Below are 57,671 nucleotides of genomic sequence, written 5' to 3' on the forward strand. Positions count from 1 at the left end.
TTAAGGAAATTTTGGCAATTTTAAGAAAGCAGAATCCTGATAGGATAAGGGTTCTGTGAAATTTGTCGTGTACAGAGAAAAAATTAAAAAAAATAAAAGGTTCTTTGTTTATTCATGGGCATTCAATGGCTGAAAATGATCAACATATTTTCGATCAAATTAATAAGAGTGAAGTTGAAAATATTTATATCAGTATATTTGGTGATCAATACTCAGACTCTAATAAAACAACAATTGCTAATGCCCACCGATTTATAGACACTAAAAAAATAAACATTGAATTTTATAAAGCTGAGTCTGCTCCTATTTGGGCTTAAAGAATAGTCACTGATTTTATACGCACATATTAGTCCAAATTATAGAGAATGATTAATTAATTATTTGTAAATATCGATAAACAGCTTGCCGGCTGATACCAAATGCTTTTGCCAGAGCAACTTTGGAGGAATACAGTCCTTCTTTCCAGGCTTGTCGTAAAGCCTCAGCCTGCTCAGTGTTCAATTTATGGACACGACCTTTATATTTCCCTTGAGCCGCTGCAAGCTTAATCCCCTCTTTTTGGCGTTCCAAGATAATTTCCCGCTCGAATTGAGCAAAAGCGCCCATAAGCTGCAACATCAGGTTATCCATCGGAGTGGCCTGGGCCGTGAAAGTAATATTTTCTTTGACAAACTGGATGGCGACTCCCCTCTTTATGAGCTGATCAACTTCAGTAACTAAATCTTTCAGACTTCGAGCGAAACGATCCATAGAGTGCACGACGATCATGTCTCCTTCACGAACATAGCTGAGCATTTCCTGAAATTTCGGACGGGCAGTATTTTTTCCAGAGGCCTTATCGATAAAAACCCTGTCGACTTCGACTCCTTCAAGTTGTCGTCCAATATTCTGGTCAACAGAGCTGACTCTGACATATCCCACCTTATGACCTTTCATCATGCCTTCTACCAAATGCTTATTTCTGCTTATTGTAAATAATGAATATTATATTTCAAAGTTACATGTAACGTATGGACAAAATTTATTTAAATGAGACATAAACTTCAGGGCGTTGTCTGTGTTACTTTAGGGTATACCCTAAATATACAGTAATAATATGTTGAAAATGAGTGACTTCCTATCGTAACTCGACATGGCTTTGTTGCACAAAGATTTGAAATGCAAAGCGCCCCTAATTGAGCCAAATTTAAGGCGTAACTTGGGTAAGTGGTCGACCTAATTCCGTAAATCTGTTAAGGACTGCTACACGTGCATGGATCTCATTCACTTGGCTATCAAAACGCCTTGCACTGAGTTTATCTCCTAATAATTTGATGCAATGCATCTTAGTTTCAACCAAACTTCGACGATGATAGCCTGACCATTTTTTCCATAGTGTCCTGCCTAAACGTTTAATTGTTCGAAGTAATTCATTTCGCTCTAGCGAGCTACTCTTTGTATCTTTCCATGGTTTCGCATTTTTTCTAGGTGGAATCACCGCATGCGCTTGCCGATCTGCAATGACCTGACGGCATTGCTTGGTGTCATAAGCTCCATCGGTATAAACAGAGTTAATCTGCTCATCTTGTGGAATCTGATTAAGTAAATCACCAAGCACCTGTGAATCACTGACATTATTGGTTGTAAGCTGAACTGCTCGTATTTGTAGGGTTTTAGCATCTATACCAATATGAAGTTTACGCCATTGGCGACGATATTCAGGTCCATGTTTCTTGCGTTTCCATTCGCCCTCACCTAGAAACTTCATGCCTGTAGAGTCCATGAGTAGATGCAGCCCATCGCTACTTTTTTGGTAGCTGATTACAATATCAATATGCTTTTGTCTTCTACAAAGCGTGGTGTAATCTGGAGCTATCCAATTTAATCCGCAAAGTTTAATCAGACTTTGCACAAAGCCAGTGACCATACGTAAAGACAGACGGAATAAGGATTTAATCATTAAGCAGCATTGGATGGCTGCGTCGGAGTAGGTTTGATTTCGCCCTTGTTTGCCTTTTGATGGCGCATACCATTGCGTAGCAGGATCAAACCAAATGGCAATATTTCCGCGACTCATGAGTGCTCGGTTATATGCGGGCCAATTGGTTGTGCGGTAGATTTTGTGTGTAGGCTTCTTCATTTGAAAATTATATCGCTGAAAAACCCTTTACAGATAGGTTTGTGCAACAAAGCCATCTTGATATACAGAATAAAAATTCAAAAAACCTGCATATTTATGAGATTCCTCTGCTTCATATAATCAATCACATGCATTTTTTAATTCTCACAACAATTCAAAAAACAATGACTTAATTAATTCATATAAAAATATCACTGCTCATAATAAAAAGTTATGGGCAGTAATAATAGTTAAAGCCATGAGTATTATAATACCATTGAGGCATGGGTATTATGCTACCAAAGAACCCCAATAAACGTATTTTTTAAAAAGAATAAATGCAATAAAAATTAAATAAAACTATAAAAAACTATTTACATTAAAAAAATTCCTGCATATATTAAAAATAAATTCACAAAATACGACCAACCAAAGAACAAAGTCATCTTAAAGCAGTCTTAAAATTGGGTTTTGCTCATGACAAATTCAACGAATAAAGTACTTAAAACATTTCGGGTGTCATCCAAAAACCTGAATTTATATTGCTATCCGCAAAGCATCCATGCTTTTGTGTGTTGGCATGCGCTGTTTTCACAGCTTGAGATTCAACAACGTGAGTTCACTTTTAAACTATTGTCAGATGCGAAATGTGAGATCCCCATTATCACTACAGATAATGAAGATACGTATTTATTTAATAGTCATTTCGCTGGCATATACGGCTACTTCTACAACCCATCGCAAAAATTTAAATTTAAGGCTTATCAAGACTTTAAACATTATGAAAACATTCTTTCATCACTGCGTGAAGTTTTAAATTTACTAGAGTCAAGACAGTTTAATTTTCTTTTAAAACTTGATGTTATCGCAAGATCTTTGAATCAAAATTACACCGCTCAACAATTAAATGACGTGTTTGGGCACCGTGAACTCTCCCTGGATATCCTAAGAGAAATTACAAAGCTTTCAATAAGACAAAGTCCTGCTAGCTTGTCAAAAAACCAATCAAGTGTGCATTTTTCATTAGACAACATACTCAATGTGTTAAAGGATCAATGAGCATGAATATGATTGGACATGCCTATCTAAATTACGAGAAAGTTGATTTAGAACCCTTTAAGGATTTTTATACCAAACTGGCTCAAATAAATACTCAAAGTATAGAAGATTATATTCACTTAGAAGTTTTGACAGAACCTAATGATATAAATTTACTTGTAGAGTTAATGCAGAAGAATGAGCTCAAGAAAACAAAAATTAAATTACCTTTGGTTCATTATTTGTTTTCGCTATTTAATGTGTCCTCAAAGAATAAACTCATTGCCTTGAAATGGGCGATTTTCAATATTCATTGTTTTGAGTCTATTGCTCAAACAGAGAACATAACAGAAAACAATTTCAATGAGATCATCGAAAAATATACAAGCACTATTTGCGATATATGTAGATGTTTTCGTTTGGCTAATAGTAATAGAAATAAGCTGTATGAAACATTATCTGTCGTTCCATCAGATCCTCAAGTTCTTGTAGATCAGCTCGATGCTATAATTGGCAAAAATAAAGATCTATTCAAACGCTCATTACCAAGTCTGTCCGAAGAAGATATCAATCGTTTAAGCGTCATTAAAAATGCGTATAACTTTATCGTTACACAGCAAAAGAGACAACGTACACATTCTAATCAAACAAGAAGGTACTCTAAGTCAATTGATCAACCCGCCTACAGACATAAAAAAATGTCATTTGATGATGAAGTTTTACTGCTCACTACTTTTCGCAGTAATGAAGATACTTATGATATCGAGGATCAGGAACAATCTACACTTCAAGATCATGGCTTTAACTTTGATGAAAAAGAGAAAAATTCCGTAGCTTTCCAAAAAATCAAATTAAAGGCACAAGCGCAACACCAACAAAAAAATAATTTGATGAGTAAATCAAATCCGCGTGTTTTTGATCTTTTGACTGCTCAGATCATTATGCAACGCATACTTGAAAAAGCCTCAGGCTCACCTATTCATAGTTTATTATTATTTTCAGTACTGAGTCTCACACACTATGAAGACATTTTGAGCTTTAGCAATCAGCCATGTGAATCCAATCACACGAAAAAATTATATTTGAATAAATTTGAATGTTACTTTAAGCAATCATTTGACGTTTCTACTTTTAAAAGCAAACAGCTTAAGCTCAAAGAACATAAGCTGAATACTACAAACAGCTACACTATTCCTTTGCCTCAATCATATTACTCAACACTCATTCAGCTAAAAAAATGGGATATGGCTGATATTGAATCGGATCTGCAAGAATATTTAAGAAGGATTGCTCAGGATTTAACATTTAACTTAACGGCAGAAAATCTTCCACGCTTAATAAGTGATATCACTTTAAATGAACTTGGTTACGAACTAGAGAGTAAATTATTGGCTGGTACGAGTATTCGGCACTATATACCCGGCCATTATTTTTCTACCCAAATCGTAGACTTACTTGATAGCTATGAACAAACTTTAAAATTAATTACCCCTACTTTTGAAACGAATTACATACATAAGTTTAGCAGTCCAATCTCTTTCGGAAGTCAACAATCCCCAGATGTTGCATTCACTCAAGTATTCTTTAATGAACTGGACCGCTGTGTTCGACAAGCCACTGACCCATTTGTTCGCCTAAATCATTATTCTATTTGGTTATGGCACATCTGCATGATCATCACTTCCGCTCGACCAAGTCACTCCTTCCCCCCTAATTTAGAATATATTGATTTTGAAATGCAGATGATGGGAGTTGCAGATAAAGAGCAACGTTACACCAGCACGATTGGTCGATGTATTCCTTTTAATGATTTTCTTAAAGCAGAAATACAGCATTATTTGGCATTCTTAAAAAAATTTAAGACCTTAACTCAAATACTCTACCCTTCTGATTATACCCGACCCATTGATGATGTTCTGAATGGGCAAACTCCTATTCTCCTGTTCAAGGATAAAGATAAATTAAGGTCATTAAAGCTTTCTGATCTACAGGATATTTATGAGAACTTAGATTTTCAAAAAAATTGGACCAGACATTTTTGTCGTTATTTCTTTGCACAGTTTTGTGATGAAGACATTCTCAAATCCATTTTTGGACATGATGAAAATATGCAGGGTCTTTTTGATCAATATTCTAGCTTTAAGCCAACTAGCTTGAATCAAATCAGAAAGGCTCAGGATAAATTAGTCGCAATATTAAACTTAAATGGTATGTCTGACTTGAATGAGGTTGCTTTCATATGAGTAATCATCCACATAGCCTGCGTCGCAAACAAAAAAATAATGCGAAAATTAAATCACTGCTTACATTATTCTCGGAAAAATTCGAAGATGTTAAAACAAAGGACTTTCAAACCATTTGCAATGAAATCGACCAAAAATTGTTAGAAAAAGCAGGTTCAAATTTAAAAAACTATCGTATTGACCGTTTACATTTAGCTAAATATATCAAACGTTTCAATCATGCCAATGGTACAGATTATCCAGTTCCCAGCACACCTGTAATCTATGAATCTAATATACCGCTTCAAAGCATCGAAACCATCAAGCATGGCAAAGCTATCATCATATTTGCAAAACAATTAACTCACCTTTGGCAGACAACCCCCATTGAGAACCCTGAACATTGTCATGCATTTGCATTAATAAGCGCTATTCTTTTCAACGGCATTTGGAACGAAAAAGAGCTAAGAAGATTCTCACAGATCATTGAAACCACAAAATATTTTGACTCTTTTTTAGATACTAAAGACCATCTCATTAGTCTTGAAATACCGAACTCTCAGTACGGCAATAAAAAAATTGATCATCCTAACTACAGTACAACTTACACAAAAACCATCGTCATACACGATATTGTGAAATGCTGGTTATTTAGACTTAACCAATTTGAAAAAGATTTGTTTACACAAGCATTAGACCCAGAACACATTATCAACGACTGTATTCGTACATATTTGCCTGATGTAAAAATTCGATATAAAGAGCTGATTAAATATGCTTTTTATTACACACAATTTTTGGAAAACGCTCAGCTTGACCAAATGTCCATAGGATTATTAAAACATGAAATTCCAAGTTCGAGCCCACTCAAAAACCAACTAGCCGTTTACTTTCATCAATTTGATACCTTTGCAACAAGATCTCTATATAAAGTCCTAGAACAAAATGAACGTAGTATTAAAGGCGATATAGAAAGTGGGCTAGCAAGCTTTTTAAAAGATATTCGAACCATTCTTCGTACAGATGATTATGTTCAAAAGCTCATTGAACTTTATGCGCGTGAACTTTCACCTTCAATGGAACGTATTGTCTTTTGGGCTATCATTCGTTCTCGGTTAAATAGCAATCAGTTAGCCAAACTGAATGAAATTATATACAGTAAAAATAGACTTTCGAGAACATTAATCAAGTCAGACTTTCAGCCTCTTAAACCAAGCTCACTGAATACCTTTTTCTCGCAATTTGTCTTTCACTGGCTTTATTTAACACAAGATAAAGATATTGATGCATTCACCGCTTCAGATTATGAAGAACTTTACGCTGAAATTTTAGAGTTAAAAGCAGAACAAACTCGCTCAAATACTCAAAAACGTTTAAGTGAATTTCATCATAAGCAAGTCTTACTTTTTAATGTGCCTGAAGTCAATTTAGAAAATTTGCTGACCATTAAAGTTTGTAAAACAGATCTCGTTTCTCCCCATCTTTTTCATCAAGCGCTTCAAGCCCTCAAATCTATGCCTGAACTCCATCGTTTAGATAAGGCGATGTTTAAGTATATTTTTACCCTTGGATTTAGAGTTGGATTGCGGATAAATGAGACGTTGAATATTTTCGTTAATGATTTTCAAATAAATGCAGATCAACTCACTTTATGTATCCGAAACCATCGCAATAAAAATCAAAAGAGCTATTCCGCATACCGAAAGATTCCGTTACACCATCTTCTAAAACCCGAAGAACTTGAATCATTAATGACGTATATTAAAAATCGTAAGCGTGAGCTTTTAGAAAATAAATATTCCTTGAAACAACCGTTATTTATAAAACAGAATTTTAAAGAACCCCATGAAAATGAAGTCAATGAACTATTAAAGACATTATTAGATTCTATATATCCCGAGCACCGTTGCACTTACCATAGCCTCAGACATTCAGCAATTAACCATCTCTATCTCATCCTTGCTGAATCGGACCTTGCAAATCACTTTACTGATTATTCCGCTAGCGAACAAATGGCAATTCGTTATGCTTTATTAAGGCATGGCAACACACAACAAACTTGGTACGCATTAGCACATTTAGCTGGGCACTTAACACCATCAACCACCTGCTCCAGCTACCTGCATCTTGCACACTTAGCGATCACTTATCAACTCAATCAAATGCATACGCCTCTGAAAAAAGAGGCTTATTTCAACATACTCCACTGTAAAAATAATACTTTATTGCCCGCACAGCAAAGAGCAATTCACAATTTTCTCTATCAGCAGTTAACGCTTCACCCATATAAACAACATGATCATAATTATAAGGAGTTAGAAGTATCTACCCCCAATACACTTATGCTTGGGGCAAATGATTCTGATCTTACATTCAAGCTTTTACACCACATGCTTCATACTACGCATGAAGATCATTTGCTTTTACCTGAAACTATTCCTCTACAAGTTGCACAAAAAATTCGTGATACAGCAACTCAGCTTAAAATGACCGTTATCAATCAAAAAAAATCATCTAAGTTATTTACCACTGACTTCTTGCGAAAGCACCCTAATGCACTAATTACCAGCTTGCCCACTAATGAGATTGAGCAACAGCTCATTGGTTATGCAGAAAATAACTATGTAATTGCATATAAAAATCATAAAAAAGAGTTAATGCAGATTATCGAAATTTATCTTGAAAAGGTGCAATCCAACTCCTCAGAGTTTAAATTCGCAGTGAATGAAAAGCGTCAATTGAAAAAATTTCTCTCATTCATTAATGACTTATTTCCCAAAAAATATATTCACTTGGAACTTTCTTCGAAAGTAAAACAAGAGCTTGGACATGTCTTATCAGACTTAAATTTAACCTCGAAAAACTTCACGATGTCAGAGGATAGTAAAAATATTAGCTTTTCATTCAAAATATCAGAGGGTAAGGCTTTAGGCGTATTTAAACTTGTGATGTTGTTAATCATTGTTTTTATCAAATCGGATATGTGATTCAACCATGGAAAGATACAAAGAGCAGCTCGCTAGAGCGAAATGAATTACTTCGAACAGTTAAACGTTTAGGCAGGGCACTATGGAAAAAATGGTCAGGCTATCATCGGCGAACTTTGGTTGAAACTAAGATGCACTGCATTAAATTATTAGGAGATAAACTCAGTGCAAGGCGTTTTGATAGCCAAGTCAATGAGATTCATGCACGTGTAGCAGTCCTCAACAGATTTACGGAATTCGGTCTACCACTTACCCAAGTTATGCCTTAAATTTGGCTCAATTAGGGGTGCTTTGCATTTCAAATCTTTGTGCAACATAGCCAGAATATTACCAAAAATTGAAATATCAATATAAATTCTTTCTATATTTCCATAGAAAGATCTTTGATTATAAAATCCATGTCCACTGTATTTATATTTTAGCTAGACATTTTAAGATATTTTTACCAATCGATAAATTTTTATTTTAAATTCAATACTTCTATAATCAAATATATGTGACTTTTGATACAGTTTTTTTCCAAAATTTGTGACCAAAATGATCTCATATCACTAAAATCCATATCGAATTTCACCTCATATTTATCCTTTAAAATATATTAATATCAAATAGATAGATTGAATATAAATTAATGTAAAAAATCTCGTTAACCTTGCCAAGGTTGGGGTCGCGAGTTCGAGTCTCGTTTCCCGCTCCAGATTTTAAAAGCCTCAATCGAAAGATTGAGGCTTTTTTTAATGATCTCAATTTATTAAAAATACTCCCTCACCTCTCCCCATACACCGTAGTAATCAAATGTTCAACCACTTGCGGCTCAGCCAAGGTGGAAGTGTCTCCCAAACTATCCAATTCATTTGCAGCGATTTTTCGTAAAATACGGCGCATAATTTTACCTGAACGGGTTTTAGGCAAAGCAGGTGCCCAATGCAAAGCATCTGGTGTTGCCACTGGCCCTAAAATTTTACGCACCCAATGCACCAGCTCGTCACGTAACTGTTCCGACTCTGCTATTCCTGCTTGTAAGGTCACAAAGGTACAAATTCCCTGCCCCTTAATGTCATGTGGCATTCCCACCACTGCTGCCTCAGCCACCGCTTCATGTGCCACCAAAGCACTTTCAATTTCTGCCGTTCCTAAACGGTGCCCTGATATATTCAAGACATCATCCACACGTCCTGTGATCCAGTAATATCCATCTTCATCACGGCGTGCGCCATCTCCTGTGAAATACGCACCGGGATAGGTCGAAAAATATGCTTCAATAAAACGTGCAGGATCACCCCAAATACTGCGCATTTGCCCTGGCCATGAATCTTTAATAATTAAATTACCTTCTGTTGCACCTTCTAGTTCATTGCCGTCTGCATCCACAATTGCGGGTTGTACCCCAAATAATGGTCGGGTTGCCGAACCCGGTTTAAGCGGGGTTGCACCAGGCAATGCTGAAATTAAAATACCGCCTGTTTCGGTTTGCCACCATGTATCTACAATTGGGCAACGACCTTCACCCACCACGTTGTAATACCAGTTCCAAGCTTCAGGATTAATCGGCTCACCAACGGAACCCAATAAACGCAAACTGCTGCGGTCACTTTCACGTACAAAACGGTCTCCCTCCCGCATCATGGCTCGAATGGCAGTCGGTGCTGTATATAAAATGGTGATGTTGTGCTTATCGACAATATGTCCTGTACGCGCCCAACTTGGGTATTGGGGTACCCCTTCAAACATCACAGTGGATGTCCCATTCGATAAGGGGCCATACAAAACATAAGAATGTCCTGTAATCCAGCCCACGTCTGCGGTACACCAGAACACATCATCCTGTTTCAGATCAAATACTTCTCTGAAGGTGCTGTTCACATAGGTTAAATAACCACCTGTGGTATGTAAAACTCCTTTGGGTTTTCCTGTGGAACCCGAGGTATATAAAATAAATAGCGGGTCTTCAGCATTCATCGGTTCTGGCGGGCAATTGTCATTCACCGACATAATTTCCATGTGATACCACAAGTCGCGTTCAGGCTGCATCTGAATCGGGTTGCCTGTACGATGCACCACAATCACATTCTGCACACATTCAGTACCTGCAATGTTCAGCGCTTCATCCACATTGGCTTTTAAATAAATCGGTTTGCCACCACGCATGGCGGAGTCTGCAGTCACAATTAACTTGGCCTGACAGTCTTCAATTCGGCTGGCTAAGGCATCGGGTGAAAAACCACCAAAAACCACACAATGCACCGCACCAATTCGTGCACAGGCCAGCATTGCAATCGCAGCTTCCGACACCATAGGCATATACAGCACCACTCGGTCACCTTTTTGTACACCATTCTTTTTCAGCACATTGGCAAAACGGCAGGTTTCATCATGCAGTGAAGCAAAAGAAATTACTTTATGACGAGATGGATGATCACCCTCCCAAATAATGGCAGGTTTATAAGGGTGCTCTTTTAAATGACGGTCTAAACAATTGGCACTGACATTGAGCTGTCCATCGGCAAACCATTCTATGTTGAAATGTTCGGGGTCAAAGTTGGTGTTTTTGACTTGCGTAAAAGGCTTGATCCAATCCAAACGTCGAGCTTGTTCAGCCCAGTAGGCATCTGGATCCTCTATAGATTGTTGATAGCGTTGGAAATATTCTGCCTCAGTGGTACGGGCAGTCTTTTTAAATTCATCTGGAACAGGATATACGTCTTTCATCTGCTACTTCCTTGATGTTCTTGCATCTCATCACGAGATGTATGCCACGTTATTGATTATTATTTCTGCACATTTACAGTATGAACTGACTGTTTTACAGCCTACTATTCGGCTTTAGTCGCATAAAATTTATACAAGATTTCAGAACTTCTGACTGTTCTGATTGATACCGAAAATGCTGCCTACATACTGCGGTGTTTTCATTCCACTCTACAGCGGATTGCATGATTTTTAAAGAAATTTACGCTCAACGACGCTACATCTTCACATTTTTTTACGCAGCATATTGCAAACATCAACACGCAAAAGGATCAATATTTTTTAGCGTAATCACGATAAAAAGTAAAAAACACAGCATGCAGTACATCTCAGCTAAAATGTCATCATCTTGTCTAAAAGATTGCCAAGTGCGTAACAGCGGATTAACCAAAGCCATTTTTTCAGGCAAAATAGCCTCTCTATTTTGAGTTCGGAATCACCGTGGCAGAATCCAAGCCCTCGTTAAGTGAAGTGTCTGAAAACACCAGTCAACTGTTGCATGAAGCCACTGAAAAAACCACGCAAACCGTGATTAATCATACGGCCAAGTACAACGACGCCTACTCCACTATCGACAAAATTATGGATGGCTTTTGGGAGCGGGCGCCGTATTTATGTATAGCTGCAGTGGTACTGATTTTGTTTTGGTTAATTGCCCGTGTATTTAAATGGTTTGTCCGTAAAACACTGTCTAATCGCTCCTATACCCGACAAAATTTGGTCTTGGTGTTAAATCGGGTCGGTAGCTCTGCCATTGTCTTTTTTGGTTTTTTAATTGCGATGGTGATTGCCATTCCTGGCTTTACCCCAAGTCAGCTCATGAGTGCTTTGGGATTAGGCTCTGTAGCGATTGGTTTTGCTTTTAAGGATATCTTTCAGAACTTATTGTCGGGTGTACTGATTTTGATTGGTGAGCCTTTTAAAATTGGCGATGACATCATCGTCAATAATATGGAAGGCACGGTGGAAGATATTCAGATTCGTGCAACCTTTTTGCGCTCTCCCGATGGCCGTCGCATCGTGATTCCAAATGCCACGGTCTATACCAGTGCCGTGACTGTAAATACTGCGTATACCCGTCGTCGTTGCGAGTTCGTGGTGGGTATTGGTTATGAAGATGACGTACAAAAAGCCAAACAGATTATTTTGGCCATTTTAGACCGCGACATCAAAATTTTAAGTCAGCCTGCCTTTAGTGTGAATGTCACTGCATTGGCCGATTTTTCCATCAATTTAAATGTGCGCTGGTGGGTCAATACCACCGAAACCACCACATCGGCTTCCATTAGTGAGGTGCAGGAGCGTGTCATTGCGGCCTTTGCCGAGCATCACATTTCCATTCCTTACCCAGTACAGGAAGTGAAAGTGTATCGAGGTGAAACGGCATTGCTTGAAGAAGATTCAAACCGAGCCAAACAAACGCCCTAATACATAGGCAATCACGGTTTCAGTCCGAATAATACGGTTGCCCAAGTGTCGTGCTTGGCAGCCGTTTTTTTCGAGTAAATCAATTTCATAAGGAATAAAGCCGCCTTCTGGGCCAATCACAATACTACAAGGATGTTGAATGGTGTTCGGCATTGCCAGTTCAGTATAAGGATGCGCCACGTATGCAGGACAATCTGCAGAGATCAAATTAGGCAAAACATCTTCCACAAAGGGTTTAAAGCGTTTATAGCACTGAATGTCAGGCGCAATGGTATCGCCCGCTTGTTCTAAACCTAAAGTGATATATTGATCCAACTGCTGTAAAAATGGCGTTTGCCAATAGCTTTTATCAACCCGATAGCTGTGCAGTAAAATGATTTTTTCCACACCTAATGTCACGCTGTCCATAATTAAACGGCGCAGCACTTTTGGTCGTGGTAAGGCCACAATCAGGGTCACGGGTAATTTTTGAGGTACAGCTTCTTCATGTAAGGCTTTGACCTGAATCCGCTGCTCACTGACTTCCACCACTTCAGTCAAATAACGCTTGCCACCACGAATCCCGACTTTTAAGGTGTCACCGACTTGTACACCGACATGCGTATGCAAATGCTGCAGCTGTCGCTGTGCTGTAATTGACCATATTTCATTGGTAGTCTGTCGCGGGCCAAGTAATACAATATTCATGCTTACAAATACTGATCCATGACCTGAATATGCTCACGTAGTGCACCACGATTTTTATACATAATCACTTGGGCATTCTGATTCAATTGTGCACGTAATGCTGGTTCAAATAACAGTTGAGTCAAGGTTTTCACAGCTTGTGCTGCATCATCAACCACGTACACCGCTTCTGCCGCAACAAACTCATCCACCATGCTTTGGAAGTTAAAATAATTTTTACCCAATACGGTGGCTACATTTAAAGCCAAAGGCTCTAAAATATTATGACCACCGCCAGGTTCATTCAATGAACCGCCCACATAGCAAGCCTGACTCATGGCATACCACAGCCACATTTCACCCATACTGTCGGCTAAATATAGCTGTGTATTTGCTTGGATACCTTCACCCAAACTACGACGCTGCATATTAAGTTGCAGCCTTTGTCCCAATTGTGCAACTTCATCAAAACGCTCTGGATGACGTGGTGCAACAATGCACAATAATTCGGGATGTTGCTCAAAGTACGGTTTTAAAGCAGTCAATAATTGTTGTTCTTCGGGTGCATGGGTACTGGCCAGCACCACAATTTTACGCTGTGCCAATTGCCATTCTTGCTGTAGCTGTGCTGCCTGCTGCACAAAATGCTCAGGTGCAGTAATGTCAAATTTAAGATTACCCAACACCTGCGTACGTGCTTCGGGCATACCCAAAGCCACAAAACGTTGTTGTGTAGCAAGGTCTTGTGCCAAAAGTTGTTGCAACCCCTGCAACATGCCACGTGTCAGGCCTTTAACTTTGGCATAGCCTTTGGCCGATTTTTCTGAAAGTCGTGCATTAATCAGTAAACATGGCACTTGAAAATGCTGCGCCTGATCAATCAAATTTGGCCATAATTCTGTTTCGACCAAGGCCAATAATTTAGGCTGATATTTTTGATAAAACTCACGAATTAAATGCACCTGATCGGCAGGTAAATACACGGCCTGAAATAAATTTAAATAGGGTGCTTTTAAAAATAAAGACTTGGCACGAGCCTGTCCCGTTTTGGTGGTATTGGTGACTAAAACAGGGTGACCTGCTTTTAAATAATATTCAATTAATGGTTGTGCAGCATTGGTTTCACCTACCGACACCACATGAAACCAAATGGCATGTAAATTTTTAGCGGGCTGAAATGGGCCAAAACGCTCAAGCAGTTCTTGTTGTAATTGCTCAGGATGTTCGGCACGTTTACGAATACGTGACTGATAAATCGGTTTTAGCAGGGTTAAAGCTGCGTTATACCAAAATGGAGTAGCCAAAAGATGCGCCCCAAAAGAAAGACTGTCGGCAAAATATAACAGAGCCACACACGCATGTTAATCGTATGTGGCGCTGTACGGGCTTTTATTCTACAGATTGTTGTGTTTCAGCCAAAGTTGGATAATCGATATAGCCTTCTGCAACAGCAGTACCAATCATAGTTTCCAGTTTGAGTTCATTTAAAGGAGCATCTGCCAGTAAACGCTCATATAAGTCTGGGTTAGCAATATAAGCCTTACCAAACGACACTGCATCGGCCTTGCCTGATGCCAATAATTCCACCGCATCGGCACGGCTTAAACGCATGTTGGCAATGTATGGCACACCGCCTGAACGTGCTTTCATTTCTTCGGAAATGCTGTCTTCAGCCAAATATTCACGGGTAAAGAAAAAGGCGATTTTGCGCTGACCCAATTGCTGCATCACATAGCCAAAGGTTTCACGTGGATCATCATCCCCCATGTCATGTTCATCGCCACGTGGTGCTAAATGCACACCGACACGACCTGCGCCCCATACTTCTATCAAGGCATCTACAACTTCCAACAAGAAACGTGCGCGATTTTCCACAGCACCGCCATATTCATCTTCACGTTGGTTGGTTTTACTTTGTAGGAATTGGTCAATCAGGTAACCATTGGCCGCATGCAGCTCTACACCATCAAAACCAGCCTCTTTGGCACGGATCGCGGCTTGTTTATATTGCTCGGTAATGGCATGAATTTCTGAAATTTCCAAAGCACGTGGTAATACATAAGGACGCTTTGGACGTAACAAACTGACATGACCAGCTTGTTGCACAGCACTTGCCGAAACAGGTGTTTCACCCTTCAGCAAATCAGGATGGGATACCCGCCCCACATGCCACAATTGCGCGACAATCAGACCATCTTTGGCATGCACCGCATCGGTAACCAATTTCCAGCCTTGTACTTGTGCATCTGTAAATAGACCTGGGGTATTGAAATAGCCATTGGCTTCTTCAGAAATCACCGTTGCTTCTGAAATAATTAAGCCTGCGCTGGCTCGCTGTGCATAATATTCCGCCATCATTGGCGTAGGTACACGGTCATCGCTGGCACGACTGCGGGTTAAAGGTGCCATCACTACACGGTTTTTAAGATGAAGATCACCCAAAACCAAAGGAGAGTTTAATTCAGCCATCATTGCCTCATGACTCACTACAACATGCGACTGTTTAGAGTGAGTGTTTTAAATATTCGATGTATTGCTGAATTAGTGCTTCATTACGAGAAAAATACGACCATTGCCCATACTTTTCTGCACGAATAAGGCCTGCCTGTTGCAGTACCGATAAATGATTTGACATGGTCGATTGCGACACCTTGCCCAAACGCTCAATGTGTCCTGCACATACGCCACGCTTAAAGTCGCCACACTCTTCTACCGACAAAAATTGGTCTGGTGCTTTTAACCATTCTAAAATTTGCCGACGGGTAGGATTGGCTAAGGCTTTAAATATTAAATCGACATCCATCATTCAGACACATATTCGTAAATATAAGCCCAATTCAGCAGCTGCCTTTAATATATCGTATTTTTTCGATATTAATATCGCTTTTTTACGATTTATACAAATTGTTTAAACAATTTAAGCAGATCAACCGAATTGGGCAGACTTATTGGGTCCTGTAAATTTAAACTTACAGGCCTTGTTTCAAACTGGCTTCAATAAATTTGTCTAAATCACCATCTAAAACTGCACCCGTATTTGAGGTTTCCACCCCTGTACGCAAGTCTTTAATCCGCGAGTCATCCAATACATAAGAACGAATTTGGCTGCCCCAACCAATATCTGACTTCGAGTCTTCCAGTGCTTGAGCCGCCTCATTACGTTTGCTCATTTCCAGTTCGTATAACTTGGCACGTAACTGTTTCCATGCGTGGTCACGGTTGGCGTGTTGCGAACGCTGGTTCTGACAAGCCACCACAATACCTGTTGGTGCGTGGGTTAAACGTACCGCAGAGTCGGTTTTGTTAATGTGCTGACCACCCGCACCTGAAGCACGGTAAGTATCAGTACGAACATCGGCAGGGTTAATATCAATTTCAATGTTGTCATCCACTTCTGGTGAAACAAACACCGCAGAGAATGACGTATGACGACGGTTACCCGAGTCAAATGGTGACTTACGCACTAGACGATGTACGCCCGATTCAGTACGCAACCAACCATAGGCATACTCGCCTTCTACACGAATTGTTGCAGATTTAATCCCTGCCACATCACCATCTGACTCTTCCATCAATTCTGCTTTAAAGCCATGACGTTCAATCCAGCGCATATACATACGCAGCAACATAGATGCCCAGTCCTGCGCTTCTGTACCGCCTGAACCCGCCTGAATTTCGACATAACACGGATTTGGATCCATTGGGTTGCTGAACATACGACGGAATTCTAATTTGGCCAGCTCTTCTTCAGCAGAGGTCAACTCTGACTGCACATCAACCAATAAGTCTTCATCATCTGCTTCAACCGCCAAATCCAGCATGGCTTGCGCATCTTCCAACTGGGTTGCCAAACCTTCCAGAACATTAATCACATTCTCAAGTTCGCCTTTTTCTTTGGCCATCGCTTGAGCACGACTTTGATCATTCCAAATGGCAGGGTCTTCCAACTCGCGGAGAACCTCTTCTAAACGCTCTTTTTTCAGATCGTAGTCAAAGATACCCCCGTAGTGTTTGACCACGTTCGTTCAAGTCTTTTAATTGGTTTAGATAAGGATTAATTTCCACGTAAATTCTCTCAATTAACAATGAAGCTCAATAACCAATAATTGTAGCACAGACCTGTTCAGGCATTGCCACACTGCAGCTATTTCCAGCACAACTTTTCTAGACATAAATAGCTGGCCATTGCCTACGCATATTCAGCTTAAATTTGCCTGAAATATTTAGATCTGCAATTTCCATTTGCTCTAGCGTTGAAGGAGAACTGACACATATTTGATGATTTTATAGTCAATATTTAGAAAATTCACAAAATCTACATAGTTTTAATAAAACAAAACATTTAATTATTTCATTTTTATTTCAATAACTTAAGATCGAATCATTACACAAACTTACGACTGAAACAATGCGGTAACTTTCTGATGATTGACGCTGAAATTTTTTAGCCTAGACTAAAAGTTGTAACAAAAAGTTTAACTGTTAACCAGATTTCAGAGGGGTAATTTCCATGAAAAAATTAGCAATCGCATCAGCCCTACTTTCAGCTTTGGCTATCACTGGTACTGCGAACGCATACCAAGCTGAAATTGGTGCATCAGCAGGACTGATTGATCCAGACAATGGCAGCTCAAGTGGTTCATTTGGTGTAGATGGTACATATTACTTTAACCCTGTACAAACTCGTAATGCACCATTGGCAGAAGCAGCGTTCCTTGACCGTGCCAGCAATGTAAATGCCAAATATCAATATGACGAAGTGGGTGATTCTGAAGCGCACACTTATGGCGTAGGTGCTGAATACTTTGTACCGAACTCAGACTTTTACCTCAGTGGTAATGTGAGCGGTCACGATCTACAAAACAATGATGACCTAAACAATGACTTGACCACCTATGGTGCAGAAGTAGGTTATTTACCAGCACCAGGCTTGTTGATTGCAGCAGGTGTGAAAGGTTGGGATACTGATGAAGATGATGGTGTAGACCCAACTTTACGTGCCAAATATGTAACTACGTTGTCTAATGGTAAAGACATCAATTTAGAAGCAGGCGCTGCATTTGGTGATCTAGATGAATACAATCTGGCTGCAGACTACTTCATTGATAAAACCCTAAGCGTAGGTGTTGATTACTACAGCAACGACATCAATGATCGTGATGAGTTTGGTGTGAGTGCACGTAAATTCTTTACTCCACAAGTGAGCTTAGAAGGTCGTGTAGGCTTTGGTGAACAATTCAACAACGACTACAACAGCTTTGGCTTAGCGGCAAAATATCGCTTCTAAGTTTAGCCTAATTAGATATTCAAACAGCACTCTTCTTCGGAAGGGTGCTTTTTTATGCCCTAAAATAAAGCAGTTAGGTAGAAATAGTGCATTGACGTACTGTTTATTTTCCGTACAATCAGCACAACTGTAACAAAACAGTCATATTTCTATAACAGAGGGAATCTCAATAATGTTTAAAAAACTTGCACTTGCAACTGCTCTTCTTGCTGGTTTAACTTCTACTCATGCGTATCAATTTGAAATCAATGGGGGTTATGAAAATACTGATTTTGATGGGGAAGCTGACGTAGATACATTATTCATTAATGGCAAATATTATTTAAATGGTGTTCAAGTCAAAAATGCACCTTTAGCTGAAGCTGCTTTTTTAGCTAAAGCAAGCAATATTGGTCTAGGTTATGCCCATGCGAGCATAGATGATCTAGAGTTTGATCTTGGTTCCTTCGTAGGTACAAATACTTTTATTGTTAATGCGGATCTTGATATTGATAATGTTGGAATAAGCGGTGAATTCTATATTCCGAATAGCCAATTCTATATTTCTGGTAACTTAAACCATACCGAAATAACAGCAAAAGTTCTAGGAGCGGAAGAGTCGACCGATAATACTGGCTATGCTCTTGAAGTGGGTTACTTACCTACTAATGGCTTATTATTGGCTGTTGGTGCTACCAATGAAAACATTGATCCAATTCAAGTTGCAAATTATGGCTTCACTACAAATTTTTTAAACGCAGCTACTTTACAAGATGATACAGTAGTATCTCTACGTGCTAAATATGTCACACAAATTGGCAACCATTTTACCAACTTTGAAGGCTTAACTTATTTTGGTGATGAAACAACTTATCGCTTAGGCGCTGATCTTTATATCGACCCAACTTTAAGTGTAGGTGTTTCTATTGCAGACTCAACTGCTGATGATTCTGATACTATTTTTGGCGTTCGTGCACAAAAATTCTTTACCCCAACAATTGCAGTTGGCGTAAATTACACAACAGTTGATGAAGTCGATTCATTCGGCATCAACGGTACATTCCGCTTCTAATTCCATAAATTAAAAGCAAAAAATCCGCTCAAATGTGAGCGGATTTTTATTTGGGCTACTGCTCCAAATGCACAATCTGCAGTTGTAAACTGACATTGCTATTAAACACATTGCGTTCTAATTCATAAACCAAACGCACATGATCCAGCATTGGGTTAAAGTCAAATTTATCTTTGGCACCAAAGGCAATCGCATCCAGCACTTGGCCATTCTGCAACACCAGACGCAGTTTTAAATGCGTCTCTTTAAGCCATCTAAAATCGACCACTTTAAAACGCCCTTCAAATACAGGTTGCGGAAATTTATGTCCCCACGGTGCCAAATGCTGCAGCATCTCTACCGTGTGCAAATGAAAAGCCTCTGGCGGCAATTCACCATCTGTCCACAGCACGGCATGAAACAGCTCTGCATCCATCTGCGCAATTAGCTGTTCAAACACCTGTTTAAATTCTGCAAAATGAGCCTTTTTAATGGTCAAGCCTGCGGCTGCAGCATGCCCACCAAAATGACTAACCAAGTGTGGATATTGCTCTGCCACTAATTCAATGCTGTCACGAATATGAATACCTTCTATGGAACGGGCCGAGCCTTTAATATGTTCACCATCTTCATCGGCAGCAAACACAATTGCAGGCCTGTGAAACTGTTCTTTTAAGCGACCCGCAACAATACCTATCACACCTTGATGCCAATGTTCTTCAAACAAGACCAAAGCATGCGGCAAATCAGTTGTATGCAATTGCAGCTTTTCCAGTTCAGCCAGCGCATCCTGTTTAATTTGACCTTCGACCTGACGACGTTCCTGATTCAGACTATTTAACTGACGTGCCAAGGCATAAGCAATTTGCATATCTGTTGCCAGTAAACATTCAATCCCAATATCCATGGTTTCCATGCGCCCAGCAGCATTAATACGTGGCCCCAAGACAAACCCTAAATCCTGAGCTTTAAGCTGTGCGGGTTCACGCCCTGCCAAATCCAACAATGCGCTAATTCCAGGACGACACAAGTTCTGCTGTATTCGTTTTAAGCCAGCATCCACCAAGATACGGTTGTTATAGTCTAAACTTGCAACATCGGCATAAGTTCCCAAAGCCACCAAATCTAAATATTGGGTCAAATTTGTAGCAGATTTTCCCTGTTTTTTACGCTGACTAGAGAGATTGGCCAGTACATAAAACGCTACGCCCACCCCTGCCAAAGCTTTACTTGGAAAATCACAGCCCAGTTGATTTGGATTGACCACCGCTTCTGCATCTGGCGTGGCTTTCGTGGTGAGGTGATGATCGGTGATGATGACCTGCATACCCAAAGCTTGAGCACGCTCAACTCCCGTGTGACTGGAAATGCCATTATCTACAGTAATTAATGAATCAGGGGCATAACGCTCAAAAGCCAAATCGGCAATGGCGGGAGTTAAGCCATAACCATATTTAAAGCGGTCAGGCACCAAATACTGTACCTGCGCACCCATGTCGCGTAAGGCCAACATCATCAATGCGGTACTGGTTGCACCATCGGCATCGTAATCGCCCACAATCACTATTTTTTTCTGCTGATCAATCGCCTGATCCATCAACTGAATTGCCTCAGGCAAACCTTTCATACTTGGGGCAAGCAGATGTTTGAGCTTGAGCTCAAGTTCCTGTTCAGACGTCACCCCACGGCGCGCTAAAATCTGGGCAACAAATGTGGACACGCCCTGAAAGTTTTCAGGGCGTGTCAGTAAAGGTCTTTGTTTTATTTGTATTTTTGACATAGTTTCCAGTAATTTAAGGCATCAAGCGTTGTAACGACCATTCGCCCTCAATTTTTTCATAACGTAAACGGTCATGCAAACGGTTCGGACGCCCTTGCCAAAACTCGTAATAATCTGGCTGTAAGCGGTAACCGCCCCAGAATACAGGTTTTTGTAATTCTGACTGATCCCCCACTTGGGCATGCAAGTCCTGAAAACGTGCCTGTAATTCTTCACGGCTGGCAATCACACCACTTTGAGGTGTACTAATGTGCGCAGCAATCTGATTGTCACGCGGGCGTTTGTGATAGTACGCGGTCGACTCTTGCTCATCAATTTTTTCGACATAGCCACTCACCCGAATTTGACGTTCTAGCTCAGGCCAGTAAAACAATAATTCCGCATAAGGATTCGCTGCTAAATCTAGCCCTTTTTGACTGTCATAATTGGTATAAAAGTCATAGCCTGCCTCGGTTGCTCCGCGCAGTAATACCGTACGCACATGCGGGCGACCTTGGGCATTGGCAGTGGCCAATGACATGGCATAGGGTTCATGTAATTTAGCGTCTAAAGCATGGTTAAACCAATTCAAAAACTGAATATGCGGATTGGCACTCACCTGCGCTTCCAACAATTCACCTTTTTGGTAACTTAAACGCAATTCACTTAAATCTTTGATTAAATCACTCACGATTTACACCCCTTTAGATTGCATGACGACGCACAGCATCTGCCAAATGTTTTGCCAATGCGCTTACTTCTGCCAAATCATCGCCTTCCACCATCACGCGAATCACAGGTTCAGTACCCGATTTGCGAATCAATAAACGGCCACGACCTTTGAGCTGCTCAGTTGCACGATCAAATTCTGCAACCAATGCTGGCACCGCATACGGGTCAAACATATTCTCTAAACGTACATTTTCTAGCACATTTGGCAACAGTTTAAAGTCTGCAACCAATTCATCTAGGGCTTTGTTTTGTTCTACCATCACCGTTAACACTTGCAGTGCCGCAATAATGGCATCACCTGTGGTGCTCTTGTCCAAGGTTAGAATGTGACCCGATGGCTCGCCACCAATGACCCAACCATTTTCTTCCAAACCTTGCAGCACATAACGATCGCCTACTTTGGCACGCAACAACGGCACTTGGGCTTTTTCTAAAGCCAATTCCAAGGCCATATTGCTCATCAATGTACCCACAATTCCTGCAGGTTTTTTCGAGCCTTGCGTGGCAAGAATATATAAAATATGGTCACCATCAATTAGCTTGCCATGACGGTCTACCAAAATTACACGGTCGGCATCGCCATCAAAAGCGATACCGACATCGGCTTGATGATCCAACACTGCTTTTTGTAAATGCTCAGGATGGGTCGAACCACAATGTTCATTAATATTTAAACCATTCGGTTCATTGTGAATAGCAAAGACTTTGGCACCCAGTTCACGGAATACCGCAGGACCGACGTTATAGGCTGCACCGTTGGCACAATCGACCACAATGGTCAGGTCATTTAAATCTAAATGATACGGGAAAGTTGATTTACAGAACTCGATATAACGCCCATTGGCATCTTTTACACGAACACTTTTACCCAAGTTGGCTGTGTCTTCAATTTTTAACTCTTGCTGTAATTCTTGGTTAATTTCTTCTTGTATCGTATCTGGAAGTTTTTTCCCTTCACCTGAGAAAAATTTAATTCCGTTATCAAAGTACGGGTTATGTGATGCTGAAATCACGATGCCTAAACTGGCATGCAAGGCACGGGTCAAGTGTGCAATGGCTGGGGTGGGTAATGGGCCCAACAAGTGCACATATACACCTGCGGCGTTCAAACCCGCCTGTAACGCTGCTTCTAAAATATAGCCTGAAAGACGTGTATCTTTACCCAATACCACAATTGGTTTATTTTTTTTGGTGTGCTTTTTTAAAACTTTACCTGCTGCAAAACCCAGTTTTAATGCAAATTCAGGTGTAATAGGTAACTCTCCGAACTTCCCTCGAATGCCGTCTGTACCAAAATAACTCATATTGTTCTCACTTCTTAGAGGTGATCTTTATCATCACTTTTTTACTGCAAGTTACTTTACACCAAAAATGAAAAAGCCGTCATATAGATGACGGCTTTTATTTGAAAACGATACTAAAAATTAACCAACACGATAGTTCGGCGCTTCTTTAGTAATCGTCACATCATGCACGTGAGATTCCTGCATACCTGCTGCAGTAATTTTCACGAATTTTGCATTCTGACGTAGGTCTTCAATGGTTGAAGAACCGGTATAACCCATAGATGAACGTAGACCGCCCATCATTTGATGCACAATGTTGCCCATTGGACCTTTATACGGCACACGACCTTCAATACCTTCTGGTACAAGTTTTTCTGCACCTGCTTTAGAGTCTTGGAAATAACGGTCTGCAGAACCTGTTGCACCCGCCATTGCACCCAATGAACCCATGCCACGGTAAGCTTTGTAGTAACGGCCTTGGAAGAATTCAACTTCGCCCGGTGCTTCTTCAGTACCCGCAAGCAATGAACCAACCATAATGGTACTTGCACCTGCGCCAATAGCTTTCGCCATATCGCCAGAGAAGCGAATACCACCATCGGCAATTAATGGAATCTGTTCTTTTAATGCATTGGCAACAGAATCAATTGCAGAAATTTGCGGCATACCAATACCCGCCACAATACGTGTGGTACAGATCGAACCAGGACCAATCCCGACTTTTACTGCGTCTGCACCTGCATCTAACAATGCCAAAGCAGCATCACCCGTTGCGATATTACCGCCAATGACTTGAACTTGTGGATAGTTAGCTTTTACCCAACGTACACGTTCAATTACACCTGCAGAGTGACCGTGAGCAGTATCCACCACAATTGCATCAACACCTGCTTCAACCAACGCTTCTACACGGCTTGGTGTTTCTGCACCTGTACCGACTGCAGCACCCACACGTAAACGACCTAAATCATCTTTACAGCTGTTTGGATACAATTCTGCTTTACGGAAATCGGTCACCGTAATTAAGCCCTTAAGCTCTTGATTTTCATTAACAACCAACACTTTTTCAATGCGGTGTTGTTGCAATAAAGCTTGAATATTTTCTTTAGATTCGTCTTCGCGTACCGTCACTAAACGATCTTGGCCAGTCATGATGTTGCTGACAGGTTGTTCAAGGTTTGTTTCAAAACGTGTGTCACGTCCTGTCACAATACCCACCACTTTGCCATCTTTCACCACAGGCACACCGCTGATATTGTTGGCTTGAGTCAGCGCAATCAATTCACGTACTGTGGTTTCTGGGGTTACGGTAATTGGGTCTTTCACCATACCCGCTTCGAATTTTTTCACACGGCGCACTTCTGCAGCTTGCGCTACGATGTCCATGTTTTTATGTAGAATACCAATACCACCGTTTTGCGCCATCGCAATTGCCATACGTGATTCAGTCACTGTATCCATTGCCGCTGAAACAAGCGGAATATTCAGGTCAATGCCGCGCGTAAAACGTGTCTTTAAGGAGACATCTTTTGGGAGAACAGTAGAATAGGCAGGGAGTAATAAGACATCATCGAAGGTTAACGCTTCTTGAACGATGGTCAGCATAACAGTCTCACTGGTAATTTCCGTGAGCCATTATAAACAAATCTGGGCACAAATTTCATTTGTTCTCTAAGAAATATTTTTTATTCTGCCTAACTGGGGTTGTCTGACTGAAAAAAACAGTATTTTTCATCTAAAAATCAGCTCCCCCACGCTCAAGCCTTTATTTTTCTAGCCGCAGTCTGTGTCAATGGAATAGCTTTGATGTTTCATGTACCTCATCATTAAAGCCTCAATAAAAAATGATTAAACGATCCCAACAAAATTTAGTCATTAAAAAAGCAAAGCCGTAGCTTTGCTTATTCAATCTGACTACTTTAGGCCTTAAACCACTTGATCAAAGTCATCATCATTGACTGGAATCGCAGGTTCAATTTGCACAAATGGAATCATATTATGTGCAAGGCGGGCTTTGTTGCATTGGTCATCGGCAATTTGTACTTCTTTGCAAGAGCTGCTGCGCAATTCATAAATCCCGCAACTGACCTGCTGTCCAACCTCACCTTGTAAAGCAATACAACGTGGCTGACTCTGATTGGTTCCGCACATACATGAATACACTGCTGTCACTGGTTCCGTGTAGTGCTCAGGCATATTCATGCCTTCTGCCCAATAAAATGAAACACGGAAATAAGCGCAACATGCGCCACAGCTTAAGCAGGCATCCTGTGTAGGTACTTGAGACAACATTCGTTAAGTTCTCGCCATCAAAAAAATCGTTTTTGGGCGAAAATCTTAAAAAAAGTTGTTTTTGCACTCAAGTTTTTTTTACGGTTTTTTAGCTTTTTTTTGTCACTTATTCAGGATAGCTAAATACGTGCTCATCCATCAAATCGACACCACATTCCAGTGTTTCAATCCAATCAAGGAATTGATTCACCTGTTCTTTGCCGACAAAAGGCGTACCGTGTTGCGGCACAATCATTTCTACATCCATAGTGCGCACCATGCTCACCCACAGGCGAATAACTTTGTTCGAGCACATATAACGCTGATGGAAGCCTTTCATGGCAGGAATATGCGCAGCAAAATCGGTCAATGGAATCGAAGCATCTTCCACCATGGATGCGCCCATATCGCCCGAGAATAAAATTTTGGCAACAGGGTCATAAAACTGGAAGTTGCCGACCGAGTGCAAAAAGTGCGCAGGCACCGCAATAATTTTCGACTCGCCCAAAGGGATGGATTGACCTTCATCTGGCAGTTCAATTAAACGGTCTAGCCAGTTGCCTTTCATGCGGTCGCTCATAAAAGATGAGCTCAAATGCGGCAAGAAACGCGCCCATAATTTTGACGCTACAATTTTTGCTTCGGTATATACCAACCAACGCGGCATTGAGGTGATGATGTCTGGGTCTTGGTGAGATGCCATTACATAATCAAGATTGGTCAGGCGGGTATATTTATTTAATTCCATGGTCAGTGGTACATAGGTCAGGTCACCACCTGGGTCTAGCACTGCAGCACGGTTATTATCAAGGATCAGAAATTGGTTAGCCTGAACACCTTCACCTTTGACCAAACTGGTAAAACTAATACATTTGTGTGTCCCATTGTCAAACAAGACCTGCGATGTTGTACGGTCAAATGCCATAACCAAACCCCGATTTTTTCATTTTTAAAAATACGTTTTCTATGACTGAATAACATATAGCTATTTATGGAAAGTTACAATAAATAAAATAGCTTGGATTATCTGAAATATCAGTGAATTGCATCACAACTTACAAAAATAAATCCCAAGCATTTTGCTCAGGATTTATACACATCCACTGATTCTCTAGAAGAAATAATGCTGTGCCAAGGTCGATACACCAATAATTAAGAAAATCAGTGCGCCAATTTTATGAATTAAAGCAATTGGCAAGCGGGTCGCCAGTTTATTACCAATAAATACCGCAGGCGCATTGGCGAGCATCATGCCTAATGTCGTACCCAGCATGACCCAGAAAATGCTGTCATAACGTGCCGCCAAAGCCACCGTGGCAATTTGAGTTTTGTCGCCAATTTCTGCCAAAAAGAACAGCACAAAGGTTGCACCAAACACACCATATTTTTGCCATTTGTTGATGCTTTCGGTTTCATCATCCAACTGGTCGGGAATCAGCATCCAGATAGCCATTGCAATAAAGCCTAAAGATAAAATCCACAACAAGACTTCTGGGCTGAGTACGGTGGTAATCCACTGCCCTAACACTGCAGAAAGACCATGGTTAATCAGTGTTGCCAATAAAATGGCAACTAAAATAGGGGCAGGTTTACGAAAGCGGGCTGCGAGTAATAACGCCAGTAACTGGGTTTTATCACCCATTTCAGCTAAAGCGACTATGGCAGTCGAGATGAGGAATTCATACATGATGTTTTTCTCTGGCTAGCACACATACCAATGACCTATCCCTCCTGCTAGCCAAAATCTGCAGAGTGATAAATCAAAGGTCTTGCCAACAAAAGAAAGCTTGAAAAAGCAGACTTGGTTCTTTGCTATGATGACCATGTTCTGTGGAACAAATATGTTGACCATCACCTTTTTACTTAATGTGGTTTAAACCCCGTAAGTAAAAAGCGGCTACTCCCCAATGAAGTAAGCCTATTCTAAACGGAATAGTGTGCTTAAGCAAATGTTGTGCTGACATCAAAGCGAATAAAAATAAGTTGCAAAAAACCCTGCCGTAGCAGGGTTTTAAGTAAAGTTTTTTGACTTGAATTAGAGTAGTAAACTCCGAATATCAGCCAACAACTGAGTCAGTTTATGGGTAAAACGTGCTGCATCGGCACCATTAATGACACGATGGTCATACGACAATGACAATGGCAACATCAAGCGTGGATCAAAACCTTCACCATTCCAGACAGGCTGCATGGTCGCTGGGGAAATACCCAAAATTGCGACCTGCGGCCAGTTCACCAACGGGGTAAATGCTGTCCCGCCAATCGAACCTAAACTGGTAATGGTAAAGTTCGCACCTTGTAAATCTTTTGGTGATAGCTTTTTATCACGCGCTTTTTGACTAAGTTCACCCAGTTCAATTGCAATTTGTTTAATCGATTTTTGATCTGGATGACGCAGTACAGGTACAGTCAGGCCATCAGGTGTTGCAACCGCAATACCCATGTGAATTTCTTTACGCAACAGTACCGACTTTTGATCATCTGCCAAATGCGCAGCGAAATACGGTTCAGCTTTAAGCAAGTGCGCCACCGCTTTGGCAATGAACGCCAAAATGGTCAGACTGACACCTTCTTTTTTAAAGTTACCTTTCAATTCACCACGCCATGCTTCCAGCTCAGTAATGTCGGCCAAATCAAATTGTGTGACTTGTGGAATGTAATTGTTTAATGACAATTGCGGAATCGACACTTGTTGCAAACGTGTCAATGCATGCTCTTCCACACCACCAAAAGCGCTAAAGTCTGGCAGTTTTGGCAGACCTGCCACTTGCGCAGTAGTGGCAACTGGCGCAGCTTGCGGTGCAGTGAGGCGCGCTTTGACATAAGCTTTCAAGTCTTCTTTCATAACCCGCGCATGTGGGCCAGTGGCTTTGACATCGGCCAAGACCACTCCTAACTCACGCGCCAGTTTACGTACCGCAGGGCCTGCATAGACTTTTGCATTGGCTTCGTTTTGTGCTTTGCTGAGCTTGTCCACATTAACAGGTTCAGCTGCCAGCTCTACTTGAGCCGTTGTTACTGTAGCAGGTGTTGGACTTGCTGCAGTCACAGAGGCTGTAGGTGCCTGACGTGCAGAAGCGGTTGCTGTGCTTTGCGTGGTGATACTCACCAAGGCATTGCCCTGTGTAACACTTTGTCCCAATTCCACATGAATGGCTTGAATGACCCCTGCAGTTGTACTAGGGACTTCCACTGTGGCTTTATCTGACTCCACCACAATCAGACTTTGATCTGCACTAACCGTATCACCGACTTGTACCAAAATTTCTGCAACCGTGGCTTTATCTACACCTAAATCAGGTACAGATACATCTACCTGAGCAGATGCTGCTTGTGATGGCGTAGATGCTGTTGAAGCTTCTTCTGCCACCATTTCTGCTTTTGGCGCTTGAGCTGGCTGTGCTTGTGTCGCTGCAGTAGTAGCTACTGTTTTCACAGTGAGAATCACCACACCTTCTTTTACAGTATCCCCAGTAGTCACAGCAATGGCAGTCACTGTACCCGACACAGTACTTGGCACTTCTACTGTGGCTTTATCTGATTCCACCACAATCAGGCTTTGATCTACCTCAATCGCATCGCCCACTTGTACCAAAATTTCACCAACCACCGCTTTTTCCACGCCAATGTCAGGCACTTGCACATCAACTTCTTGCGTGGTTGCAGATGCAGCTGTGCTTGGCGCTTCAGTAGCAACTTGTTCCGTTAGTTCCTCAGCAGTCTGTACTTCAGCTTGTGGGGCAGGTTCTGCAACTACAGAGCTTTGTGCATCGGCTTCGAGTTCAACCAAAACTGCACCTTCGGCAACTTCATCACCCTGCTGCACTAAAATACTTTTGACTACCCCTGCGGCAGTGCTAGGTACTTCCACTGAGGCTTTGTCAGATTCCAGTAAAACAATGCTGTCATCAACTGCAATTGTGTCGCCAACTTTGACCAGAATTTCAGCAACTGTGGCTTTATCGACACCAATATCAGGCGTTTGAATTTGCATGATCAGTGCTCCTCTTTGTAGTCAGCAACAGCTTGTACTTCAGGAACCGCTTGCGGTGCCCACGCTACAGGACGGTCGGTATCCAACTCAAAGGTCGAAATCGCATCTTTGACTAAACGCGCATCGACTTCGCCCTCATCTGCTAACTTTTTCAAGGTTGCTACCACAATGTGTGCTGCATCCACACCAAAGTAGCTACGCAAGTTGCCACGGGTATCTGAGCGGCCATATCCATCTGTACCTAAAGCAACGAATGGACGGTTGTCTGGCAAGTAACCACGAATCTGTTCGCTATACGCACGTACATGGTCGGTTGCAGAAACTACAATACCATCTGTACCTCGCAGTTGTTGCGACACCCATGGCTCTTTGCTTTCTTCTGCCAGTGGATGCAAGCGGTTGTATTCTTCACACGCCATACCATCACGTGCCAATTCGTTAAAACTGGTCACACTGTAGACGTTGGCATGAATTTGATACTCTTCACGCAAGATTTTCGCAGCTTTGATCACTTCACGTAAAATCACGCCCGAACCTAGCAATTGAACAGTGGCTTTTTCATCTTCCTGCAGTAAATACATACCACGTTTAATACCTTCTTCAACACCTTGTGGCATTTCAGGATGCTCGTAGTTTTCGTTCATAACGGTTAAGTAATAGAACACACGCTCCTGATTCACATACATACGCTGCAAACCATCATGCACAATCACCGCAAGCTCATAGCCAAAACATGGGTCATAAGACACACAGTTTGGAATGGTGTTGGCTAAAATATGTGAATGACCATCTTGGTGTTGCAAGCCTTCACCATTCAGTGTGGTACGCCCGGCAGTCGCTCCTAACAAGAAGCCTTGAGCCTGTGCATCGCCCGCAGCCCATGCAATATCACCAATACGCTGGAAACCAAACATAGAGTAATACATATACATTGGAATCATAGGCAGGTTATTGGTTGAATAACTGGTGCCTAACGCCGCCCAAGCACTCATCGCACCCGCTTCGTTAATCCCTTCTTGCAGCATGTGACCGTCTTTGGCTTCACGATAATGCATTAACTGTTCTTGGTCTTCAGGGGTATATTTTTGCCCATGTGCGGCATAAATACCCAACTGGCGGAACATCCCTTCTAAACCGAAAGTACGTGCTTCATCAGGAACGATTGGCACCACACGGTCTTTAATGGCTTTTTCTTTCAGCAAAGCAGAAATTAAACGCACCATCACCATCGTCGTAGATTGTTCTTTGCCACCTGAACCCGCCAAGACTGAATCAAAAACGGATAGTGCGGGAATTTCCAAGGCTTCGCTGTCTTTGCGACGTGCAGGCAAATAACCACCTAAAGCCTCACGACGCGCTTTCATGTATTTTAATTCAGGCGAGTTTTCACTTGGACGATAGAACGGCACTTCTTCGAGTTGCTCATCACTAAATGGCAAGTTAAAGCGGTCACGTACATATTTTAAAGAGTCCAACTGCATTTTTTTGATTTGGTGAGTTTTGTTCACCGCTTCAATTTCATCAGACAAACCATAACCTTTTACCGTTTTGGCTAAAATTACCGTTGGCTGACCTTTGGCCTTACATGCTTCCGCATAAGCCGCAAACACTTTATACGGATCGTGACCACCACGGTTCAGGTTATCAATATCTTCATCGCTTAAATCTTTAACCAGTTCTTTGGCTTCAGGATACTTGCCAAAGAATTTCTCACGTGCGTAGGCACCACCTTTAACTTGTAAGCGCTGATAATCACCATCCACCGCTTCTTCCATAATGGCTCTTAGTGCACCTGAGTCATCTTTATCTAATAAGGCATCCCAATGACGGCCCCAAACCACTTTAATCACGCGCCAGCCCGCACCACGGAATAACGATTCCAACTCTTGAATGATTTTACCGTTACCACGTACAGGGCCATCTAGACGTTGTAAGTTACAGTTCACCACCCAAATCAGGTTATCTAGCTTTTCACGGCCTGCCAGTGAAATTGCGCCCAGACTTTCTGGCTCATCCATTTCACCATCGCCCAAATACGCCCACACCTTACGGTCTTCTTCTTTAATCAAACCACGGTTCATTAAATATTTTTGGATGTGTGCCTGATAAATCGACATGATCGGGCCCAGACCCATCGACACCGTTGGGAACTGCCAATAATCTGGCATTAAATAAGGATGTGGATAGCTCGGTAAACCGTTACCACCCACTTCACGGCGGAAATTATTCAATTGATCTTCGGTTAAACGCCCTTCCAAGAATGAACGTGCATAAATCCCGGGTGCACAGTGACCTTGATAGTAGATCATGTCACCGCCAAAATGGTCGCTGTTAGCACGGAAGAAATGGTTAAAACCGACATCATATAAGGTTGCTGAAGAAGCAAAGCTGGCCAAGTGACCACCTAAATCATCACCTGTTTTATTGGCACGTAACACCATGGCCAACGCATTCCAGCGAATTAACGCACGAATACGGCGTTCCATATCCTGATCGCCTGGCATGGCAGGTTGTTCTTCAACTGAAATGGTATTCAGGTAGGGAGTATTTAATCGCTGAATGGGAACATGCTTTGCAATTGCACGTTGATACAGCTTTTCTAGTAAAAATGCTGCTCGTTCTGTTCCCATGTGTTGTAACACAGCATCAAAGGCGTCTTGCCATTCTTGGGTTTCTTGTGCGTCCGTATCACCATAAAACGCCATAGTTCACTATTCCTAAGCCTAATCGTATGCGTTTATATGTAACATATTTTAGACTTTAGTAGATATGGCTAAACTTAAATGCGCATCTGCCACACTATTTAGCAAATAAATACTGATTGACATTTACTTACACGAGATAACAAAAAGCCGCCAATATAGGCGGTTTTTTATACAATAGTTACTGCACTGGCTGTTATTATTTTTCTAAGTGATAAGTGAATGGCTAATATTAAATTACTCAGGGCGTAAATACAGCAAAGCATTTTGATTTGTTTTAATAACTCATACAATGCAGATATTGTTAACTATTTAAACTCTGACTAAACACCAGACCAAATAAAAGCGACTGACGCCGCTTTAATTTAATCAAACTCTGTGTTGGGCTTTAGTTCTACGTACTACAAGCCAATCGCTTAAATTAGCGCACCAATTACGGCAACATCGCTAAATAAGTTGAAGGATTTTTGCGCTTGCCATCTTTCACAACTTCATAATGAAGGTGTGGGCCTGTACAACGACCTGTACAGCCAACATTGGCAATATGTTCACCTGCTTCAACACGGTCGCCCACACGTGCAATTAAACGTGAAGCGTGTGCATAGCGTGTAAGGTAGCCATTGCCATGGTTAATTTCTACATATTGACCATAGCCTGTGCCCCAACCTGATTTAGTCACAACACCAGGGCCAGTCGCATAAATTGGTGTACCGCTTGGTGCAGCAAGGTCTAAGCCAGAATGGTTTTCAGCACGACCACTCATCACGCGACCGCCATAGTTCGAGCTAACACGTGCATTTGGTAAAGGATGTGACACTAACCACGAATAAGGATTTGAAGAAGCAAAACGGGTGCTGGTATTAGAACCATATTTTTTGGCTAAAGACGCGTTATTTAATTCTGTAGTTTTTTCACGCAGTTTAACCGTCATCTGCGTTTGTGCAGGAACGTCAATATCTTGTGATTCAGTATAAGAACCTTGAGACAAGGTACGTGTTAATTGTTCAATACGGTCAGTTGATGAATTTTGTGAATCTAACTCAACCAAGTCTGCAAATGCGACAGATGCAGCAGAAGCTGCCAGTGAAAACGCTAATAAAATACGGCGTGAATGCATAAAAAAACCTCTTAACTGTTCTTACTTGAAGTTCCTTGTGATCTCTTCCTTGATATCTACTGAAAGGAGCGCATAAGATTAGGGCATAAACATGAAGGAATGATGTATGTCCGAACCTGTGAATCTCTTTCAACAAACAAGAAAACACATAAAAACAGGAAACCTAACGTTTCTCTCAACCCAAGTTGCTGCATGGCAGAAACTTAGCAAACTTATTCAACCTTTACTGCCGCAACCAGAGCAATGGCAGGTGGTTTGTTATCAGCAAGGTGTCTTAACCATTACCGGAACCAATCAGGCAATGGTGAGCCAACTTGGCTATTTGCAAAAGCAATACATTACTCAACTGTCACAACTGCATGAACTTAAAGACTTGCAAAAAATTCAGGTTCGATTAAGAGTTGAATCTCAAACACCCCAAAAGAGTGAAAAGTCTTTAAAAACACTTAGTCCAGAAACTCAAGATATGTTACGAGGTGCTGCTGACTTTGTGAGCGACCCTAAGCTTAGCCAAGCTTTGTTACGTTTGGCAAGCAATAAAAAATAATTGTTTGCAGAAAACTCCAAAAACTCGAATGTAAATTTGTGATTTATGTCACACTTTTTATTGTTACATTATAACGTTAGCAAGAAAAGACAATGACTTATGTCACTTGGACATAACTGATCGGGCAAGAATTTATGTCATCAAATGTTACAATTTCATAACTGCTTGGATCACTCTGAACATTGCGTAATAACTGATTATTTAACGCATGTCCTGATTTATAGCCATCAAACTTGGCAATAATTTGATGCCCAAGCAAATATAAATCCCCTACTGCATCTAAAATTTTATGACGCACAAACTCATCAGAGAAGCGCAAACCTTCTTCATTGACCACGCCAGTATCATCCACCCCAATGGCATTATCTAAACTTGCACCCAAAGCCAAATTATTGGCTTTTAAATAGTCCAAATCTTTCATAAAGCCAAAAGTGCGTGCGCCACTGACTTCATAGACAAAAGTTTCTGTCGAAAAGTCGATGGTGGCTGACTGATATTCTTTTTTAAAGGCAGGGTGATCAAAGTCGATGGTGAAATTGAGCTGAAAACCTTCATGCGGACTAAATACCGCACGTTTATCATCAATTAATGCTTCTACAGGTTTTAAAATTTTGATGAACTTTTTTGCAGCGTCTTGTTCTTTCAAGCCACCCTGCATCAATAAATAGATAAAAGGCCCAGCACTGCCGTCCATAATTGGCACTTCAGAAGCAGAAACTTCAATAATCAGGTTATCAATACCTAAACCCGCAATCGCACTCATCACATGCTCAATGGTGCCGACTTTGGCATCTTCTTGAACCAAATTCGAGCACATGAATGCTTCCTGAATCAGCATGGCATTGGCTGGAATATCCACAGGTGGGTTTAAATCGATACGACGAAACACAATTCCCCCATCGGCATGATGCGGCACAAAGTTGATCAATACTTTTTGACCACTGTGCAGACCAATACCGCTCGCCTTGACGACACGTTGTAGGGTACGTTGTTTCAGCATGTTCTCAATTCATCTAAATTTTAAAACCGCTATACGTTAGCATATTTAGCCATTGATAAAAAACAAAAAAGGCAGTTTAAAACTGCCTTTTCCCGATCATACAATTAAATTGATGATCTTGGCTTATTTACGCTGCTGATTTTTCAAATAGTCTTGAATACTCATTGGCGTTGGGCGTGCAGCACCCGAAGTACTGGTTGCACTGATCGGCGCAGCATCTGCTTGTTGGCGCTGAATGGCAGGCACATCATCTTCTTCTACCGCTGCGGCAGGAGCTGCAGCTGCAGTTTGAGTCACAGTACGTTTCGCTGGCTCTGGCGTATCGCCTGTATTACGTGCTAAACCTGTAGCAATCACAGTCACGCTAATTTCGTCACGTGCATCTGGATCAAATACAGTGCCATAGAACACTTGAGTTTGTTCAGTATCTGAAAGCTGATGAATCACATCCATGATCTCTTCGATTTCACCGAAGGTCACGTCTTCACCACCTGTGACGTTAATTAACAAGCCTTTAGCATTGGCAATCGTCACGCTGTCTAACAATGGACTGCGAATCGCTTGTTCAGCTGCTTGACGAGCACGGTTTTCACCACGACCAGAACCCACACCCATCATGGCATAACCACGTGTACTCATTGCAGTTTTCAAGTCTGCAAAGTCAAGGTTGATGTGACCAGGACGTACCACCAAATCAAAAATACTGCGCACACCGTTCAGTAAAACGTCATCGGCTTTTTTATACGCATCTTTCATGGAAATATCGCGATAAACTTTCATTAAACGCTGGTTTGGAATAATGATTAACGAGTCGACATATTGTTCTAAAGCGGCAATACCCTTTTCGGCAGACAGCAAACGGCGTTTACCTTCAAAATTGAACGGTGTTGTGACCACACCAACGGTCAAAATACCCATTTCTTTCGCAATTTCAGCCACGACAGGGGCAGCACCTGTACCTGTACCGCCACCCATACCTGCGGTCACAAATACCATATCTGTGCCTTCAAGTTGTTGGCAGATCAGTTCACGGCTTTCTTCTGCTGCAGTTTGACCTACTTGAGGATCGCCGCCCGCACCTAAACCACGCGTGCTTTGTTCACCTAACTGGATTTTAAACTGCGAATTCATACGATCTAGTGCTTGTTTGTCAGTGTTAGCACAAACAAATTTTACACCCTGAATATCGGACTCTAGCATGTGTTGCACAGCATTACCGCCTGCACCACCTACACCAAACACAGTGAAACGGGCTTGACCGTTGCTATCGGTTTGATCATCTTCAAAAAATTCAAATGAGGCCATGACCTTTAGATTTCCTAATACATAATAATTGGCAGTCACTTAAGCCCGTATACTGCCTTGATCTTCATAAAAAATTATTTTTAAGAATGCTGTTCAACTTCTGGCTTGTCAAGTACAAGCGATGATCCGTACAACTTCCTAACAATATTCCCAAAAAACTCAACTTAAAAAATCGATTTTAACTTTTCGTTTAACCCTGACCACGCACGTCCCACACGCCCCCACACCGATAAGGTTTCAGGGTCTTCATGTTCAACAATCGTGTCATGGGTATAATTTTGACTATAAAGCAACAACCCTGCTGCAGTCGCATATTGCGAACGACGTAAAGCGGCTTGATGCGGTTCATCTGCATACACTTGTGCAGGATGGTTACCCAAATGTGCAGACACGCCCAACATACGGCGTACCAAACTGATCATGCCTTCAATTTGTGCAGCATCACCTGCCAATACCACACCATGATATAAACCATGGATAGCACCACTTTTTTCCAGTTCCTGACGAATTTGTGTAAAAATTTCTTCGTAACGCGCAATAATAATTTCGGTCAGTTCAATCCGACTAATGGTTTGAGGCCCATCAATACCCTGAATCTGAATCATGTGATCAGGCTTGACCACTTTCATATCAACACAGCCGTGCAATAATTTGATACGTTCAGCTTCTTCTGTCGTGGTTTGCAATACAGCCGCAATATCACGAGTCACGTGTTCACCACCACGCTGCAAAGTGTGTGCCAACGCTAGACGACCATCTAAATAAACCGCCATGCTGGTGGTGCCTGCGCCTAAATCGACCAGACACACACCATATTCTTTTTCATCTTTGAGCAAACTGGCTTCTGCGGTTGCCAAATTAGACACCACCATTTTTTCGACACCAATATTGGCCCCTTTTAAGGCACGGTCTAAATTCTGCATGGTGCTAATAGGCAACATCATTAACTGATAATGCCCCGTCATGCTATGTGCCGACATACGAATCGGGTTTTGTACCCATTCGCCAGAATCGTCTAAATCGAAACCAAGCGGCACTGCGCTCACCAAATAATGGTCTGAGGTGAGATGACTGGCTTTGGCTAAATCTAAAGCACGCACCACTTCACTGGTGGTAATCATGTGCTCACTGTTTTCAATTGAAGTGCGACCAGAGGCATAAAAGCTTTTGAGTTCTGCACTTGGAATAGAAATCCATGCCGAATGCACACGACATTCAGCCATATCTTCTGCTTCCTGCACAGCATTTTTAATAGCCGTGATGACTTTATCAAGACTGACAATTTTGCCTTTATTCATGCCGCGGTTACGCGCAGTCGCCATACCAATCACTTGGATATTGTCTGGCGCATGAACCTTACCAATCAAAACTGAAACTTTGTGCGTCCCAATGTCAATCGCAACAACCGAGGGAACAGCTTCACTCATTTATTTACTACCATTACCAGTATGTTTAATTTATGGCTTAATGCCTCTATTTTTTTAAAGCCCAATATTATGGCTTTGCTCTTATTCCCTCTGCAATGCTTGTGTCATCAATCGTTACAACAAAGTGACCATTTGCAATTTTAGGTGCAATGGAGTTTTTCCACTGAATGGCTAAACCATTGCGATAACGCAAGTCGATAGCCGAGATTTTAGACCATACAGGTTTTAAATCACTTTGTGCAAGATGCCCCAAACGTTGCAGCTTACTCATGGTTTGATCTTTATCTACAATAACACGTAGACCTGAATCAAACTGCATAAACCACGTCATACGCTCTGTTAAATATAGTTCTTTTAAACGATCGTTAACGGGTAAGAATAATTGGTTAATTTCATTATAACGGCGCATCATCATTTGAGACTGATGCACTGGGCCGTGTAATAACGGCAAATGTTGATTATTTTGTGGTGTGACTTCGCTAAACACCTCACCACTGTCACTTAGTAAACGCCCTGTACCCCAACGTGCAATGGCGTGACGAGGCATCACCCGCACCCGAATTGCATTTGGCCAAGCACGGGAAACCACCACCCGATCTACCCAAGACAACTCTAAAGTGGTGTCACGAATTTGCTCTAGGTCAGAGGTAAAGTAGTTCTTTTTCATGACAGGGTTAACATGGGTCATGACCTGACGATGTTCTGCATCTGAACGCGTACCCACCACATCCAGCTTGGCAATTTGAGCATCGGTCATCACCGTGTATAACGCATAAGCGCCAACAGCCAATACCAGCATCGCCACAAACAGCATTACCCAGCCACCAAAATTGATCAGCTTTTCTTTGGCTGTCGGTGGCTTATCATGAATTGAGGTAATTGCTGCCCGTTTACGGCGCAAAGATGCTGGAAGTTGAGCCATACTTAGTGCGCTTCACCTGTAAGGGTTTGTGCCAAAATCGCCACACAGAGCTCATCAAAACTATAGCCCACTGCATTTGCAGCTTTTGGCACTAAAGAATGACTGGTCATGCCTGGCACAGTATTGACTTCCAATAACCAGAAATTGCCCTGCTCATCTTGCATGGCATCAATACGGCCCCAGCCGCTTGCACCCACAGCCTGAAAAGCACGTAAAGCCAATGCCTGTAACTGTTGTTCTTCTGCGGCACTTAAACCACATGGAATACCATATTGCACATCGTTACGCTGATATTTAGCTTCATAGTCGTAGAACGCCACATCTTTCGGTGGCTCTAAACGAATAATTGGCAAGGCCTGACCATTCAGTAACACAATGGTAAATTCACGCCCTGTAATCCATTTTTCTGCCATGACCACGGCATCGTGTGCAGTCGCTTTGGCTACCGCTTCGGCAAAGTCTTCCATTTTTTCAACTTTGCTCATGCCAATGCTTGAACCTTCATGCACAGGCTTAATAATCAGTGGCAAACCTAGAGCTGCGACCACCTCTTCAATATTAGAATCTTTGCTAACAATACGATAAGGTGCCGTTGGCAAATCCGAACCCTGCCAAATTTGCTTGGTTTTGACTTTATCCATGCCAATGGCTGAACCTTGCACACCTGTGCCTGTGTATGGAATGTTCAACCACTCCAGTACGCCCTGAATTTGACCATCTTCACCACCACGCCCATGTAACACAATAAAGGCACGGTCATAATTGACCAATTCCGTCACACTACGTGACTGAGGATCAAAGGCTTCTGCTTGAACCCCTGAACGTAGCAGTGCTTCGAGTACCGCTTGCCCGCTGTCTAGAGAAACCTCACGTTCAGCAGATTTTCCACCCAATAACACGGCAACTTTGCCGAACTTTGAAGCATTTGACACGTTTATATCCTTAAACTTTAAAACTGGTCGATCAAATTCAAAATCACACGCTGTGATTATTTTAAATACAGATGATTTTGTGCAAGTTCGATTGAAATTGCCCCAACATTACCTGCACCCTGAGTCAATAACAAGTCATTGGCTTGTAACACTTGTTTCACAATATTCGGTAAATTGCCATCGTGTAGATCGACCAAAATTGGCTCGACCTGACCACGTAAACGAATGCTGCGCGCCAAAGTACGGCTATCTGCACCCACAATTGGTTTTTCACCCGCAGGATAAACATCCAGCAACAGTAATTGATCGACTTGCGACAACACTTCTACAAAGTCATCAAAACAGTCACGGGTACGGCTAAAACGGTGTGGCTGGAATAACATCACCAAACGACGGTCAGGATGACTTTGACGTGCCGCTTTAATGGTTGCTTCAACCTCTTTCGGGTGGTGTCCATAGTCATCCACCAATTTCACATTGCCACCATCTACAGCAAATTCACCTTGAACTTGGAAGCGACGGCCTACACCGCTAAAGCCTTCTAAGGCGCGGCAAATTGCACCATCAGAAACGCCTTCATCGGTCGCGATCCCAATTGCTGCCAAGGCATTCAGTACGTTGTGTAAACCAGGCTGATTCACCGTTACACGTAATGGCTCACGGTCTTTACGCAAAACAGTAAAGTGAGTGCGCATACCGTCCTGATCAACATCTATGGCACGAATGTCGTTGTCTTCGTTAAAACCATAGGTCAATACTGGGCGGCCAATACGCGGCATAATTTCACGAATGTTGGCATCATCACCACACACCACCGCCAAGCCGTAGAATGGCAGTTTATGTAAGAATTGAATAAAAGTATCTTTTAAAGTATCAAAACTACCGCCATAGGTGTCCATGTGGTCAGCATCAATATTGGTCACCACAGCCGCCATAGGTTCTAGGAATAAGAATGAGGCATCTGATTCGTCAGCTTCAGCCACGATATAACGGCTAGCACCAAGTGCCGCATTCACACCCGTACGGTTCAGCAAACCACCAATCACATAAGTTGGATCCATATTTTCTTCGGCCAACATACAGGTAATTAAACTGGTCGTGGTGGTTTTACCATGCGTTCCCGCAACAGCGATACCATGACGATAGCGCATCAACTCACCCAGCATTTCGGCACGACGCACCACAGGAATACGGGTATCAATTGCGGCTTTAATTTCAGGGTTTTCTGGGTCAATTGCAGTAGAAACCACCAAAACATTGGCACCTTTAATATTTTCTGCCGCATGCCCAATATAGACCTTGATACCATTTTCTTCTAATTGTGCTGTGGTTTTGGATGCCTTGATGTCTGAACCCGACACTTTATAGCCTTGGTTCTTCAAGACTTCGGCAATACCACACATCCCCGCGCCACCAATACCCACAAAATGAATGTGTTTGATACGGCGCATTTCAGGCACTTTAATTAATTTTTTCGCTTGGTCAGCGGGTGTAGATGGAGACATATTTTACTCGAACAATGCTTGAATTAAATGAACCACCTGTTGGGTTGCATCAGGTTGTGCCTGCTGACGGGCTTTGACCGCCATTTCAGATAACAATTGACGATTCATCAACGGGGTTAATAAGGCAGTTAAACTTTCAGGCGTCATACTGGCCTGCGGACAAATTTTGGCAGCACCAAGATCGGCTAAAAACTTGGCGTTTGCAGTTTGGTGGTCATCCACTGCGCTTGGCAAAGGTACAAATACAGCCGCAACACCCGCAGTCGCAACCTCAGTCACGGTCAACGCACCAGCACGACAAATAATTAAATCGGCATCACTGTAGGCTTGTGCCATATCTTCAATAAAGGGCTGTACATTGACCTGCAAGCTGTCTGGCTTATGCGCATAACGCGCCTGCGTCGCTTCGGCATGGTTTTGACCACACTGATGATACACATCTAAAGGTAGATTCAGCTGTTTTAAAGCTTCAGGCACACACTCATTTAAGGCTTGTGCACCGAGTGAACCGCCCACAATTAAAATACGAATAGGCAAGCCTGCTTTTTCACGTTCCTGATAACGCCACGCAGGGCTTAGCGTTGCCGTAATTTCTGCACGCACAGGGTTACCTGTGGTGACAATTTTTTCACTGTTTGGGAACGTATTTGGGAAAGCCTGACATACGGTTTTTGCCACACGTGCTAACTGAGTATTGGTAAAACCTGCGACCGCATTTTGCTCGTGAATAATCACAGGAATGCCTAAGGCACGAGCAGCTAAGCCACCTGGCCCTGCCACGTAGCCACCAAAGCCTGCAACAGCATCAACCTTTAATTGTTTCATGTAACGCATGGCGCTCAATGTTGCGCCTAAAATTTTAAATGGTGCGACCAGTTTACGGATCAGACCGTTACCGCGTACACCCTGAATATTAATTTGGTAAATTGGAATATTGTGGTTTTGAAGCAGGCGATTTTCCATGCCCGTTGGCGTTGCCAACCATGACACTTGAATCCCTTGTTGCTGTAATTGTTTTGCGACGGCCAGCGCTGGAAAAACATGTCCACCTGTACCTGCGGCCATCATCATGACATGTTTAGGCTGTTGTTGCTGTGCGTCAGTCACGGTTTAATTCTTCAACTCAAAATAAGGCAAATAAAAATCTTGTATAAGGCATCAATTGTAATCACAAACGCATAGGCTTGAAAGGATATTTACTTTTTTTCACCAAGTGCTTGATTGTTTTTTTCTACAGTTTTTCAAGTTTAAACTAGTTTTATTATTAATCTACGGAAAATGTTAAATTTTATTCAGTTTCAGACAATTTATTTGACCTATTTTACAAAGCATAAGTGTGCATTTTTGTATCTTTCATTCTAAAAACAAAGCACCCTAAAATTAGAGCGCTATTGTCTGAACTTTCTTAGCCTGATTTGACTCACACTTTTTTATAGCCTCATTCGGTACTTAAACCTGCGATGTAATCAGTCAAAGCATAGACTCTCGTTTAACTGTTACACCCTGCTTCGAGTACGTCAAATAAATCATCGGCTATAGATGTGCCAAACTGTGCGTCAATTTCACGAATACAAGTTGGACTGGTCACGTTAATTTCAGTGACATAGTTGCCAATCACATCTAGTCCGACAAAAACTAGACCTTTTTCGCGTAAGTATGGCCCGACTTTGGCTGCAATGGCCTTGTCATTTTCAGTCAATGGACGTGCTTCACCTAAACCGCCTGCAGCTAAATTGCCACGCACTTCGCCATTTTGTGGGATACGCGCCAAGCAATAAGGCACAGGTTCGCCATTGATTATGAGGATGCGTTTATCACCATCCACAATTTCAGGAATGTAACGCTGCGCCATGATCGGCTGTGTGCCATTGTTGGTTAAAATTTCAATGGTCGAGCCAATATTGACCCCATCTTGGTATAAACGAAAAATTCCCATACCGCCCATACCATCTAGCGGTTTGACAATCACATCACCATGTAGCTGAATAAATTCACGAATTAGGCTTTGTTGTGAAGTGACCAAGGTCGGAACTTGTAGCTCAGGGAATTGGGTCGCAAACAGTTTTTCGTTACAGTCACGCAGGCTTTGTGGCTTGTTGATGATCCATGCGCCTTCTCGCTCGGCTTGCTCTAAAATATACGTGGTGTAGACAAAATTCATGTCAAAAGGCGGGTCTTTACGCATAAGAATCACATCATAATCTGCCAAGGATTCTTTGCGTTTTTCGCCCAATTCGTAATAATGGTTATAGTCTTCAAAGACTTTGAGCGGTGCAATGAGGCCAAATGCCTTGCCCTGATCAATATATAAGTCTTGCTGTAATGCATAGCCCAAGGTATGCCCACGACGTGAAGCAGCCCATAGCATTGCCATAGTGGAATCTTTTTTCAGATTAACTGTTTCAATGGGGTCCATCACCACAAGTACGCGCATATTTCGGTGCTCTTTTGAAGAATTGAATAGCAAAAGTATAGCGGAGTTTGGCCTTGGTTTTGCTGCAATTTTCGTAACGCTTTATCTAGCCTCATCACACACTTAGGAGTTTGCGATGCAACAAGCGATTATTGGTTTTCATTTAGATGAAGAAAATGATTGGGTCGCAGATTTAGCCTGCGGTCATGGACAGCATGTACGGCATAATCCACCTTGGCAAAACCGCCCATGGGTCATTACGAAGCAAGGTCGTCAAGAAAAGCTTGGGGTGATGCTGGAGTGTAAGAAGTGTGAGGAGCAGGCTAAGTAAGAACGTTTGCATACTCAGCAGTTTGTGATCCCAAATTTAAATGTCTGTTTTTTGAGTCGACTGATATCACTTTACTTAGCAACAACCCTGCGAGATGCGATTATGGCGCAACTCAAGACCTTTTGATGTGTTAGTCGCTGATTTTTCAACAAAAATTTTTGGTTTTAACTTCTATTATTTGGAGAGAATTCCCCGAACACAATCATAAGAACGAGGGTTACTTATAACTTGCCACCTGTTCAATAGCCAATTCATAAGAGCTTTCAAATTGATATTTCATTGTTTTATCTTGAGTAGAATGAATAAACTCTTCCATTTTTTGCTTATATTCTTCATGCCCTGCCTTATACATTGCGAGTAAATACCCCCACTCACCATATAAATATTCAGGGTCATTTTTAGCAATGTCATCCGATGTCTGTTGCAATAATAATGCTAATTCCGCATAACATTTTTCATATTCGTTTTTGGGTCTTTTTGCGTAATAGCTTAACTCACATTGAGTGAGCAAACGTGCTTCACTAAACGCATCTTTTAACATTTTACTATTTAAATCATAAGCCTCTTTATACATAGCTGTGGCTAAGTAAATCTGCATTTGCAACTTTTCTCTCTCATGATCATTCTTAATCTTGCTTATTTCGGGCAAACTATCTTTCATTACTTGATTTGTATGCTCTCTTTCTCTGAAATTCAAATTATGAATCGTATCTTTATATTTTTTTATAATAGTCTGATCTTCTATGGAAAGATTTAATGTAGCGTCACTGTCTTTAATGGGCTTAGCTTCAGTATGACGAGTATTATGTTCATTAGATGAGCAGGCAGTATTTCCGAATATTAAAAAGACTGCTAAAAAAATAAGGAAAAACTTCATCTAACTTCCCTTGTTGCGAAGTTTTAAGTAAATAAAAGCGAAAAAGGAAGCTCTCGCTTCCTTCCTCAATAAACTTAAACCCCATACTTCACACGGTACGCTTCCATTTTTGCCAAGGCCTCTTTTTCACCTTTGGCATCTAAATAGTTCATTAAATCTTTCATGGTAATTAGAGCATGCACAGGAATTTCCAGCTCTTTTTGCACTTCCTGAATGGCAGACAAATCGCCCTGACCTTTTTCCTGACGGTCTAAAGCCACCAATACACCTGCAATTTGTGCGCCTGCATTTTTCAAAATAGTGACCACTTCGCGAATAGCTGTACCCGCAGTGATCACATCATCAATAATCCAAACCTTTTTGCCCTCAACCGCAGCACCGACAAGCACACCACCTTCGCCATGATCTTTAGCTTCTTTACGATTAAAGCCCCACGGCACACTCACGCCATGATTCTGAGATAAAGCCACAGCAGTAGCCGCAACAAATGGAATCCCCTTATAGGCAGGCCCGAAAATCACATCTACATTTTTGCATTGCATAAGTTGGTCTGCATAGCCTGAAGCCAATAGCGATAAAGCTTCACCATCATTTAATAGACCTGCGTTAAAAAAATAAGGACTCACACGACCCGATTTTAAAGTAAACTCACCAAATTTAAGCACACCACGTGATAAGGCGAGTTCGATAAAAGCTTGCGGGTTAAATTGAGCTGGCGATGTCATGAGGTGCTCCGAATTAATACATTGAGGTAAGACCTGAGCATGATACCAAAGAGTAGCTATCCGAGTGATCAAAAAATTCTTCGAGTGGTTTCAATTAACGTCAATGGGTTGCGTTCATCGGTAAGCAAGGGCTTACTCGAATGGTTAGAACAGTCTGAAGCAGATGTGATTTGCATGCAGGAAAGTCGCATCACCCATGCCCAATGGACCGATAAATTTAAACCTGAAGGCTGGTACACCCATCTTTTCCCTGCAGAGCGTGCTGGCTACGCAGGCACAGCCATTTATAGCCGCTTACCATTTGTATCTGTGCAAAATGGTTTGGGTTTTGAATTGGCAGACTCACAAGGCCGCTTTATCAGTGCCGAGTTCGATGTCGGGCTAGATCATCCAATTTACATCTGTTCACTGTATTTGCCTTCTGGCTCTTCGGGTGAAGAAGCACAAATGCGGAAAGATCACTTTTTAGAAGAGTATCAAAAGATTCTAAAACAGTGGCGTGAAGAAAATAAATCCATCATTGTCTGTGGCGACTACAACATCGTGCATAAACGCATTGATATTAAAAACTGGTCAGGCAACCAAAAATCTTCAGGCTGTTTGCCGCATGAACGTGCATGGTTAGATTATATTTATAATGATTTAGGCTATGTCGATACTTTCCGTGAAGTACGTCAGGAAGCAGAGCTGTATTCTTGGTGGTCCAATCGCGGGCAAGCACGTGCCAAGAACGTAGGTTGGCGGATTGATTATCATGCCTGCTCTCCTGACTGGAAAACACGTACAGTCAATGCGTGGGTATATAAAGAAGAATGGTTTAGCGACCACGCCCCAGTGATTATTGATTATAAAATTTAATCTTCACACAAATTTTACCGCCCAAATGAGTGAACAAATGTTCACTTAATCGAGGTTCAATTCGCACATAATCTGTCGACTTTGTACATTTAACTTCAGGGCCATTCAGCGCATTATTGCATCACGGCAAAGGGACAGTCAGGACGACACAAAAGGATTGGAAGCCGATGGATGGAAAAAGTAAACTTGATTCAAGTTGCTTTTCAAGGATGTAACAATGGACGTTAAAATGAGACCCGCATAATCAGGATGATTAAATGCGGGTTTTCTCTTTTTATCATCTTATCTTGTGTTTGTTCTTTTCTGCGCTGTTACTATTACTCTTCACTTCATTCTTGTATTTATTTTGACTTGAATCTATTTTTTATCAAGTTTTTCATGTTGTTCTGTTTATACGTCACATTTTAGAACCGCCAAGTGTCAATCTCGTGACATCGCTATGACGTATTGATGACAAATACACTTGTCGATATTCATGTTCATGGTGATTTCTAGCGCTTAACGCTGTTTTGGGCTAGGCTATAGCCAGCTTGATGATATTGATGTGAAAAATTATGTTCAAAATTTATGGTATTAAAAACTGTAACTCTATGAAAAAAGCCTTCGATTTACTCAATGAATTAGGGCTAAGTTATGAGTTTCATGATTATAAAAAACAAGGGATTGATGCCGAAACCGTCAAAACTTGGTTAGATGCACTTGGGCAAGATATCATCTTAAATAAAAAAGGCACCACATGGCGCAAACTCAGTGAAGCAGAACAGCAAACAGCACTGGCCAGTGAAGCCAGTTTAATAGAGGCACTATGTACTCACACCAGTTTAATTAAACGCCCTGTCTTAAAAACCGAATCGGGTTTTATTGCAGGTTTTGATGAAGCTGCTTATCGTGCTTTAATCTAAGCTCAAAAAATTCCATTAAAAAAACCTGCTTAAATTAAGCAGGTTTTTTTGATTCTTAGTTGCTAAGACTGCCTTAGCGACAGCCTTAAACGACAACTTAGTTTGCGCGAATCCAAGTTTGGTTACGACCTAATGCCGCTACACCAATGAAACCGCGTAATTCAAGTTTCTTACCACCATTGGCAAGTTTACCTTTAAGTTTGTAGGTCTTACCAGTTTGCGGGTCAAGAATTGAACCACCATCGTAGCTTGTGCCACCCGTATTTTTCAGACCGCGAACAATGGTCAAACCTTTCAAAGATTTGTTGTGATACGGACCTTCACATTTTGTACAGGCATTTTCTTCACCAGGTGTTAAAATTGACTGAATACTTGCGGTTAAAGTTCCATTTTTTTGCTCAGTAAATCTTACCGTGGCTTTGGGTTGTTTGGTTTTATCGTCAATTGTTTTCCAAACTGTGCCGTTAAGCGGATCTGCAGCATTGGCTAAGGCGCTTAAACCTAACAGCCCGAATGCAAGTGCAATTTTTTTCATTGTTTTGTTTCCCTGGTCTACTATCAGACAACTTTATTATTAAAAAGTCACAACAAATTTGCAATTTTTGAATGTGACCGTTTAGTGTACCCTTGTAAATTATGTTGGTAAATACACAAATATCCGATCAAATAAAGAACAAAATGGAAAAATCATGAAGATTAACCCCATGTGGAAACAAATTATTACAGAGCGGTTTTTAAAAACCACCATCCGTACGCCTAGTCAGTTAAATTTACCACCCAATTCTTTACGTTTTGCACTTGAGCAAATGTGTCGTTTGTTTCCTATGCAAAAGTCGGTGCAGGTACGCACATTGTGTTTGGCAGGTTTACGTGCCGAAGAATTAAAACCTCAGGATGCTGCTACACAGCTAATTTTTCATATTCATGGCGGGGCTTTTTTTCTAGGTTCTTTAAATACGCATCGGGCATTTTTAAGCCAAGTGGCGGCACGTACTCAAATGCAGGTCATTCATGTCGATTACCCTCTTGCACCTGAGCATCCGTTTCCTAATGCCTTAGAAGCAGTCTTTGATGTTTACCAAAGTCTTTTAACACAAGGTATTCAAGCCAAAGACATTATTTTATCTGGCGATTCTTGCGGGGCAAATCTGGCTTTGGCACTGGCCTTAAAAATACGGGATGAGCAATTGCCACAAGTCAGCGCCCTGATGTTGCTTTCACCCTTTCTGGATTTAACGCTTACCAGTGAATCCTTGCGCTATAACCGCAAGCATGATGCCCTACTCTCGATTGAAACACTAGAAACAGGCATTGATTATTATGTGCCGCCTGAACTGGATCGTGCTGCGCCACAAATTTCACCCTTATTTGATGATTTACACGACTTGCCCCCTGTTTTGGTACAAGTTGGCTCTAAAGAAATTTTGTTGGACGATGCAGCCCGTTTTAAAGAAAAAGCTGAACAAGCAGGGGGAGAAGTACATTACAAACTCTACACAGGCATGTGGCACAATTTTCAAATGTTTTCGCCATGGTTTGATGAAGCCAAGCAAGCTTTGGCAGATTTGGCTGAATTTGCTCATCTGCAAGATCAAAGCTAAATTTGAAATTAAGCTAAAACCGTTGATGACATCATTGCAGCTCTATGCGCGTAAACGGAGTTTTCAATAAAACTGACAATAAAAAAGCTCAGCATCCTTAAGATACTGAGCTTTTTATTGGGAAAAATACAGCCTAAATTGCCTGAATTTGTTGCAAGGCCTTAGCAACTGCCTGATCTTTAAATTCAGACATACTCACACCTTCCGCACGAATCACTTGCACATCATTCACGCCTGTAAAATTGAAGATGGTTTTTAGAAAATCTTCCTGAAAATCGGCAGGGCTGTTATCACCATAGACGCCACCACGGCTACTGGCGATATACGCTGTTTTCTCACCCGCCAAGCCCACAGGGCCTTGCTCGGTATATTTAAAAGTTTTGCCTGCCACACTAATGCGGTCAATCCATGCTTTCAAGGTAGAAGTCAAACCAAAGTTATACATGGCTGCACCCACGACCACGACATCGGCATCTATATATTGCTGGATAATTTTTTCACCCAAAGCGGCTTGTTCTACATCTTGGCCCATTAAAATTTCGGCAGTTAAATGCGGAATCGGTTGCTGTGCCAAATCTAAATAATCGACCTGCGCATGGGCATGTTTTGCAGTCAGTTGTTGCACAATGGCCTGACTCAACTGACGTGAAACTGAATTTTCACCTAAAATACTGGAGTCGATATGTAAAATTTTCATGGCTGCATCTCAATTCTTTATTCATTCAATAAAGTTATTTTAATCTTTGCGCTAAATTGAATAATCTGGAGAATTAAGACACTCTGTTTTATTTTTGGAACAAAATTGGCAAGATCGCTGCGCCACAACCCACTTTGGTTATGCAATAGCTACTCCAAATTTACACGACTACTCCATTCAGACTTGGCTTTGATAAGGTTCCAAATAATTGACCCACATTGGCTCTTGTAAAGCTGCTTGCATCCAAGCCTGCATAGCGGGATGCTGCATCACCAGTTGCATATACTGCTGACTTTCTGCGCTCACGGGCAAAGCATAAGTCATAAAACGTGTCACCACAGGGGCATAAAAGGCATCGGCAATGCTGAATTCACCACATAAAAAGCCACCTACAGTTGGGCGTGTTGCCCAAATCTGTTCAATGCGAGCCACATCCTGCCTCAAACCTGCATGTTCTTGCCATAATTTTGCGCCAACTTCCGCTAAATTGGCGCGAATATTCATCCCACATAAACTGCGTAAATCTGTAAAACCGCTGTGCATTTCTGCACAAATACTGCGTGCCCAAGCGCGTTGTTGTGCATTACGTGGCCACAGGGCTTGCTCTGGAAATTGCTCAGCCAAATATTCACAAATGGCAAGAGAATCCCAGACCAATAATCCATCATGCAATAAAGCAGGTACTTTACCGTTTGAGTTCACTGCCAGCACCTGCTGTTTAAAATTACCCTGACCACGTTCTGTGGGAAAATTGATCTGAATTTCTTCAAAAGGCAGATGAAATGCTTTTAACACCAGCCACGGACGCAGCGACCAGCTCGAATAATTTTTATTGGCAATATACAGTTGCATCATAATTGTGATTCCTGTGCTGTGTCCAACTGACTGAGCTGTTGCAATAAAGTACGCTCGGTAAATGCACCTGTTAAACGTAAACTGCGAATTTCTTGTTGTTGTGCATCTAAAAACAAGAATGTCGGTGGCCCTAAAATTTCCCATTGATTAAGCAAGGCCTGATGACTTTCATCATAATCACTTAAATCGAGTTTAATCAGATAATACGCTGCCAATGCCTGTTTAACCTCAGCAGCCTTCAATACTTGCTGCTCAATCGGACGACACGCTACACACCAGTCGGCATAAACATCGATCATCACTTGCTGATTTTTAGGGGCTTGAGCCAGTAACTGTTGTAATTCGGCAGCAGTTTTGGCCTGATGCCATTGTAATCCTACTACACTTTTTTGCTGCCAAAAGCGCTGACTGTGTTGATACTGGCTATAAATCAGATAAGGCACAACCAACAATAACGCACTCACATAAAGGGCTCGCAAGCCACCATGATAGCGGCTTAAACGATGCAGCACATAGCCAATAAAACTGAGTCCAAGTGCCAAGCTAAGCCATTGCAGCCATGCTTCACCAATTAAAGGACGGACAAAATATAGTGCTAAAGCCAGCATAATAAAGGCAAACAGCACTTTAATTTGATGCATCCACAAGCCTGCTCGCGGCAATACTTTTGCCCCAAGCACACTGGCCAACAATAACGGCGTACCCATGCCAAAACCGAGTGTAAATAGTAGTAACGCACCCTGTATCTGACTTTGGGTTTGGGAAATAAACAATAATGCCCCTGCTAACGGCGCAGTCATACACGGCCCAACCAACAAGGCAGATAACATGCCCATTAGCGCAGCACCAGCTAAATTACCGCCCTTTTGCATAGATTGCGCCTGATCGAGTCGATTGACCCAAGCACGTGGTAACTTGATTTCAAACAAACCAAATAGGTTTAAAGCAAACAGCACAAATAACAGGCTAAAGGCAATTAAGGTTGCAGGCTGCTGCAACCAACGCTGAAAATTCAAACCTGCTGATGATGCAATTAATCCCAACAGCGCATAGACCATGGCCATACTGCAGACAAAGACCAGTGCAATCATCCATGCTTTGATGCCTTTGTGTTCACGTACCAATAGGGAGGTCAAAATGGGCAACATCGGCAAAGAACACGGGGTAAAAGCCAGCAGCAGCCCCAATCCAAAAAATAATAGCAAACCATAGGCCAACGAGCTTTGTGCCAGTTTTTCAGACCACTGCTGATCTTGTGCCGTTATAGGTTGTGCAGCTTCAGGGCTTGTCTGCAAATCAGTTGGAGAATTGGCAGGTGCAGTTGAAAATCCTTCACGAGTGGAACTACTTTGCCCAGCCCAAATACTTTTTTGTGATGCACTTTGATTTTCTAAAATGACCAAACCTGTGTTATCGGTCTGGAATTCTATGCGCTGCGGTGGATAACAAATCCGATCTTGGGCGCACCCTTGCCAAGTCACTTGATAGTGCTGCGCAGCTTGGGTGGGAATTTTAAAACTCACCTGCCGATAATAAACTTGAGTGTGTCCATAATTTTCATCATAAACATCTTCAGCGGGAGGCAACTCCAAAGCCAGCACTTGCTGCCCATGCTCGACCTTAAATTGATGTCGATACAAATAATACTGTTCAGGCATGTTCCAGCGCAGTTCTGCCTGATGCGAATCTACAGATTCAACACTAAACTGAAAGGCTTTTTCGGGCGGAAGTAATGGCGTTTCTGCCTGCACATTCAAACTGAACAGCAACAGCCAACCCAACAATAAAATACGCACAGCTTTATGCAAATAGTGACTCAGATGATAAGCCACGCCTCGAATCACTGCATTTAACTGTGCTGCACTCGGCTGAAAAAAAGGCGGTGTCATCTTGTTTTAGCTGCCTCCGCATACACTTTGTTGTTATTGAATAAATGCAGCGCGTGAAATCACTGTTTACACGCGCTGCATTTTGAGTTGTTGTTTAAGTGCTGTTCACTTAAAACAGGAACGACATCCCTAAACCTGCACGGTAACTTTTATCTGCACCGTCTAAATCTACACCAACACTGGCATCGAGTTGGGTACGCTCATTCAGTGTATAAATCAGCCCTGAACCCAAACCATATTCATAGTCCTGACTTTCTGCTTTGCGATATACCAACTCAGAAAAACCCGACCATTGATCATTTAAACGATATTGAATATTTGGAATCGCAGTTGCCGCCCAATCACTATTTTGCACCGCATAACGCATGGTGATGCCCGTTTTTAATAGGTCGCTATATTGATAGCTCACCGCTGTGCTTAAACTGTAAATATCGTCATGTTCAGTAAAACCGTCATTGCCTGTGGCAATTAACGCTTCTAACAATACTGCCATCGACAATTTATCGTCATTTAAATCAATTGCTTGTTTTAGGCCAATGCTGACATCGCCCAAACCATCATCTTCAACCGATTGCCCTGCAGTTTTGCTTTGGCTCCACGCGGGACCCTGCCAACCTAGTTGCAACTCTAAGTCCTGCATTAAACCTGTACGCAACAACATGTCAGCATTTAAGCGTGTGGTTTTCACTGTTTCGCCCAAAGCGTTGTTACTTTCCTGATAACTTGCACTTGGTAAAGCCTGTTCCCAAGCCAATTTTCCTACAGGGGTGATGCCTGTGCTCATTCCTGCGCCAGGACGATCAAATTCAAACTCGGTTGCTCCAACCTGCATACTGATCGCTGCTGCCACCAGAATTCCAACTGTTTTTAATGCTGACATATTTTTAATCTCTGCAGTTAGGCCAATTCTTTACTCATTTTTGCGCCATGGTGACGCAACAATTCTAAAGTCTGTTGTTCTTCTGGCAAAGCATCAGACCATTGAATTTCATCAAAATCACAATCAAACAATAAATCACTGATTGAAGATAAAATAGTTAAACCGTCTTCATCTTTGGTATTTGGATCCACTTTTTCATCTAACAGGCGTTGTACGGCAGGTGCACATGCTGCACTTGCAGCATCCCAAAGTGGGCCGTAGACTTCTTCGGCATCCCATAAATGCAAATTCACTTTGGCTTGAATCAAGGCTTCTAAAATATCTAAATGGACTTGTAAATCTTGTTGTTTTTGCTGATCACTTAATGGCTGACCCGCCTCATAAGCTTCACAAATTTTTTCCCACCATTGAAATAAACCGTCAGACCAGACCGAAATGACAGGCCCCTTTTCGGCATCCATAAAATTAGGATCCAAACCCTCTGCCAAAAGGCGTTGCACTTGGGCAAGGTCTAATTCTTCTATTGCTTGCACCAAAACTTGTTGTTGCGCAGTTAACATGCAGAAAACTCTCTTCAATCAATATTCAATTTAAGACTATTATGCCCAATAAAGCGGCATTTGTATGAGATAAATGTCAGCAAATCGTGAATTTACATCTGCACAGTTCTATCAGGCATAAAAAAGCCCCGCAATGTTTGCGAGGCCAGAAGTCTGCAGTACTTAAACTGCATGTTTCTTATTCGTCAGCATCGACATCTGTATCTACAAATTCAGGGCGTGCACCACGAGGGTTTTCATTTTTTTCAAACGCATGTTCTAAGCTGCGTTTTAAACGGTCAATCGCACCATGAATTGCAGTATCAATGTTGTGACCACGATGATTTACAACCACTGGTTTTAAACCTGCTGGACGGGCTTCAATCATGCAACGGATGTCGTCATCACCGCCTTTTTCCCCATTTTCATCACTAAAATGTACTGAAAAATGGGTAATACGCTCACTGTGGCGTTGGAATTCATTATTCAGTTCTTCACGAACGTAACTAATTAATCGATCACTGTTTTGAATGTTTTTATCGGTACGGATTTCAATATTCATGATTTCATCCTCTTGCGTTCGTTATTTCTGAATCTTGTTGTGCCAAAATCTTACATATAATTTTATACATATACGTTTTAGCGTGTTTATAATGTGCTGTTTTTACAGCATAAAGTACATCTTCAACTTAGTTTGGAATAACTTCCTCCCGTTTGAATGATGAACACTTTTAAGTCTGCAGAACCGTGTCCCTATACCTTGAATATCGGGCCTATCTAAAAAATATGCAAGCGATATTTATAGAAAAGCAGCAAAAGAATAACCCTTTTAGGACAAGTTTTCGCTCAGATGTTCAATAAGCAACCAATTTGACTGTTCAAGCCGATGTGATTGGTTTTTCAACACAGAAACTTGATGCTTTTAAGGGGCTTAGCATGGCATGCAAAAAGCTAGACATTATTTTTACCATTGGTTTTAAATCCTGCAAAAAATGCAGCGCTTTTAGAATTGGCAAAAAATACCAAGAAATGACCTGTCAATAATCGAATTTTGCTTTATTTTTGCTTAAGAATCTGTATCCTTGAAACGCTTTTCTTGGGGTCTTATTTTATGAAATTTACACATATTGCTGCGCTATGCGCTCTCTCCACTGCTGCAACATTCACGCAAGCTGCGCCAGTTTGGCAAGATTTCAGCATTACAGGTTTATATGGTGAGAATTACAAATCACCTTACGCTACTGAAGATCAAAAACTGGAACAAAGTACAGTTACCTTCGAATATGCTGCTGGATTGAAATACGGTGATTTTTTTGCCTTTGCTGACCGCTCTAACAATGATGCTGACGGCAATGAAACTTACTTTGAAGTATCACCGCGTTTAAGCTTGGGTGCTGTTTCAGGTCAAAAACTGGCAGTCGGCCCAATTAAAGACGTTTTAATTGCAACAACGTGGGAAGGTGGTGAAGGCTTTAACAACTACCTGTACGGTATTGGTTTTGATCTTGAAATTCCATATTTTAAATATGCACAGCTAAACTTCTACAAAGCAGACAATGATAAAGATGTGTCTGAAGATGATTATCAATTGACGTTTGCTTACGGCCTTCCGTTTAAAGTCGGTGCTGAAGACTTTTTAGTTGATGGTTTCCTTGATTGGTCTACTGCAGAAGATGACCACGCCAGCGAACTCAACTGGACTACACAATACAAGTGGAATGCAGGTAAACATATCTCTCCAAATACACGTTTATACGTGGGTATTGAACATTCTGTCTGGAATAACAAATACGGTAACAAATCTGGCATTAACCAAAACGATGTCAGCGCATTGGTCAAATACCACTTCTAATCCAGCCTCACCGCTATTCAAACAAGCAAGACTTCGGTCTTGCTTTTTTATTGGTCGTTAAAATAGTTTCCAATAAATATGCTTTGCTCATAACCACGCAACCCATTTGTACTTGACCTAAAACTCCGCTACATTTACTTTAAATTTCAAATAAAAAGCACTGTGAAGCCCACATGCAAAAAACCGATTTCATTATTCTGCTATTTTGTGCCATTGCCGCAATTTTACATGGCATGAGTGGTTTTGGTTTTCCCATGCTTAGCACCGCTGCAGTGGCGATGCTGTATCCGCTGAGTACCGCAGTTGCCTTAGTGCTCATTCCCTGTTTGCTGTTAAATCTATACATGTTGCGGAGCGACTCCAAGCAATCTTTACTGAGCAGTTTATATGACTACTGCAAAAAATATTGGGGCTTAATTCTCAGTGCGCTGATTGGCAGCTATTTAGGCGTCAGTTTGCTGCTGATTCTAAATGAAGGCTATTTAAAATTTGCGATGGGTACACTGATTCTGCTTTACGTGGCCGATCAATTTCGACAACATCCTTTGCAAATTTCTGCCTCACTGAAAAATATGCTGATATTTGGTTTTCTAGCTGGTGTGATTGGTGGAGCCACCAATGCCATGGCACCGTTTTTGATGATGTATTTGCTCAGCACCCAGCACAGTAAAACCGATATTGTGGTGATTAGTAATCTTAATTTTATTGTATCTAAACTCATTCAACTGGCAGTGTTATATCCAGTAATTCAACAATTTAGCGGCACACAATATAAGGTTTTGGCGCTGATTTGCCTAATTTCTGTGGCAATGGTTTATGTGGGCAGTCTGATTCGCAAAAATATTTCTCAGGCTGTATTTAAGCACATTGTATTTACTTTACTTGCTTTTATGGCTATTTACGCAATTGCTCAAGGATTAGCCATCATCACAAAACAGCCTGCATTGTTGATATAAATCAATAAAATGAACATAACAAATGGAAAATTATTTAGATTTTTTTTGGCTTAAATAATTTTTTACACCTATAATTAAGACTAGCTTAAAAAACAGTCTGTTAAGACTGCTTCGGTCATTTGCACCGACCAATCTTCCAACTTTTCCTTTTATCCCATTTTTACGGAGCGAACTTCTATGGAAAATAACCATATAGAAGTGCCAGCCAGTATTAAGCGAAAAGAACTGATCAAGACTTGGGCCATTGTTATTCTTGCGACCCTGCTCTCTTTCGGTTTGTATAACGTCTTACCCTATGATGAAAACGCCAATAAGGGTCTAAGTCTGTTGCTTTTTATTGGTATTTTATGGCTCACCGAAGCGGTACACATTACCATTACAGCACTGTTAGTACCTGTGCTTGCTGTGGCTTTAGGTATGCCACTAGAAAATGCCAGCAAAGAACTTGTACCAATTTCAACCAAGCAAGCATTAGCAACTTTTGCTGACCCTGTTATTTTCTTATTCTTTGGTGGTTTTGCCTTAGCAACTGCGCTGCATATCCAAAAACTGGATCGTAAAATTGCAATGTGGATTATTTCCATGTCGGGCGGTCACTTGGGGATTTCGGTTTTATCTATTTTTGTGGTCACTGCTGCGCTGTCGATGTGGATTTCCAACACCGCGACTGCAGCAATGATGTTACCGCTGGCACTAGGTTTGTTGTCACACCTCGATGCCACCAAAGAGCGTAAAACCTTCGTTTTCATTTTATTGGGGATTGCCTACTCTGCCAGTTTAGGTGGTTTGGGGACTTTGGTCGGCTCTCCGCCAAACGCCATTGCAGCCAAAGCTTTAGACTATGACTTTGCTGACTGGATGAAAATTGGTTTACCAATGATGCTGATTTTACTGCCAGCCATGTTGGTCAGCTTGTATTTGGTATTGCGTCCAAATTTAAACCAGAAAATTCATTTTGAAACTGAAGTGATTCCTTGGACCAAAACCCGTATTGCAACCATGCTTTTATTCGTATGTACTGCAGTCGCATGGATTTTTGGTAAGAAACTTAGCGAAACCTTTGGTATTAGCCAACCTGATACATGGACAGCCTTAGTTGCTGCATGTTTGGTGGTCATGCTCGGTACTGCAACGTGGAAGCAAGTATCTGACAATACCGATTGGGGCGTGTTATTACTGTTCGGTGGTGGTTTAACCTTAAGTGCGATCTTAAAAGATTCAGGCGCATCTTTGGTATTAGGTCAAACCCTTGCCAATACCTTTGGTGATACTTCTCCATTGGTGGTCATTTTT

At 41.6% G+C, this 57,671-nt stretch carries 51 protein-coding genes, 1 pseudogene and 1 riboswitch (1 of these 53 running past the window's edge); of the genes and pseudogenes, 17 read left to right on the forward strand and 35 right to left on the reverse strand.

Annotation, left to right across the window (positions count from 1 at the left end; genetic code table 11):
• Positions 1-62 precede the first annotated feature (62 nt).
• Complete coding sequence (locus HHA43_RS02535; protein ID WP_168541661.1) at positions 63-317, forward strand: DUF4917 family protein; 255 nt, start codon at positions 63-65, stop codon at positions 315-317.
• 52 nt (positions 318-369) lie between these two features.
• Here the strand turns inward: HHA43_RS02535 and HHA43_RS02540 are convergent, their stop codons facing one another.
• Together HHA43_RS02540 and HHA43_RS02545 are read right to left on the reverse strand one after the other, a co-directional pair.
• Positions 370-936, reverse strand: a complete 567-nt coding sequence (locus HHA43_RS02540) for a recombinase family protein (RefSeq protein WP_168541688.1) — start codon at positions 934-936, stop codon at positions 370-372.
• Positions 937-1,186: 250 nt separating this feature from the next.
• Complete coding sequence (locus HHA43_RS02545; RefSeq protein ID WP_168541663.1) at positions 1,187-2,119, reverse strand: IS5-like element ISAba12 family transposase; 933 nt, start codon at positions 2,117-2,119, stop codon at positions 1,187-1,189.
• Between the two features lie 456 nt (positions 2,120-2,575).
• Here HHA43_RS02545 and HHA43_RS02550 point away from each other — a divergent pair, with 456 nt between their 5' ends.
• The 4 genes and pseudogenes from HHA43_RS02550 to HHA43_RS02565 form a co-directional block, all read left to right on the forward strand.
• Positions 2,576-3,157, forward strand: a complete 582-nt coding sequence (locus HHA43_RS02550; RefSeq protein ID WP_168541665.1) for a hypothetical protein — start codon at positions 2,576-2,578, stop codon at positions 3,155-3,157.
• A 2-nt stretch (positions 3,158-3,159) separates the two neighbouring features.
• Complete coding sequence (locus tag HHA43_RS02555) at positions 3,160-5,379, forward strand: hypothetical protein (RefSeq protein ID WP_168541667.1); 2,220 nt, start codon at positions 3,160-3,162, stop codon at positions 5,377-5,379.
• Positions 5,376-8,345, forward strand: coding sequence for a site-specific integrase (locus tag HHA43_RS02560; protein WP_168541669.1), 2,970 nt, complete (start codon positions 5,376-5,378; stop codon positions 8,343-8,345). Before HHA43_RS02555 ends, HHA43_RS02560 begins: the two co-directional genes overlap by 4 nt.
• Before the next feature lie 2 nt (positions 8,346-8,347).
• A pseudogene (locus tag HHA43_RS02565) lies at positions 8,348-8,614 on the forward strand (IS5/IS1182 family transposase); the annotation flags it as partial.
• Positions 8,615-9,110: 496 nt separating this feature from the next.
• Here HHA43_RS02565 and acs read toward each other — a convergent pair.
• Positions 9,111-11,054, reverse strand: coding sequence for an acetate--CoA ligase (gene acs, locus HHA43_RS02570; protein ID WP_168460534.1), 1,944 nt, complete (start codon positions 11,052-11,054; stop codon positions 9,111-9,113).
• Between the two features lie 480 nt (positions 11,055-11,534).
• Here acs and HHA43_RS02575 point away from each other — a divergent pair, with 480 nt between their 5' ends.
• Complete coding sequence (locus tag HHA43_RS02575) at positions 11,535-12,521, forward strand: mechanosensitive ion channel family protein (protein ID WP_168460532.1); 987 nt, start codon at positions 11,535-11,537, stop codon at positions 12,519-12,521.
• Here HHA43_RS02575 and HHA43_RS02580 read toward each other — a convergent pair.
• The 5 genes from HHA43_RS02580 to prfB form a co-directional block, all read right to left on the reverse strand.
• Entirely contained in the window at positions 12,495-13,208 is a 714-nt protein-coding gene (locus HHA43_RS02580; protein WP_168417717.1) for a 16S rRNA (uracil(1498)-N(3))-methyltransferase, read from the reverse strand. The two genes, HHA43_RS02575 and HHA43_RS02580, sit on opposite strands and share 27 nt — an antisense overlap.
• Before the next feature lie 2 nt (positions 13,209-13,210).
• On the reverse strand, positions 13,211-14,491 hold the full coding sequence (locus HHA43_RS02585) for a 3-deoxy-D-manno-octulosonic acid transferase (RefSeq protein WP_168460530.1): 1,281 nt from the start codon (positions 14,489-14,491) through the stop codon (positions 13,211-13,213).
• 85 nt (positions 14,492-14,576) lie between these two features.
• Positions 14,577-15,656 carry an alkene reductase gene (locus tag HHA43_RS02590; RefSeq protein ID WP_168460543.1) on the reverse strand — a complete coding sequence of 360 codons (1,080 nt, stop codon included), beginning with the start codon at positions 15,654-15,656 and terminating at the stop codon, positions 14,577-14,579.
• Positions 15,657-15,690: 34 nt separating this feature from the next.
• On the reverse strand, positions 15,691-15,990 hold the full coding sequence (locus HHA43_RS02595; protein ID WP_168417728.1) for an ArsR/SmtB family transcription factor: 300 nt from the start codon (positions 15,988-15,990) through the stop codon (positions 15,691-15,693).
• A gap of 166 nt (positions 15,991-16,156) precedes the next feature.
• Positions 16,157-17,252, reverse strand: a protein-coding gene (gene prfB, locus HHA43_RS02600) for a peptide chain release factor 2 (protein ID WP_168417714.1) whose coding sequence is annotated in 2 segments (ribosomal slippage) — positions 16,157-17,179 and positions 17,181-17,252 — 1,095 coding nt in all. Because the reading frame shifts where the segments join, the coding sequence is not laid out codon by codon here.
• Positions 17,253-17,697: 445 nt separating this feature from the next.
• Between prfB and HHA43_RS02605 the strand changes: the two genes are divergently transcribed.
• Both HHA43_RS02605 and HHA43_RS02610 read left to right on the forward strand, forming a co-directional pair.
• On the forward strand, positions 17,698-18,474 hold the full coding sequence (locus HHA43_RS02605) for a putative porin (protein ID WP_168460529.1): 777 nt from the start codon (positions 17,698-17,700) through the stop codon (positions 18,472-18,474).
• A gap of 172 nt (positions 18,475-18,646) precedes the next feature.
• Positions 18,647-19,525, forward strand: coding sequence for a putative porin (locus HHA43_RS02610; protein ID WP_168460528.1), 879 nt, complete (start codon positions 18,647-18,649; stop codon positions 19,523-19,525).
• Positions 19,526-19,580: 55 nt separating this feature from the next.
• Here HHA43_RS02610 and recJ read toward each other — a convergent pair whose 3' ends face one another.
• The 10 genes from recJ to HHA43_RS02660 form a co-directional block, all read right to left on the reverse strand.
• On the reverse strand, positions 19,581-21,284 hold the full coding sequence (recJ, locus tag HHA43_RS02615) for a single-stranded-DNA-specific exonuclease RecJ (protein WP_168460526.1): 1,704 nt from the start codon (positions 21,282-21,284) through the stop codon (positions 19,581-19,583).
• A 13-nt stretch (positions 21,285-21,297) separates the two neighbouring features.
• Positions 21,298-21,954: a pyridoxamine 5'-phosphate oxidase gene (gene pdxH, locus HHA43_RS02620; protein WP_168460524.1), complete on the reverse strand. Its 657-nt coding sequence runs from the start codon at positions 21,952-21,954 to the stop codon at positions 21,298-21,300.
• A 13-nt stretch (positions 21,955-21,967) separates the two neighbouring features.
• Positions 21,968-23,299, reverse strand: coding sequence for a phosphoglucosamine mutase (gene glmM / locus HHA43_RS02625; protein ID WP_168460523.1), 1,332 nt, complete (start codon positions 23,297-23,299; stop codon positions 21,968-21,970).
• 120 nt (positions 23,300-23,419) lie between these two features.
• Positions 23,420-24,886 carry an IMP dehydrogenase gene (gene guaB, locus HHA43_RS02630; RefSeq protein WP_168417708.1) on the reverse strand — a complete coding sequence of 489 codons (1,467 nt, stop codon included), beginning with the start codon at positions 24,884-24,886 and terminating at the stop codon, positions 23,420-23,422.
• 321 nt (positions 24,887-25,207) lie between these two features.
• Entirely contained in the window at positions 25,208-25,573 is a 366-nt protein-coding gene (locus HHA43_RS02635) for a YkgJ family cysteine cluster protein (RefSeq protein ID WP_168417707.1), read from the reverse strand.
• 106 nt (positions 25,574-25,679) lie between these two features.
• Positions 25,680-26,477, reverse strand: coding sequence for an MBL fold metallo-hydrolase (locus tag HHA43_RS02640; protein ID WP_168460522.1), 798 nt, complete (start codon positions 26,475-26,477; stop codon positions 25,680-25,682).
• 186 nt (positions 26,478-26,663) lie between these two features.
• Complete coding sequence (locus HHA43_RS02645) at positions 26,664-27,239, reverse strand: TMEM165/GDT1 family protein (RefSeq protein WP_136144497.1); 576 nt, start codon at positions 27,237-27,239, stop codon at positions 26,664-26,666.
• Between the two features lie 72 nt (positions 27,240-27,311).
• Positions 27,312-27,470, reverse strand: a riboswitch (yybP-ykoY riboswitch).
• 117 nt (positions 27,471-27,587) lie between these two features.
• Positions 27,588-29,546, reverse strand: a complete 1,959-nt coding sequence (locus tag HHA43_RS02650; RefSeq protein ID WP_168460520.1) for a 2-oxo acid dehydrogenase subunit E2 — start codon at positions 29,544-29,546, stop codon at positions 27,588-27,590.
• Between the two features lie 2 nt (positions 29,547-29,548).
• The gene (gene aceE, locus HHA43_RS02655) at positions 29,549-32,251 is read right to left on the reverse strand and encodes a pyruvate dehydrogenase (acetyl-transferring), homodimeric type (RefSeq protein WP_168417704.1); all 2,703 of its coding nucleotides are present in this window, start codon (positions 32,249-32,251) and stop codon (positions 29,549-29,551) included.
• Positions 32,252-32,681: 430 nt separating this feature from the next.
• Positions 32,682-33,365 (reverse strand): M23 family metallopeptidase, encoded by a 684-nt coding sequence (locus HHA43_RS02660; RefSeq protein WP_168417703.1) that lies wholly within the window; start codon positions 33,363-33,365, stop codon positions 32,682-32,684.
• Between the two features lie 106 nt (positions 33,366-33,471).
• On the opposite strand from HHA43_RS02660, the gene HHA43_RS02665 reads away from it, so the two are divergent.
• Positions 33,472-33,912, forward strand: coding sequence for a DciA family protein (locus HHA43_RS02665; RefSeq protein ID WP_168460519.1), 441 nt, complete (start codon positions 33,472-33,474; stop codon positions 33,910-33,912).
• A 97-nt stretch (positions 33,913-34,009) separates the two neighbouring features.
• On the opposite strand, the gene lpxC is transcribed toward HHA43_RS02665, so the two are convergent.
• The 8 genes from lpxC to gshB all read right to left on the reverse strand — a co-directional run bounded on the left by lpxC (position 34,010) and on the right by gshB (position 43,437).
• On the reverse strand, positions 34,010-34,912 hold the full coding sequence (lpxC, locus tag HHA43_RS02670; RefSeq protein WP_168460517.1) for a UDP-3-O-acyl-N-acetylglucosamine deacetylase: 903 nt from the start codon (positions 34,910-34,912) through the stop codon (positions 34,010-34,012).
• Positions 34,913-35,035: 123 nt separating this feature from the next.
• Positions 35,036-36,217 (reverse strand): cell division protein FtsZ, encoded by a 1,182-nt coding sequence (gene ftsZ, locus HHA43_RS02675; RefSeq protein ID WP_168417700.1) that lies wholly within the window; start codon positions 36,215-36,217, stop codon positions 35,036-35,038.
• A 164-nt stretch (positions 36,218-36,381) separates the two neighbouring features.
• The gene (ftsA, locus tag HHA43_RS02680) at positions 36,382-37,644 is read right to left on the reverse strand and encodes a cell division protein FtsA (RefSeq protein ID WP_168460515.1); all 1,263 of its coding nucleotides are present in this window, start codon (positions 37,642-37,644) and stop codon (positions 36,382-36,384) included.
• A 67-nt stretch (positions 37,645-37,711) separates the two neighbouring features.
• Positions 37,712-38,566, reverse strand: a complete 855-nt coding sequence (locus tag HHA43_RS02685; protein WP_168460514.1) for a cell division protein FtsQ/DivIB — start codon at positions 38,564-38,566, stop codon at positions 37,712-37,714.
• A 2-nt stretch (positions 38,567-38,568) separates the two neighbouring features.
• Positions 38,569-39,498: a D-alanine--D-alanine ligase gene (locus tag HHA43_RS02690; protein ID WP_168417697.1), complete on the reverse strand. Its 930-nt coding sequence runs from the start codon at positions 39,496-39,498 to the stop codon at positions 38,569-38,571.
• A 56-nt stretch (positions 39,499-39,554) separates the two neighbouring features.
• Entirely contained in the window at positions 39,555-41,003 is a 1,449-nt protein-coding gene (murC, locus tag HHA43_RS02695) for a UDP-N-acetylmuramate--L-alanine ligase (RefSeq protein WP_168541671.1), read from the reverse strand.
• 3 nt (positions 41,004-41,006) lie between these two features.
• Positions 41,007-42,110 carry an undecaprenyldiphospho-muramoylpentapeptide beta-N-acetylglucosaminyltransferase gene (murG, locus tag HHA43_RS02700; protein WP_168417695.1) on the reverse strand — a complete coding sequence of 368 codons (1,104 nt, stop codon included), beginning with the start codon at positions 42,108-42,110 and terminating at the stop codon, positions 41,007-41,009.
• 382 nt (positions 42,111-42,492) lie between these two features.
• Positions 42,493-43,437, reverse strand: coding sequence for a glutathione synthase (gene gshB / locus HHA43_RS02705; RefSeq protein WP_168417694.1), 945 nt, complete (start codon positions 43,435-43,437; stop codon positions 42,493-42,495).
• A 115-nt stretch (positions 43,438-43,552) separates the two neighbouring features.
• On the opposite strand from gshB, the gene HHA43_RS02710 reads away from it, so the two are divergent.
• On the forward strand, positions 43,553-43,747 hold the full coding sequence (locus HHA43_RS02710) for a DUF3565 domain-containing protein (protein ID WP_168417693.1): 195 nt from the start codon (positions 43,553-43,555) through the stop codon (positions 43,745-43,747).
• A 217-nt stretch (positions 43,748-43,964) separates the two neighbouring features.
• Here HHA43_RS02710 and HHA43_RS02715 read toward each other — a convergent pair whose 3' ends face one another.
• Positions 43,965-44,624 carry a hypothetical protein gene (locus tag HHA43_RS02715; protein ID WP_168417692.1) on the reverse strand — a complete coding sequence of 220 codons (660 nt, stop codon included), beginning with the start codon at positions 44,622-44,624 and terminating at the stop codon, positions 43,965-43,967.
• A gap of 74 nt (positions 44,625-44,698) precedes the next feature.
• Entirely contained in the window at positions 44,699-45,349 is a 651-nt protein-coding gene (gene pyrE / locus HHA43_RS02720; protein WP_168417691.1) for an orotate phosphoribosyltransferase, read from the reverse strand.
• 39 nt (positions 45,350-45,388) lie between these two features.
• Here pyrE and HHA43_RS02725 point away from each other — a divergent pair, with 39 nt between their 5' ends.
• Both HHA43_RS02725 and HHA43_RS02730 read left to right on the forward strand, forming a co-directional pair.
• A complete protein-coding gene (locus HHA43_RS02725; RefSeq protein WP_168417690.1) occupies positions 45,389-46,207 on the forward strand; it encodes an exodeoxyribonuclease III in 819 nt (272 codons plus the stop codon).
• 554 nt (positions 46,208-46,761) lie between these two features.
• Positions 46,762-47,109: a Spx/MgsR family RNA polymerase-binding regulatory protein gene (locus HHA43_RS02730; protein ID WP_168417689.1), complete on the forward strand. Its 348-nt coding sequence runs from the start codon at positions 46,762-46,764 to the stop codon at positions 47,107-47,109.
• 97 nt (positions 47,110-47,206) lie between these two features.
• On the opposite strand, the gene HHA43_RS02735 is transcribed toward HHA43_RS02730, so the two are convergent.
• The gene (locus HHA43_RS02735) at positions 47,207-47,644 is read right to left on the reverse strand and encodes a DUF2147 domain-containing protein (protein WP_168417688.1); all 438 of its coding nucleotides are present in this window, start codon (positions 47,642-47,644) and stop codon (positions 47,207-47,209) included.
• A gap of 154 nt (positions 47,645-47,798) precedes the next feature.
• Here HHA43_RS02735 and HHA43_RS02740 point away from each other — a divergent pair, with 154 nt between their 5' ends.
• Complete coding sequence (locus HHA43_RS02740) at positions 47,799-48,710, forward strand: alpha/beta hydrolase (RefSeq protein ID WP_168417687.1); 912 nt, start codon at positions 47,799-47,801, stop codon at positions 48,708-48,710.
• A 133-nt stretch (positions 48,711-48,843) separates the two neighbouring features.
• Here HHA43_RS02740 and HHA43_RS02745 read toward each other — a convergent pair whose 3' ends face one another.
• The 6 genes from HHA43_RS02745 to HHA43_RS02770 form a co-directional block, all read right to left on the reverse strand.
• On the reverse strand, positions 48,844-49,407 hold the full coding sequence (locus tag HHA43_RS02745; RefSeq protein WP_168460498.1) for an FMN-dependent NADH-azoreductase: 564 nt from the start codon (positions 49,405-49,407) through the stop codon (positions 48,844-48,846).
• 177 nt (positions 49,408-49,584) lie between these two features.
• The gene (locus HHA43_RS02750; protein ID WP_168417685.1) at positions 49,585-50,262 is read right to left on the reverse strand and encodes a glutathione S-transferase family protein; all 678 of its coding nucleotides are present in this window, start codon (positions 50,260-50,262) and stop codon (positions 49,585-49,587) included.
• Positions 50,259-52,151 carry a protein-disulfide reductase DsbD gene (gene dsbD / locus HHA43_RS02755; protein ID WP_168417684.1) on the reverse strand — a complete coding sequence of 631 codons (1,893 nt, stop codon included), beginning with the start codon at positions 52,149-52,151 and terminating at the stop codon, positions 50,259-50,261. Before dsbD ends, HHA43_RS02750 begins: the two co-directional genes overlap by 4 nt.
• 109 nt (positions 52,152-52,260) lie before the next feature.
• Positions 52,261-53,031 (reverse strand): transporter, encoded by a 771-nt coding sequence (locus HHA43_RS02760; protein WP_168417683.1) that lies wholly within the window; start codon positions 53,029-53,031, stop codon positions 52,261-52,263.
• A gap of 17 nt (positions 53,032-53,048) precedes the next feature.
• Positions 53,049-53,591 carry an ankyrin repeat domain-containing protein gene (locus HHA43_RS02765; protein WP_168417682.1) on the reverse strand — a complete coding sequence of 181 codons (543 nt, stop codon included), beginning with the start codon at positions 53,589-53,591 and terminating at the stop codon, positions 53,049-53,051.
• Between the two features lie 178 nt (positions 53,592-53,769).
• A complete protein-coding gene (locus tag HHA43_RS02770) occupies positions 53,770-54,132 on the reverse strand; it encodes an HPF/RaiA family ribosome-associated protein (protein WP_168417681.1) in 363 nt (120 codons plus the stop codon).
• A gap of 308 nt (positions 54,133-54,440) precedes the next feature.
• Here HHA43_RS02770 and HHA43_RS02775 point away from each other — a divergent pair, with 308 nt between their 5' ends.
• From HHA43_RS02775 to HHA43_RS02790, 4 genes are all read left to right on the forward strand, one after another.
• Positions 54,441-54,614 (forward strand): hypothetical protein, encoded by a 174-nt coding sequence (locus tag HHA43_RS02775; protein WP_168417680.1) that lies wholly within the window; start codon positions 54,441-54,443, stop codon positions 54,612-54,614.
• A 67-nt stretch (positions 54,615-54,681) separates the two neighbouring features.
• Positions 54,682-55,422: an outer membrane protein OmpK gene (locus HHA43_RS02780; protein ID WP_168417679.1), complete on the forward strand. Its 741-nt coding sequence runs from the start codon at positions 54,682-54,684 to the stop codon at positions 55,420-55,422.
• Positions 55,423-55,595: 173 nt separating this feature from the next.
• Positions 55,596-56,378, forward strand: coding sequence for a sulfite exporter TauE/SafE family protein (locus HHA43_RS02785; RefSeq protein WP_168417678.1), 783 nt, complete (start codon positions 55,596-55,598; stop codon positions 56,376-56,378).
• Between the two features lie 177 nt (positions 56,379-56,555).
• Positions 56,556-57,671, forward strand: partial view of an SLC13 family permease gene (locus tag HHA43_RS02790; protein ID WP_168417677.1) — the 5' portion only. It continues 300 nt past the right edge of the window; only the first 1,116 of its 1,416 coding nucleotides appear in the window; the start codon lies at positions 56,556-56,558; its stop codon lies off the right edge, out of view.

The organism is Acinetobacter sp. A2 (assembly GCF_012371325.1).
Classification (GTDB): Bacteria; Pseudomonadota; Gammaproteobacteria; order Pseudomonadales; family Moraxellaceae; genus Acinetobacter.

Coding starts and splice junctions, on each gene's coding strand:
- pyrE (WP_168417691.1), bottom strand. CDS start 45,349: ATGACATCGCCAGCTCAATTTAACCCGCAAGCTTTTATCGAACTCGCC.
- HHA43_RS02550 (WP_168541665.1), top strand. CDS start 2,576: ATGACAAATTCAACGAATAAAGTACTTAAAACATTTCGGGTGTCATCC.
- HHA43_RS02725 (WP_168417690.1), top strand. CDS start 45,389: ATGATACCAAAGAGTAGCTATCCGAGTGATCAAAAAATTCTTCGAGTG.
- dsbD (WP_168417684.1), bottom strand. CDS start 52,151: ATGACACCGCCTTTTTTTCAGCCGAGTGCAGCACAGTTAAATGCAGTG.
- HHA43_RS02780 (WP_168417679.1), top strand. CDS start 54,682: ATGAAATTTACACATATTGCTGCGCTATGCGCTCTCTCCACTGCTGCA.
- HHA43_RS02580 (WP_168417717.1), bottom strand. CDS start 13,208: ATGAATATTGTATTACTTGGCCCGCGACAGACTACCAATGAAATATGG.
- HHA43_RS02735 (WP_168417688.1), bottom strand. CDS start 47,644: ATGAAAAAAATTGCACTTGCATTCGGGCTGTTAGGTTTAAGCGCCTTA.
- HHA43_RS02660 (WP_168417703.1), bottom strand. CDS start 33,365: ATGCATTCACGCCGTATTTTATTAGCGTTTTCACTGGCAGCTTCTGCT.
- HHA43_RS02645 (WP_136144497.1), bottom strand. CDS start 27,239: ATGTATGAATTCCTCATCTCGACTGCCATAGTCGCTTTAGCTGAAATG.
- HHA43_RS02595 (WP_168417728.1), bottom strand. CDS start 15,990: ATGGATGTCGATTTAATATTTAAAGCCTTAGCCAATCCTACCCGTCGG.
- HHA43_RS02650 (WP_168460520.1), bottom strand. CDS start 29,546: ATGCAAATTCAAACGCCTGATATTGGTGTCGATAAAGCCACAGTTGCT.
- HHA43_RS02745 (WP_168460498.1), bottom strand. CDS start 49,407: ATGAAAATTTTACATATCGACTCCAGTATTTTAGGTGAAAATTCAGTT.
- glmM (WP_168460523.1), bottom strand. CDS start 23,299: ATGAGTTATTTTGGTACAGACGGCATTCGAGGGAAGTTCGGAGAGTTA.
- HHA43_RS02730 (WP_168417689.1), top strand. CDS start 46,762: ATGTTCAAAATTTATGGTATTAAAAACTGTAACTCTATGAAAAAAGCC.
- ftsA (WP_168460515.1), bottom strand. CDS start 37,644: ATGAGTGAAGCTGTTCCCTCGGTTGTTGCGATTGACATTGGGACGCAC.
- HHA43_RS02750 (WP_168417685.1), bottom strand. CDS start 50,262: ATGATGCAACTGTATATTGCCAATAAAAATTATTCGAGCTGGTCGCTG.
- HHA43_RS02605 (WP_168460529.1), top strand. CDS start 17,698: ATGAAAAAATTAGCAATCGCATCAGCCCTACTTTCAGCTTTGGCTATC.
- ftsZ (WP_168417700.1), bottom strand. CDS start 36,217: ATGGCCTCATTTGAATTTTTTGAAGATGATCAAACCGATAGCAACGGT.
- HHA43_RS02715 (WP_168417692.1), bottom strand. CDS start 44,624: ATGAAGTTTTTCCTTATTTTTTTAGCAGTCTTTTTAATATTCGGAAAT.
- guaB (WP_168417708.1), bottom strand. CDS start 24,886: ATGCTGACCATCGTTCAAGAAGCGTTAACCTTCGATGATGTCTTATTA.
- HHA43_RS02560 (WP_168541669.1), top strand. CDS start 5,376: ATGAGTAATCATCCACATAGCCTGCGTCGCAAACAAAAAAATAATGCG.
- acs (WP_168460534.1), bottom strand. CDS start 11,054: ATGAAAGACGTATATCCTGTTCCAGATGAATTTAAAAAGACTGCCCGT.
- HHA43_RS02540 (WP_168541688.1), bottom strand. CDS start 936: ATGAAAGGTCATAAGGTGGGATATGTCAGAGTCAGCTCTGTTGACCAG.
- HHA43_RS02640 (WP_168460522.1), bottom strand. CDS start 26,477: ATGGCATTTGACCGTACAACATCGCAGGTCTTGTTTGACAATGGGACA.
- HHA43_RS02770 (WP_168417681.1), bottom strand. CDS start 54,132: ATGAATATTGAAATCCGTACCGATAAAAACATTCAAAACAGTGATCGA.
- HHA43_RS02590 (WP_168460543.1), bottom strand. CDS start 15,656: ATGGCTGAATTAAACTCTCCTTTGGTTTTGGGTGATCTTCATCTTAAA.
- recJ (WP_168460526.1), bottom strand. CDS start 21,284: ATGTCAAAAATACAAATAAAACAAAGACCTTTACTGACACGCCCTGAA.
- HHA43_RS02785 (WP_168417678.1), top strand. CDS start 55,596: ATGCAAAAAACCGATTTCATTATTCTGCTATTTTGTGCCATTGCCGCA.
- HHA43_RS02760 (WP_168417683.1), bottom strand. CDS start 53,031: ATGTCAGCATTAAAAACAGTTGGAATTCTGGTGGCAGCAGCGATCAGT.
- HHA43_RS02710 (WP_168417693.1), top strand. CDS start 43,553: ATGCAACAAGCGATTATTGGTTTTCATTTAGATGAAGAAAATGATTGG.
- aceE (WP_168417704.1), bottom strand. CDS start 32,251: ATGGCGTTTTATGGTGATACGGACGCACAAGAAACCCAAGAATGGCAA.
- HHA43_RS02555 (WP_168541667.1), top strand. CDS start 3,160: ATGAATATGATTGGACATGCCTATCTAAATTACGAGAAAGTTGATTTA.
- gshB (WP_168417694.1), bottom strand. CDS start 43,437: ATGCGCGTACTTGTGGTGATGGACCCCATTGAAACAGTTAATCTGAAA.
- HHA43_RS02635 (WP_168417707.1), bottom strand. CDS start 25,573: ATGTTGTCTCAAGTACCTACACAGGATGCCTGCTTAAGCTGTGGCGCA.
- HHA43_RS02665 (WP_168460519.1), top strand. CDS start 33,472: ATGTCCGAACCTGTGAATCTCTTTCAACAAACAAGAAAACACATAAAA.
- HHA43_RS02765 (WP_168417682.1), bottom strand. CDS start 53,591: ATGTTAACTGCGCAACAACAAGTTTTGGTGCAAGCAATAGAAGAATTA.
- HHA43_RS02610 (WP_168460528.1), top strand. CDS start 18,647: ATGTTTAAAAAACTTGCACTTGCAACTGCTCTTCTTGCTGGTTTAACT.
- murC (WP_168541671.1), bottom strand. CDS start 41,003: ATGTCTCCATCTACACCCGCTGACCAAGCGAAAAAATTAATTAAAGTG.
- HHA43_RS02545 (WP_168541663.1), bottom strand. CDS start 2,119: ATGAAGAAGCCTACACACAAAATCTACCGCACAACCAATTGGCCCGCA.
- HHA43_RS02685 (WP_168460514.1), bottom strand. CDS start 38,566: ATGGCTCAACTTCCAGCATCTTTGCGCCGTAAACGGGCAGCAATTACC.
- HHA43_RS02740 (WP_168417687.1), top strand. CDS start 47,799: ATGAAGATTAACCCCATGTGGAAACAAATTATTACAGAGCGGTTTTTA.
- lpxC (WP_168460517.1), bottom strand. CDS start 34,912: ATGCTGAAACAACGTACCCTACAACGTGTCGTCAAGGCGAGCGGTATT.